The 56,037-nt window shown below is 72.3% G+C and carries 57 protein-coding genes (1 of these 57 running past the window's edge); 20 read left to right on the top strand and 37 right to left on the bottom strand.

Translation table 11 applies throughout. From position 1 onward, the window contains the following. Positions 1-50 precede the first annotated feature (50 nt). Positions 51-1,094, bottom strand: a complete 1,044-nt coding sequence (locus HD593_RS14835; RefSeq protein WP_185102727.1) for a hypothetical protein — start codon at positions 1,092-1,094, stop codon at positions 51-53. A 374-nt stretch (positions 1,095-1,468) separates the two neighbouring features. Here HD593_RS14835 and HD593_RS14830 point away from each other — a divergent pair, with 374 nt between their 5' ends. Further along, a complete protein-coding gene (locus tag HD593_RS14830; protein ID WP_185102726.1) occupies positions 1,469-3,463 on the top strand; it encodes an ATP-dependent DNA helicase in 1,995 nt (664 codons plus the stop codon). 427 nt (positions 3,464-3,890) lie between these two features. On the opposite strand, the gene HD593_RS14825 is transcribed toward HD593_RS14830, so the two are convergent. The 10 genes from HD593_RS14825 to bar form a co-directional block, all read right to left on the bottom strand. Then, positions 3,891-4,646 (bottom strand): SGNH/GDSL hydrolase family protein, encoded by a 756-nt coding sequence (locus tag HD593_RS14825; RefSeq protein ID WP_185102725.1) that lies wholly within the window; start codon positions 4,644-4,646, stop codon positions 3,891-3,893. After that, on the bottom strand, positions 4,643-5,077 hold the full coding sequence (gene aroQ / locus HD593_RS14820; RefSeq protein WP_185102724.1) for a type II 3-dehydroquinate dehydratase: 435 nt from the start codon (positions 5,075-5,077) through the stop codon (positions 4,643-4,645). Before aroQ ends, HD593_RS14825 begins: the two co-directional genes overlap by 4 nt. Further along, positions 5,074-6,147, bottom strand: coding sequence for a 3-dehydroquinate synthase (gene aroB, locus HD593_RS14815; RefSeq protein WP_185102723.1), 1,074 nt, complete (start codon positions 6,145-6,147; stop codon positions 5,074-5,076). Before aroB ends, aroQ begins: the two co-directional genes overlap by 4 nt. Continuing rightward, a complete protein-coding gene (locus HD593_RS14810) occupies positions 6,144-6,644 on the bottom strand; it encodes a shikimate kinase (RefSeq protein ID WP_185102722.1) in 501 nt (166 codons plus the stop codon). Before HD593_RS14810 ends, aroB begins: the two co-directional genes overlap by 4 nt. Next, positions 6,641-7,822 (bottom strand): chorismate synthase, encoded by a 1,182-nt coding sequence (gene aroC, locus HD593_RS14805; RefSeq protein WP_185102721.1) that lies wholly within the window; start codon positions 7,820-7,822, stop codon positions 6,641-6,643. The genes HD593_RS14810 and aroC overlap by 4 nt, the downstream gene beginning before the upstream one ends. Before the next feature lie 43 nt (positions 7,823-7,865). After that, entirely contained in the window at positions 7,866-8,453 is a 588-nt protein-coding gene (locus HD593_RS14800; protein ID WP_185102720.1) for a prepilin peptidase, read from the bottom strand. 144 nt (positions 8,454-8,597) lie between these two features. Further along, positions 8,598-9,134, bottom strand: coding sequence for an SseB family protein (locus HD593_RS14795; protein WP_185102719.1), 537 nt, complete (start codon positions 9,132-9,134; stop codon positions 8,598-8,600). A gap of 74 nt (positions 9,135-9,208) precedes the next feature. Further along, complete coding sequence (locus HD593_RS14790; protein ID WP_185102718.1) at positions 9,209-10,021, bottom strand: HD domain-containing protein; 813 nt, start codon at positions 10,019-10,021, stop codon at positions 9,209-9,211. Further along, positions 10,018-10,359, bottom strand: a complete 342-nt coding sequence (locus HD593_RS14785) for a PadR family transcriptional regulator (protein ID WP_246546518.1) — start codon at positions 10,357-10,359, stop codon at positions 10,018-10,020. Before HD593_RS14785 ends, HD593_RS14790 begins: the two co-directional genes overlap by 4 nt. Positions 10,360-10,436: 77 nt before the next feature. Beyond that, positions 10,437-11,528 carry a barbiturase gene (bar, locus tag HD593_RS14780; RefSeq protein WP_185102717.1) on the bottom strand — a complete coding sequence of 364 codons (1,092 nt, stop codon included), beginning with the start codon at positions 11,526-11,528 and terminating at the stop codon, positions 10,437-10,439. Positions 11,529-11,666: 138 nt separating this feature from the next. Between bar and HD593_RS14775 the strand changes: the two genes are divergently transcribed. The 3 genes from HD593_RS14775 (at position 11,667) to HD593_RS14765 (ending at position 14,659) form a co-directional block, all read left to right on the top strand. After that, on the top strand, positions 11,667-12,341 hold the full coding sequence (locus HD593_RS14775; protein WP_221524764.1) for an alpha/beta fold hydrolase: 675 nt from the start codon (positions 11,667-11,669) through the stop codon (positions 12,339-12,341). Positions 12,342-12,410: 69 nt separating this feature from the next. Further along, positions 12,411-13,532, top strand: coding sequence for an FUSC family protein (locus tag HD593_RS14770; RefSeq protein WP_185111851.1), 1,122 nt, complete (start codon positions 12,411-12,413; stop codon positions 13,530-13,532). Between the two features lie 20 nt (positions 13,533-13,552). Then, positions 13,553-14,659, top strand: a complete 1,107-nt coding sequence (locus HD593_RS14765) for an FUSC family protein (protein WP_185102716.1) — start codon at positions 13,553-13,555, stop codon at positions 14,657-14,659. Between the two features lie 9 nt (positions 14,660-14,668). Here HD593_RS14765 and HD593_RS14760 read toward each other — a convergent pair whose 3' ends face one another. Beyond that, a complete protein-coding gene (locus tag HD593_RS14760; protein ID WP_185102715.1) occupies positions 14,669-15,040 on the bottom strand; it encodes a type II toxin-antitoxin system death-on-curing family toxin in 372 nt (123 codons plus the stop codon). Next, positions 15,037-15,240 (bottom strand): FitA-like ribbon-helix-helix domain-containing protein, encoded by a 204-nt coding sequence (locus tag HD593_RS14755; protein ID WP_185102714.1) that lies wholly within the window; start codon positions 15,238-15,240, stop codon positions 15,037-15,039. Before HD593_RS14755 ends, HD593_RS14760 begins: the two co-directional genes overlap by 4 nt. A 195-nt stretch (positions 15,241-15,435) precedes the next feature. On the opposite strand from HD593_RS14755, the gene HD593_RS14750 reads away from it, so the two are divergent. Then, the gene (locus HD593_RS14750) at positions 15,436-15,774 is read left to right on the top strand and encodes an Atu4866 domain-containing protein (protein WP_221524763.1); all 339 of its coding nucleotides are present in this window, start codon (positions 15,436-15,438) and stop codon (positions 15,772-15,774) included. 74 nt (positions 15,775-15,848) lie between these two features. On the opposite strand, the gene HD593_RS14745 is transcribed toward HD593_RS14750, so the two are convergent. Continuing rightward, positions 15,849-17,015, bottom strand: coding sequence for a pyridoxal phosphate-dependent aminotransferase (locus tag HD593_RS14745; RefSeq protein WP_185102712.1), 1,167 nt, complete (start codon positions 17,013-17,015; stop codon positions 15,849-15,851). Positions 17,016-17,040: 25 nt separating this feature from the next. Between HD593_RS14745 and HD593_RS14740 the strand changes: the two genes are divergently transcribed. From HD593_RS14740 to HD593_RS14710, 7 genes are read left to right on the top strand one after another with little or no spacing between them, the layout of a single operon-like run. Further along, positions 17,041-18,801 (top strand): alpha/beta fold hydrolase, encoded by a 1,761-nt coding sequence (locus HD593_RS14740; RefSeq protein ID WP_185102711.1) that lies wholly within the window; start codon positions 17,041-17,043, stop codon positions 18,799-18,801. Beyond that, positions 18,798-19,733, top strand: a complete 936-nt coding sequence (locus HD593_RS64315) for a DUF418 domain-containing protein (protein WP_185102710.1) — start codon at positions 18,798-18,800, stop codon at positions 19,731-19,733. The genes HD593_RS14740 and HD593_RS64315 overlap by 4 nt, the downstream gene beginning before the upstream one ends. Then, positions 19,693-20,469, top strand: coding sequence for a carbon-nitrogen hydrolase family protein (locus tag HD593_RS14730; RefSeq protein WP_185102709.1), 777 nt, complete (start codon positions 19,693-19,695; stop codon positions 20,467-20,469). Before HD593_RS64315 ends, HD593_RS14730 begins: the two co-directional genes overlap by 41 nt. A gap of 46 nt (positions 20,470-20,515) precedes the next feature. After that, positions 20,516-20,962 carry a hypothetical protein gene (locus HD593_RS14725; RefSeq protein WP_312903474.1) on the top strand — a complete coding sequence of 149 codons (447 nt, stop codon included), beginning with the start codon at positions 20,516-20,518 and terminating at the stop codon, positions 20,960-20,962. Further along, positions 20,959-21,354, top strand: a complete 396-nt coding sequence (locus HD593_RS14720; RefSeq protein ID WP_185102708.1) for a hypothetical protein — start codon at positions 20,959-20,961, stop codon at positions 21,352-21,354. The genes HD593_RS14725 and HD593_RS14720 overlap by 4 nt, the downstream gene beginning before the upstream one ends. 34 nt (positions 21,355-21,388) lie before the next feature. Continuing rightward, positions 21,389-21,886 (top strand): sigma-70 family RNA polymerase sigma factor, encoded by a 498-nt coding sequence (locus HD593_RS14715; protein WP_312903473.1) that lies wholly within the window; start codon positions 21,389-21,391, stop codon positions 21,884-21,886. Then, positions 21,883-23,802, top strand: a complete 1,920-nt coding sequence (locus HD593_RS14710; protein ID WP_185102707.1) for a hypothetical protein — start codon at positions 21,883-21,885, stop codon at positions 23,800-23,802. Before HD593_RS14715 ends, HD593_RS14710 begins: the two co-directional genes overlap by 4 nt. Here HD593_RS14710 and HD593_RS14705 read toward each other — a convergent pair. Next, the gene (locus HD593_RS14705; protein ID WP_185102706.1) at positions 23,799-25,283 is read right to left on the bottom strand and encodes a carboxyl transferase domain-containing protein; all 1,485 of its coding nucleotides are present in this window, start codon (positions 25,281-25,283) and stop codon (positions 23,799-23,801) included. The genes HD593_RS14710 and HD593_RS14705 overlap by 4 nt on opposite strands. A gap of 74 nt (positions 25,284-25,357) precedes the next feature. After that, a complete protein-coding gene (locus HD593_RS14700; RefSeq protein ID WP_185102705.1) occupies positions 25,358-26,515 on the bottom strand; it encodes a CaiB/BaiF CoA transferase family protein in 1,158 nt (385 codons plus the stop codon). 78 nt (positions 26,516-26,593) lie between these two features. On the opposite strand from HD593_RS14700, the gene HD593_RS14695 reads away from it, so the two are divergent. Beyond that, positions 26,594-27,124: a uridine kinase family protein gene (locus HD593_RS14695; protein WP_185102704.1), complete on the top strand. Its 531-nt coding sequence runs from the start codon at positions 26,594-26,596 to the stop codon at positions 27,122-27,124. A 30-nt stretch (positions 27,125-27,154) separates the two neighbouring features. Here the strand turns inward: HD593_RS14695 and HD593_RS14690 are convergent, their stop codons facing one another. Further along, a complete protein-coding gene (locus HD593_RS14690; RefSeq protein ID WP_185102703.1) occupies positions 27,155-27,820 on the bottom strand; it encodes a histidine phosphatase family protein in 666 nt (221 codons plus the stop codon). Between the two features lie 39 nt (positions 27,821-27,859). On the opposite strand from HD593_RS14690, the gene HD593_RS14685 reads away from it, so the two are divergent. After that, complete coding sequence (locus HD593_RS14685) at positions 27,860-28,720, top strand: NAD(P)-dependent oxidoreductase (protein WP_185102702.1); 861 nt, start codon at positions 27,860-27,862, stop codon at positions 28,718-28,720. Positions 28,721-29,078: 358 nt separating this feature from the next. Here the strand turns inward: HD593_RS14685 and HD593_RS14680 are convergent, their stop codons facing one another. Genes HD593_RS14680 through HD593_RS14670 form a run of 3 tightly spaced genes read right to left on the bottom strand, consistent with a single transcriptional unit; the run spans position 29,079 to position 33,270 of the window. Further along, complete coding sequence (locus tag HD593_RS14680; protein WP_185102701.1) at positions 29,079-30,887, bottom strand: hydantoinase B/oxoprolinase family protein; 1,809 nt, start codon at positions 30,885-30,887, stop codon at positions 29,079-29,081. Further along, positions 30,880-32,880, bottom strand: coding sequence for a hydantoinase/oxoprolinase family protein (locus HD593_RS14675; protein WP_185102700.1), 2,001 nt, complete (start codon positions 32,878-32,880; stop codon positions 30,880-30,882). Before HD593_RS14675 ends, HD593_RS14680 begins: the two co-directional genes overlap by 8 nt. A gap of 6 nt (positions 32,881-32,886) precedes the next feature. After that, the gene (locus HD593_RS14670) at positions 32,887-33,270 is read right to left on the bottom strand and encodes a hypothetical protein (RefSeq protein WP_185102699.1); all 384 of its coding nucleotides are present in this window, start codon (positions 33,268-33,270) and stop codon (positions 32,887-32,889) included. Positions 33,271-33,348: 78 nt separating this feature from the next. On the opposite strand from HD593_RS14670, the gene HD593_RS14665 reads away from it, so the two are divergent. After that, complete coding sequence (locus tag HD593_RS14665) at positions 33,349-34,020, top strand: thymidine kinase (RefSeq protein ID WP_185102698.1); 672 nt, start codon at positions 33,349-33,351, stop codon at positions 34,018-34,020. Here HD593_RS14665 and HD593_RS14660 read toward each other — a convergent pair. The 4 genes from HD593_RS14660 to HD593_RS14645 are packed head-to-tail and all read right to left on the bottom strand — an operon-like array spanning position 34,009 to position 36,813. Beyond that, complete coding sequence (locus tag HD593_RS14660; protein WP_221524762.1) at positions 34,009-34,431, bottom strand: MarR family winged helix-turn-helix transcriptional regulator; 423 nt, start codon at positions 34,429-34,431, stop codon at positions 34,009-34,011. The two genes, HD593_RS14665 and HD593_RS14660, sit on opposite strands and share 12 nt — an antisense overlap. A 26-nt stretch (positions 34,432-34,457) precedes the next feature. Beyond that, a complete protein-coding gene (locus HD593_RS14655) occupies positions 34,458-35,126 on the bottom strand; it encodes a DsbA family oxidoreductase (RefSeq protein WP_185102697.1) in 669 nt (222 codons plus the stop codon). A 41-nt stretch (positions 35,127-35,167) separates the two neighbouring features. Continuing rightward, positions 35,168-36,064, bottom strand: coding sequence for a hypothetical protein (locus HD593_RS14650; protein ID WP_185102696.1), 897 nt, complete (start codon positions 36,062-36,064; stop codon positions 35,168-35,170). A 56-nt stretch (positions 36,065-36,120) separates the two neighbouring features. Then, a complete protein-coding gene (locus HD593_RS14645) occupies positions 36,121-36,813 on the bottom strand; it encodes an SRPBCC family protein (RefSeq protein WP_185102695.1) in 693 nt (230 codons plus the stop codon). Positions 36,814-36,885: 72 nt separating this feature from the next. Here HD593_RS14645 and HD593_RS14640 point away from each other — a divergent pair, with 72 nt between their 5' ends. The 3 genes from HD593_RS14640 (at position 36,886) to cydB (ending at position 40,190) form a co-directional block, all read left to right on the top strand. Continuing rightward, positions 36,886-37,746, top strand: coding sequence for a polysaccharide deacetylase family protein (locus HD593_RS14640; RefSeq protein WP_185102694.1), 861 nt, complete (start codon positions 36,886-36,888; stop codon positions 37,744-37,746). Between the two features lie 202 nt (positions 37,747-37,948). After that, positions 37,949-39,295, top strand: a complete 1,347-nt coding sequence (locus HD593_RS14635; protein WP_185102693.1) for a cytochrome ubiquinol oxidase subunit I — start codon at positions 37,949-37,951, stop codon at positions 39,293-39,295. Between the two features lie 13 nt (positions 39,296-39,308). Next, positions 39,309-40,190: a cytochrome d ubiquinol oxidase subunit II gene (gene cydB, locus HD593_RS14630; protein ID WP_185102692.1), complete on the top strand. Its 882-nt coding sequence runs from the start codon at positions 39,309-39,311 to the stop codon at positions 40,188-40,190. A gap of 153 nt (positions 40,191-40,343) precedes the next feature. Here cydB and HD593_RS14625 read toward each other — a convergent pair whose 3' ends face one another. From HD593_RS14625 to HD593_RS14605, 5 genes are read right to left on the bottom strand one after another with little or no spacing between them, the layout of a single operon-like run. Further along, entirely contained in the window at positions 40,344-41,075 is a 732-nt protein-coding gene (locus HD593_RS14625) for an ABC transporter ATP-binding protein (protein ID WP_221524761.1), read from the bottom strand. Next, the gene (locus tag HD593_RS14620) at positions 41,068-41,799 is read right to left on the bottom strand and encodes an ABC transporter ATP-binding protein (RefSeq protein ID WP_185102691.1); all 732 of its coding nucleotides are present in this window, start codon (positions 41,797-41,799) and stop codon (positions 41,068-41,070) included. Before HD593_RS14620 ends, HD593_RS14625 begins: the two co-directional genes overlap by 8 nt. Continuing rightward, positions 41,796-42,785 (bottom strand): branched-chain amino acid ABC transporter permease, encoded by a 990-nt coding sequence (locus HD593_RS14615; RefSeq protein ID WP_221524760.1) that lies wholly within the window; start codon positions 42,783-42,785, stop codon positions 41,796-41,798. The genes HD593_RS14620 and HD593_RS14615 overlap by 4 nt, the downstream gene beginning before the upstream one ends. After that, complete coding sequence (locus HD593_RS14610; protein ID WP_185102690.1) at positions 42,769-43,650, bottom strand: branched-chain amino acid ABC transporter permease; 882 nt, start codon at positions 43,648-43,650, stop codon at positions 42,769-42,771. The genes HD593_RS14615 and HD593_RS14610 overlap by 17 nt, the downstream gene beginning before the upstream one ends. Next, positions 43,644-44,873: an amino acid ABC transporter substrate-binding protein gene (locus tag HD593_RS14605; RefSeq protein ID WP_185102689.1), complete on the bottom strand. Its 1,230-nt coding sequence runs from the start codon at positions 44,871-44,873 to the stop codon at positions 43,644-43,646. The genes HD593_RS14610 and HD593_RS14605 overlap by 7 nt, the downstream gene beginning before the upstream one ends. A gap of 102 nt (positions 44,874-44,975) precedes the next feature. Here HD593_RS14605 and HD593_RS14600 point away from each other — a divergent pair, with 102 nt between their 5' ends. Next, entirely contained in the window at positions 44,976-46,022 is a 1,047-nt protein-coding gene (locus tag HD593_RS14600; protein WP_185102688.1) for a LacI family DNA-binding transcriptional regulator, read from the top strand. Between the two features lie 73 nt (positions 46,023-46,095). Next, positions 46,096-48,393, top strand: a complete 2,298-nt coding sequence (locus HD593_RS61315) for a PQQ-dependent sugar dehydrogenase (protein ID WP_185102687.1) — start codon at positions 46,096-46,098, stop codon at positions 48,391-48,393. On the opposite strand, the gene HD593_RS14590 is transcribed toward HD593_RS61315, so the two are convergent. From HD593_RS14590 to HD593_RS14555, 8 genes are all read right to left on the bottom strand, one after another. Next, positions 48,390-48,809: a hypothetical protein gene (locus tag HD593_RS14590; protein ID WP_185102686.1), complete on the bottom strand. Its 420-nt coding sequence runs from the start codon at positions 48,807-48,809 to the stop codon at positions 48,390-48,392. The two genes, HD593_RS61315 and HD593_RS14590, sit on opposite strands and share 4 nt — an antisense overlap. 40 nt (positions 48,810-48,849) lie before the next feature. Then, complete coding sequence (locus tag HD593_RS14585) at positions 48,850-49,278, bottom strand: hypothetical protein (protein ID WP_185102685.1); 429 nt, start codon at positions 49,276-49,278, stop codon at positions 48,850-48,852. 32 nt (positions 49,279-49,310) lie between these two features. Next, positions 49,311-50,312: a leucine-rich repeat domain-containing protein gene (locus tag HD593_RS14580; protein ID WP_185102684.1), complete on the bottom strand. Its 1,002-nt coding sequence runs from the start codon at positions 50,310-50,312 to the stop codon at positions 49,311-49,313. Positions 50,313-50,320: 8 nt separating this feature from the next. Continuing rightward, on the bottom strand, positions 50,321-52,672 hold the full coding sequence (cutA, locus tag HD593_RS14575; RefSeq protein ID WP_185102683.1) for an aerobic carbon-monoxide dehydrogenase large subunit: 2,352 nt from the start codon (positions 52,670-52,672) through the stop codon (positions 50,321-50,323). Next, a complete protein-coding gene (locus HD593_RS14570) occupies positions 52,669-53,148 on the bottom strand; it encodes a (2Fe-2S)-binding protein (protein WP_185102682.1) in 480 nt (159 codons plus the stop codon). The genes cutA and HD593_RS14570 overlap by 4 nt, the downstream gene beginning before the upstream one ends. After that, complete coding sequence (locus tag HD593_RS64310; protein ID WP_185102681.1) at positions 53,138-53,968, bottom strand: FAD binding domain-containing protein; 831 nt, start codon at positions 53,966-53,968, stop codon at positions 53,138-53,140. The genes HD593_RS14570 and HD593_RS64310 overlap by 11 nt, the downstream gene beginning before the upstream one ends. Continuing rightward, complete coding sequence (locus tag HD593_RS14560; RefSeq protein WP_185102680.1) at positions 53,965-55,377, bottom strand: uracil-xanthine permease family protein; 1,413 nt, start codon at positions 55,375-55,377, stop codon at positions 53,965-53,967. Before HD593_RS14560 ends, HD593_RS64310 begins: the two co-directional genes overlap by 4 nt. 149 nt (positions 55,378-55,526) lie before the next feature. Continuing rightward, positions 55,527-56,037 carry the end of a uracil-xanthine permease family protein gene (locus HD593_RS14555; protein ID WP_312903472.1) on the bottom strand. It continues 797 nt past the right edge of the window, so the window shows 511 of its 1,308 coding nt (coding positions 798-1,308); its start codon lies beyond the right edge, outside the window; it ends in the stop codon at positions 55,527-55,529.

Genomic DNA, 56,037 nt, shown 5'->3' with positions numbered 1-56,037 from the left:
CCAGGCCCATCATCCAGCCGAGAGCGTACCCGCCGCGCCGTGGCGGGGCGTCACCACTCCCTGCGGTCGCTTCTCTCGTGGTAGTCGGGCTGCTCGGGGCGCAGGCGCTCGCCCGTGGAGAACATGGGGTCCCCGACGTACGGGCGGGACATGCCGGCGTCGGGCTGCTGCGTGTACTGGTCCTGCCCGTACTGGTCCTGCCCGTACTGGTCCTGCGGCGGGTACTGCTCCTGGCGGCCGAGGGCCAGCAGCGGGTCCACCGGGTTGGGCTGCTGCGGGCTCTGCTGGTAGGAGCCGTAGTCCTGGGCGGGCTGCTGCGGCTGCTGGGGCGCGGCGCGGCGGCGGCCCGCCCCCGGGATGCCGTGCATGGGCGTGCCCAGCCCGGCCGCGCTCGGCTGGGGCTGGGGCGGGGCCTGCTGGTAGCCGTCGGAGCGCCGGTTCCCGTACGGGTCGGAGGAGTACGGGTCCTGCTGGTACGGCTGCTGCTGCTGGTACGGCTCGGCGGCCTGGGACGGGAAGCCGAGCGGGTCGGTGCTGAGCGGCGACTGCCTGCGCTGGTCGGCGCCGGGCAGCTGGTAGACGGGCTCGGAGCCGTCCACGTACTGGGGGCCGGTGAAGGGCTCGGCCTGCGGGGGCTGCTGCGTGTAGTGGGGACCGCTCAGCGGGTCCGCGGTGTACTGGGGGCCGCTCAGCGGGTCGGACGTGTACTGCGGGCCGCTGAACGGGTCGCCGGTGTACTTCGGCTGCGGACCCGTGGACTCCACGTACTGCGGGCCGGTGAAGGGCGTGCGGGGCTCCCCGTACGCCGGGGTGGTGTCCCTGGGGGCCGTGGTCTCGCCGTACGAGGCCACCAGCTTGTCCTGCGGCGCCGGGCCCCTGGCCACGAGGACGTCGTTGGGCGACAGGGCGGCGGTGGGCCGCTCGTCGAGCTGCGGCGGCTGCTGGCTGTGCTGCTGGGGCCGGTGGTAGGTGCCGGTGCCCGGCATGACCTCCGTGCCGGGGTCGTGCGCGGGCACCGCGGGCTGCTCGCCCGTGGCCTCCGCGAACCCCTCGTCAAGGGTGTCGAGCAGCCTGCCGACGTCCTCCATCGGCATGCGGAAGCTCGCTGTGCACATCTCGCCGCGCCACAGGCTGAGGACGAGAGTCCCCTCATGCCACGTGACGCGGAGGCACCGCTCCTGACCTCGTGCATCGAAGAAGACTTCGCCGAACGACGGCAACGGGACAACTTCCGACATGGCAGACATACTGCTTTAACCAGCCTTTATTCGTCCACTCAACCCCGGCAAACCCAAGGAAACCGGCCTTCTCATCTACACCCGGGCTCCCTCCGGTCACACGCTGTGAGGCTCTTCCGCGACCAGTTGGAGTCCCGATCGCCCAGTGTGCCACGCAACCCGCCGGGTGTATCCGGGAACGCCGGGATGCGTCTGGCCGATCACACCGCGTTCGGCGCGGCGACCCCGGAATGCAGGTAGCGTTTACTGCCGTGCCGGACTCCCATCTCCCACCAGTGGACGAACTGCTCAGCATCGCGGTCAGCGCTCTCGGCGGGAGCGAACGGCAGGGCCAGGTGACCATGGTCCGTGCCGTGCAGAAGGCCATCGACGACGAGGAGCACCTGGCCGTCCAGGCGGGCACGGGCACCGGCAAGTCCCTGGCCTACCTCGTGCCCTCGATCCGGCACGCCATGGGCAGCGACTCCCCCGTCGTCATCTCCACCGCCACCATCGCGCTGCAGCGCCAGCTCGTCGACCGCGACCTGCCCCGGCTGGCCGAGACGCTGGCCAAGGAGCTGCCGCACGAGCCCACGTTCGCCATACTCAAGGGCCGCCGCAACTACCTGTGCCGCTACAAGGCCACGGCGGGCTGGCCTGAGGAGGACGAGCAGGACCAGCTCTTCGACCCGCGCGAGGTGAGCGCGACCGGCCGCATGGTGCAGCGCATCCAGGAGTGGGCCGAGGAGACCGAGACCGGCGACCGCGACGAGCTGGTGCCGGGCGTCAGCGAGCAGGCGTGGCGGCAGTTCTCCGTGAGCGCACAGGAGTGCCTGGGCGCCAGCCGCTGCCCCAGCGGGGCCGAGTGCTTCGCCGAGCTGGCCAGGGCACGGGCCGGCGAGGTCGACGTCGTCGTCACCAACCACGCGCTGCTGGCCATCGACGCCATGGGCGACCTGCCGGTGCTGCCCGAGCACGAGGTCGTCGTGGTGGACGAGGCCCACGAGCTGGTCGACCGGGTCACCTCGGTGGTCACCGCCGAGCTGTCGGAGGCGTCGGTCATGCTGGCCGTACGCCGGGTCGGCCGCCTGATCGACCAGCCCGTCGCCGACCAGCTCATGGAGGCCGGCGAGGACCTCAAGGCGCTGCTGGCCGCCGCCCCGCCCGGCCGCATCGACGAGCTGCCGCAGGTGCTCGGGCTGACCCTGCAGCTCATCCGCGACACGGCCTGGCGCTGCATCACCGCCATGGGCCCGCGCAACGCCGACAAGGACGACCCCGACAAGGCGGGCCAGCGCAAGGCCGCGTTCACCGCGCTCGACGAGGTGCACGACACGGCGGTGCGCATGCTCGACGCGTACGGGCACGCCTCCGAGGCCGACCGGGCCGAGGTGGTCTGGCTCGACGGCGCCACCGACCGCCGCCCGCCCTCCCTGCGCGTGGCGCCGCTCACCGTCAGCGGCATGCTGCGCGACAAGCTGTTCGGCGAGCGCACGGTGGTGCTCACCTCGGCCACGCTGGCGCTCGGCGGCACGTTCGACGCGCTGGCCGCGCAGTGGGGGCTCGCCGACGGCAAGTGGCAGGGCATCGACGTCGGCTCCCCGTTCGACCACCCCCGCGCCGGCATCCTGTACGTCGCCAAGCACCTGCCCCAGCCCGGCCGCGACGGGCTCCCGCAGCAGTACCTCGACGAGATCACCGAGCTCATCGAGGCCGCAGGCGGCCGCACGCTCGGCCTGTTCTCCTCCATGCGCGCCGCCAAGGCCGCCACCGAGGCGCTGCGCGACCGCCTGGACGTGCCGCTGCTGTGCCAGGGCGACGACTCGACGATGCTGCTGGTCAAGCAGTTCGCCGAGGACGAGCCGACCTGCCTGTTCGGCACCCTGTCGCTCTGGCAGGGCGTCGACGTCCCCGGCCCGTCCCTCAGGCTCGTCATCATCGACCGCGTCCCCTTCCCCCGCCCCGACGACCCCCTCACCTCGGCCAGGCAGCGCCACGTGGCGGCCAGGGGCGGCAACGGCTTCATGGCGGTGGCGGCCAACCACGCCGCCCTCCTGCTCGCCCAGGGCGCCGGCCGCCTCCTGCGCGCCCAGGACGACAAGGGCGTCATCGCGGTCCTGGACCCCCGGCTCGCCACGGCCCGCTACAGCGGCTTCCTCCTGAACTCCCTCCCCCCGTTCTGGCGCACCACCGACCCCGCCGTCCCCCGCGCCGCCCTCAAACGCCTCACCTCCGACCCCTCCTGATCCCGGGGTTGTCGCTCACCACGCGTGACGCCGGCCCCCACCGCACCCGCCCTCCCCGCACCGGTACTGAGAAGCCCGGCGCAGCAAGAGCCCGCCTCACGGCAGGCCTCCCGTGCGCCGTGACCCGCCGGCGCGCCTGCCCGTCCTGACCCGCCACGCCGGCGCTCCCTGTGATCACGCTGGGTGCGACGCCGCCCGGCGCAAGCGACGCTCGGCGCACCCGCACGGCGCCGGTACGGCGAGCGGCCGTGCGGCGGGGCTCGGCGCAACGCGTACGGCGCGAAGGGGTTGACCACGGAACCCGGTCAAGGAGACGCCGTGACGGCGGCCGGCCACGGGCGGGTCCAGAAGCGTTCCCCTGGAGGCCCTCAGCCCCGTACGGCGGGTGGCGCCCAAGCAGGCCGGCCGTAAAACACAAAAAGAGAAATCAGAACCAGGGGGCAAGATCCGGACGCTTCGGGGACAGCCCATCACCCGAGGAAACCCCCCGGAGCCGCCGCGACACCCACGGAACCAGATGCTCGCGAAGCCACTGGGCATCCTCCCGCCGCCGCGCCCGCGGATCCACCCCCCGCTCCGGCCACTCCTTGCGCCAGTCCTCGAACGGCACCCCCAGCACGTCGAGCACCCGGGCGGCCACGAGCCGATGCCCGTCCTCGTTCATGTGCAGCCGGTCGGGGCTCCACGCCCGCCAGTCCCGCAGCCCCTGCATGGACCACTGGTCGACCAGCCGGCACCCGTACAGGTCGGCGATGGACCGCACATGCAGGTAGAAGACGGCGAACCGGCCGCGCAACCGCCGCATCAGCGGCGTGTCCCGGGGGTCCACCCCCGTGAACAGCACCACCTCCGCCCCGCAGCCACGCAGGTCCCGCACCGCTCTGGCGACCTTCTTGGCCATCACGTCGGGGTCGCTGCCGGGCCGCAGCAGGTCGTTCCCGCCGGCGCAGAAGCTGATCAGGTCGGGCGCCATGTCCACGGCGAGCGGCACCTGCTCGGCCACGATCTGGTCGAGCAGTTTGCCGCGCACGGCCAGGTTGGCGTAGCGGAAGGAGGGGTCGTCGGCGGCGAGCCGTTCGGCCACCCGGTCGGCCCAGCCACGGTAGTGCCCGTCCGGCCCGGGATCGTTCAGTCCTTCTGTGAAGCTGTCGCCGAGGGCGACGAAGGACTTGTAGTGCCTCATGAGGTGGTGTTCATCTCCGAGATAGCGTGCAGCGCAAGGACGTACGACTGTAGTCCGAACCCGGCGATGGTGCCCGACGCCACCCCGGCCACGACGGAGGTATGGCGAAACTCTTCCCTGGCCGCGGGATTGGAGATGTGCACCTCGATGAGCGGGGCGGTGCGCTGGGCGATGGCGTCGCGCAGGGCGTAGGAGTAATGCGTGAATGCGGCCGGATTGAGCACCACCGGGATCCGGCCGTCGCACGCCTCGTGGATCCAGCCGATCAGCTCGGCCTCGGAGTCGGTCTGGCGCACCTCGACGTCGTGGCCGAGCTTGCCGCCCGTCTCGTGGCAGAGCTGGACGAGATCCTCGTACGTGCCGGCCCCGTAGATGCCGGGCTCACGCTTGCCGAGCCGGCCCAGGTTGGGCCCGTTGAGCACGAGGATCATGCGGAGATCTCCTTGTAGGCGGCTTCGAGCAGCTCTTCTGCCGGGTCTTCGAGGCGGCCCGGCCTGGCCAGGTCGTCGAGCACCACGAACCGCTGCTTGGCGCCGCGGTTCTTCTTGTCCAGGCGCATGTGGTCGCGCAGCCGGGGCCAGGCGTCGGCGCGGTAGCTGGTGGGCAGGCCGACGGCGGTGAGGATGGCGCGGGTGCGGGCGACGACGTCGGCGCGGCCGGAGAGCCTGGACAGCTCGGCGGCGTAGACCATGCCGATGGCGACGGCCTCGCCGTGGCGGATGCCGTAGTGCCGGTCGCGTTCGATGGCGTGGGCGAGCGTGTGGCCGTAGTTGAGGATCTCGCGCAGCCCGGCCTCGCGCAGGTCGGCGCCGACGACGTCGGCCTTGACCTGGATCTTGCGTTCGATCAGCTCGCGGGTGTGAGGGCCGTCGGGGCGGGTGGCCGCCTCCGGGTCGGACTCGATGAGCCGCAGGATCTCCGGGTCGGCGATGAAGCCGCCCTTGATGATCTCGGCCAGGCCGGCGACGTAGTCGGCCTTCGGCATGCCGGCCAGCGTGGACAGCTCGCACAGCACGCCCGCGGGCGGCAGGAAGGTGCCGACGAGGTTCTTGCCCTCGGGCGTGTCGATGCCGTTCTTGCCGCCGACCGCCGCGTCGACCATGGCCAGCAGCGTCGTGGGCACGAGCACCACCTGCACGCCGCGCAGCCACGTGGCGGCCACGAACCCGGCCAGGTCCGTCGTCGCGCCGCCGCCCACGCCGACCACGGCGTCGGACCGGGTCACGCCGTGGCGGCCCAGCTCGGACCAGAGCCCCGCGGCCACCTCGACGCTCTTGGCCGCCTCGCCGTCGGGCACGGGCAGCTCGGCGACCTCGTAGCCGCCGGCGGACAGCGCCTCGCGCACCGGCCGGGTGATCCCGGGCAGGGTCTCGGGGCCGATCACCGCGACGGTGCGCACGCCGGGCTTGAGCAGCGTGGTCAGCTCGGCCAGCACGCCGGTGCCGACCACCACGTCGTACGCGCTGTCACCGCGTACGTGGATCCTCGTCGCGGCCGTCATGCGGGCAGCCCCTTCACGATCTCGTCGGCGAGCTCCTCCGGCTCCCGCTTGTCGGTCACCACGGTGACCGCGGCCAGCCGCTCGTAGACGGGCCTCCGCTCCTCCATGAGCTTCTTGAGCTGGCTGCGCGGGTTGAGCACCAGCAGCGGCCTGGCCGCGGCGAGCCCGACCCGCTGCACCGCGTCGGCCAGCCCGACCTGGAGGTAGACGACGTGGTGACCGGCGAGCAGGGCCTGGGTCTCCTCGTGCAGGACGGCGCCGCCGCCGAGGGACAGGATGCCGTCGTGCTCGGCCAGCGCGCGGCGTACGGCCTCGTGCTCCAGCTCGCGGAAGCGGGCCTCGCCGTCCTCGACGAAGATGTCGGAGACGGGCTTGCCCGCCACGGCCTCGACGTCGGCGTCGGTGTCGCGGAATGCGACGCCGAGCCGCTCGGCGAGCAGCCGCCCGAGCGTGCTCTTGCCGGACCCGGGCGGGCCGATCAGCACAGCGCGTGTCATTTGATCACCATGGATGAGAGGTAGCCGGACAGGTTGCGGGCGACTTCCTCGACGGAGTCGCCGCCGAACTTCTCGATCGCCGCGTCGGCCAGCACCAGCGCGACCATGGCCTCGGCCACGATGCCCGCCGCCGGGACGGCGCACACGTCGGAGCGCTCGTGGTGGGCCTTGGCGGCCTCGCCGGTCTTGACGTCGATCGTGGCCAGCGCCCTGGGGACGGTGGAGATCGGCTTCATCGCGGCGCTGACCCGCAGGATCTCGCCGTTGGTCATGCCGCCTTCGAGGCCGCCCGCGCGGTTGGTGATGCGGCGGACGCCGTCGTCGGTGGTGTACTCGATCTCGTCGTGGGCGCGGGAGCCGGGCCTGCGCGCGGTCTCGAAGCCGTCGCCGACCGCGACGCCCTTGATCGCCTGGATGCCCATGAGCGCGCCGGCCAGCCTGGAGTCGAGCCTGCGGTCCCAGTGCGTGTAGCTGCCCAGGCCGGGCGGCAGGCCGTAGGCGAGGACCTCGACGACGCCGCCGAGCGTGTCGCCGTCCTTGTGCGCCTTGTCGATCACGGCGACCATCGCGGCGCTGCCCTCGGGGTCGGAGCACCTGACCGGGTCGTCGTCGATCCTGGCCAGGTCGCCGGGGCCGGGCAGGGTCTCGGCCGGGGTGCGGGCGCCGCCGATCTCGGTCACGTGGCTGACGATGTCGACGCCGAGCGCCTGCTTGAGGAAGCGCCTGGCGACCTCGCCGAGCGCCACCCGGGCGGCGGTCTCGCGGGCGCTGGCCCGGTCGAGCACGTTGCGGGCGTCGTCGAAGCCGTACTTCTGCATGCCCGCCAGGTCGGCGTGGCCGGGGCGGGGGCGGGACCGCGGGGCGTTGCGGGCCAGGCCCTCCAGCTCCTCGGGGTCGACCGGGTCGGCCGCCATGACCTTCTCCCACTTGGGCCACTCGGTGTTGCCCACGCGGATCGCGACCGGGCTGCCCATCGTGCGCCCGTGGCGGACTCCGCCGGCGATCGTCACCTGGTCCTGCTCGAACTTCATCCGCGCGCCGCGCCCGTAACCGAGCCTGCGGCGGCGCAGGGCCTCGTCGATGGCGGCCGTGGTCACCTCTACCCCGGCCGGCAGGCCTTCGAGGATGGCGACGAGTTCGGGCCCGTGGGACTCTCCGGCGGTCAACCAGCGCAACATACGTACAAGTCTTCCATGTACGGCCTAGTGAGATGTCCCTCGGTCACGATGCGAGACAGAGTGTCGGCAGCGTGCCGAGCAGCATGAAGGTGCCGAAGGGGAACTGGGTGTCCCTGGTGCCGCGCCCCGTCACCAGCAGGGAGAGGGCGTAGAGCGCGCCGAGCAGCTGCCCGCAGACCGCCGCCGCCACCAGGGCCTGCCAGCTCAGCGCGGCGCCGGCCATGCCGATCAGCCCGGCGATCTTGACGTCGCCGAGGCCCATCGCCTCCGGCCTGACGAACCACAGCAGCCCGTACACCGCGGTCAGCGCCGCCCCGCCGGCCAGCGCCCTGGGCAGCTCCCCCGTCGGCAGCAGCGCCAGCGCCACGATCGGGTACGCCGGGAGCGTGATCGCGTCGGGCAGCGTGCTGGTACGCCAGTCGATGACGGCCAGCGCGACGGCGATCACGGCGAAGCACACGTACGGCGGCCCCGCCCGCCACGCGGCCAGCGCGGCCACGGCGGCGCAGACCAGCTCCAGCGCCGGCCACCGGCGCGCGGCGGCCAGGGCTTCGCCGGCGGAGTAGGAGGCGGCCAGCGCCCTGATGCGGTCTCCGCAGACGAGGCCGGCGAGCGCCATGAGTGCCACCATCCCGCCGACGCTAGCCGCGCCCGCCCGCGATCCTCGCGCCACCATACGCATCCGGCATGGAGATCCGGTGACGCGGCCGGGAAGAGCCCGCCGGGGCGGCGGGCGGCCTCTGTGCCAGCGGCCTCGCGGTCAGCGACCTCGCGGTCAGCGGCGTCGTGAGAACCAGCGGCGCCTGCGCGGCGGCGCGGCCTCCATCCTGGCCACCGTCACGCCCGACAGCTCGTTCACGGTGCCGGACTCGACCGCGGCGAGCGCCGCCAGCACCTCCCCCTCGATCACGAACTGGACCGGCCCCGCCACGTCCACCACGACCGCCGCCGCCCCTTCCTGCACGGCGGCCTGGCAGACCTGCAGCGTGGTGGCCTGGATCGGGCGCGCGTCGGGCCGCCACCGGGTGAGCGCCTGCGTGCCGGTGAACGCGAGCACCGCCTGCCTGCCGTCCTGCCCGACGAGCTTGGGCAGGGCCATCTCGCTCTCCTTCTCCTGCCGCAGCCCGTGCTCGCCCACCTCGGACTCGGTCAGCAGCGCGACGACGGGCACCAGCAGGCGGGCGCCGCCGAGCGCGTTCAGCACCTCGGCGGGGCCTGCGGTGCCGTCCTGGTAGGCGGCCAGCGCGGCGGCGACGGCGGGGGCGGCGCTGCCGTCGTCGTTCGGGTCAAGGGGTTGCGGGATGCTCGGCACAGCGTCCGAGACTACCCGCGCCCGCCACCGCCCCCGCGCCTGCTCCCCGGCTACTCGCGCCCGCTCTGGGCCACTCACGCCGGCCACCGCAGGCACCGGACCGCCGCACGGCCGGCCGCGGCCACCCGTCCCCCGCGGGCGGGGGCACCCTGCCCGCGCAGCGTCAGCGCCAGCCGCGGCATGCCTGCCAGCAGCCAGAACGTGAACCCCAGCCGGGCCCGCCCACCGGGCAGCGCGAGCAGCTCCCCCAGCCACTCCTCCAGCCACCTGCCCCGAACCGCCGCCGGAAGCATGATCGCCCCCGCCGTGATGGCCCCGAAGAAGGGCCGGGCGCCGCCGAGGCCTGACAGGTTCCCCAGGGCCAGCCGCCGCAGCTCCTCCTCGACGTCCGTCAGCCCCAGCCGCCTCGCGACGGGAGCGACGACGTCCAGGTTCTCCTGGGAGTTCACCCGCTGCCTGGCCTCGGGCAGGCCGCTGATCGTGCGCTGGTTGTGCAGCCGGTCCGCGAGCTTGAGCGTGAGCACGCGCTCGTCCGTCGAGACAGGCCATTCGGGCGGTCTGCGCTTGGTGGAGTCCAGCAGCCGAAGCCCGCGCAGCAGGTCCGTGATCGGCTCGCCGAACTCGCCCGCCAGCTCCTCCTCAGGGCAGGCGGTCTCCGCGAGCACCTCGTGGAGCAGCGCCGCGCAGAGCAGCTCGTGGTCCAGGTCCAGCTCGGCCACGATCACGGCGACGGCGACCGGATGGGTGATGTAGGGCCTCCCGTCCCGGCGGAACTGCCCGCTGTGCCAGCGGTCGGCGACCTCGTACGCACGCCGCACCACCCGCAACTGCTCCTCGGGCAGCGAGCCGCCGACGGCCGTCAGCAGCGGCTGCAGGTGCCCGCTCACGGCAGCCCTCCCGCCGGCCCCGCCACCCAGCCCGGCACCCGCTGCCTGCGCGCCCTGTACGCCCTGGCGATCGCCTCGCGCGCCTGCTGTGCCCCGTCCGTGGTGACCCGGTAGTAGCGGCGGCGCGGCCGCCCCCCGGCCACGTGCGCCTCGGGCTCCTCCCACCGGCTCTCCACCCAGCCCACCTGCTCCAGCCGCGCCAGGATCGGGTAGAGCGTCCCGCTGGGCAGATCCGCGAGCTCGCACAGCTCCAGCCCGTAACGCTCGCACAGGGGGTCTGACAGGAAGGCCCGCAGGACCGCCAGTGTCGGCATGGTCATCCGTAAACCGGCCTGCATGTCTCGTACTCTACATAGGTAGATGTACGCAGACCGTCACCAAAGGGTACGAGCCGCGTGACCCACGCCTCCGAGGGTCACCCCAGGTCGGCGATCGCCGCCACCGGCCCGCCCCCGGACGGCCCCTGGTGCACGGCAGCCACCGACACGAACACCGCGGGATCCCCGGTGACCGACGCGGCCACCCCGCCCACGGCCGCCTTGATCTGCCGATGCCAGTGCACGTCGGAGTCGTCCAGCATGATGTTGCGCCGCCCCCGCACCCGCCCCGACGGGTCGGCCTCGCACTTCATGAACACGTTCACCAGCCGCCCCCCGAGGTCCGACGGGTGCGGCCGCTCGGGCAGCGGGAGGCCGGCGTCGCGGATGGCCTCCCAGATCCCGTCGGCGTCCAGGGCGTCCTTCATCACGCTGTGCCCGATGCGATAGCGGCCGCCGATCCCGCGTACGTTCCCCACCAGCACGATCTGCGCCCGGTCCAGCTCGACCCCGGACGAGCACGAGGCGACGGAGGAGTACAGCGACAGGTCCTTGTGGATCTGGCCGGCGGTCGGCATCTCGATCTCGCCGAGCGCGACGGCGATGCCGAGGGCGGTGGTGGAGTTGGACAGGTCCATCGAGGGGCCGGTCTCCTCGATGGCGGTGTCCTGGCCGCGGCTCTTGGCGTCGGTGATGGTGGCCAGCGTGAGGAGCGGGGTCTTGGTCTGTACGTAGTGCACGTCGCGCGGGTCGTCGATGCCGGCGATCTTCATGGCCTCGCGGACCCCGGCGGCGACCTTCTCGACCATGGCCGGCCTGCCGATGTCCTCGGGGAGGATGACCTCGCTCATCGCGACGCCGACCGACAGCCGGGGCTCCTCGGAGGCGGGGGCGCCGGCCGTGGTGGCGAAGATGGTGGCGTGCGGGCTGAGGATGCCGTCGGTGCCGCCGGACCACACCAGCGGCACGCTCTCCGGCGCGGGGTGCCCGTGCTCGGCCAGGACCTCGCGGAAGGCGCGGTCGGCGAGGATGCGCGTGTAGTCGTTCACGCCCCCGTTGCCCTCGGTCTTGCCGATGACGGCCAGCACCCGGCCCGCCTCGATCACGCCGTCGGCGATCAGCCTGGACAGGCCGGAGGCGTCGGTGACGCTCTCGATCGGCACCTTGCGCACTTCGATCGGGTCCGGCATGCGTACGGCCTTTCTGCTGGCGGCGGGTCCCCACGCTACCGAGCCGGCCGGTGGGGTTCATGGTCAATGTGTGCCCATGAACCCCGGCGGTGATGTCAACGTGCGCTCACGCCCGGCCCGGGTCTTAGGGTCGGGCGTGTGATTCGTGAAGCGCACGTCAACGGGATCAAGCTCGTCTACCGGGAGGAAGGCGACCCCTCCTCTCCCCCGCTGATGCTCCTCCACGGCCGCACGGCCGACCACAACGACTGGAACGGCATCACCCAGCACTTCGCGGCCCGCCACCACGTGTTCGTGCCCGACCTGCGCGGTCACGGGGCCAGCGACCGTCCGGGCGAGTACCCGCTGCCCGCGATGGCCGCGGACGTCGTCGCGCTGCTCGACCACCTGGGTGTCGAACGGGTGAGGCTGGTCGGGCACTCGCTGGGCGGGATGGTCGCCTGGCTCGTGGCGTCCACTCATCCGCAACGGGTCGAGCGACTCGTCCTGGAGGACCCGCCGCCGTCGTACCCGCTGAAGGGACGCGAGCCGATCGTGGAGGACGGCTCGACCGGGTTCGACTGGCGGATGGTGCACCAGACCGAGCGGCAGTTCCTGGACCCCGACCCCGCGTGGGCCGAGGGGCTCGCCGGGATCACGGCGCCGACGCTGGTGTTGTCGGGGACGCTCAGCCCGTTCGAGCCGGAGGTGGCGGCGCGGATCCCGGGGGCCGAGCTGGTCAGGATCGAGGCCGGGCACCTGGTCCACATGGACGCCCGCAAGGAGTTCCTGCGCGTGGTGGACGCTTTCCTGGGGGCGGCCGGCTCGCCGTGAGGCGCGTGGTTCTCATCGCGCTGTAACCGGGGTGTCACGTTCCCAGGCCAGGGTAGGTGCGTGGGCGACATGCACGTGCACCAGCGCCTGACCAGGCTCCGGCTGATGGCGCCCTCGATCGGCCAGTGCGCGGCGGGAGCCGCGCTGGCCTGGCTGGTGGCCAAGGAGCTGCTCGGTCACGCCAGCCCGTTCTTCGCGCCGATCGCGGTGGTGGTGTGCATCGGCGTGGGGCTCGGGCAGCGGCTGCGGCGGGTGGTCGAGCTGGTCGCCGGGGTCAGCCTGGGGGTCGGCGTGGGCGACCTGCTGGTTTCGTGGATCGGCTCGGGCGCCTGGCAGATCGCGCTGGTGGTGGCGCTGGCCATGGCCGTGGCGGTGCTGCTCGACAGCGGCTCGCTGATCGTGCTCCAGGCGGGCTCGTCGGCCGTGCTGGTCGCCACCCTGCTGCCCCCGTCGGGCCTGGGCGGCCTGAACCGGATGCTCGACGCCCTGGTCGGCGGCCTCATGGGGCTGCTGGCCGTGGCGTTGCTGCCCGCGAGCCCGTCGGCGCTGGCCACGCGGCACGCGACCGGGATGTTCGGCGCGCTGGCCGACGCGCTGCGGCAGATCGCCGAGGCCATCGAACGCTCCGACTCGGCGCTGGCCGCCCGGGCGCTGGAGGCGGCGCGGGGCACGCAGACGAGCGTGGAGGAGTTCAAGCAGGCGCTGGAGACCAGCCGCGAGATCGCCACCATCTCGCCGCTGCACCGCCACCGCCGTCCCAGGCTGGAGGGGTACGAGAAGGCGGCGGTGCCGCTCGACCACGCGCTGCGCAACGCCAGGGTGCTGGCCAGGCGGGCGATCGTGGCGCTCGACGGCTCCAGCGCGCTGCCGCCCTGGCTTCCGGTGGCGCTGCGCGAGCTGGCCGACGCGACCCTGCTGCTGAAGGAAGAGCTGGCCACGGGCAGGCGTCCCGAGCGGGCGGGCCTGGCGATCCTGTCCGTGGCGTCGCGGCAGGGGGCGCAGCGGTGGGGGTTCTCGGCGGACGTGATGATCGCCCAGCTCCGGTCGATCATCGTGGACCTGCTCCAGGCGACGGGTACCGAACGCGAGGAGGCCGTCGCCGCCCTGCCACCCCTGGACGTCCCTCCGGAGGCCGCCCCCACACCTGACGAAAAGGACTTAGCCGGGGCAAACGTGACCTTACCGTCATAAAGATCCGCCATGGTGGAGGGGTGCTAACCAGGCTCAGCGATCTTGTGAAGGAACGGCTGGGCACGTTCGGCCTGACGGCGCCGTCGATCGCGCAGTGCGCGGTGGGAGCCGCCCTCGCCTGGACCGCCGCCATCGAGCTGCTCGGACACCCCCGCCCGTTCTTCGCCCCCATCTCCGTGCTGATCTGCGTGGGCGTCGGCCTCGGGCAGCGGCTGCGGCGGGTCGTCGAGCTGGTCGTCGGGGTCAGCCTGGGGGTCGGGGTCGGCGACCTGCTGGTGGCGTGGATCGGCTCGGGCGCCTGGCAGCTCGCGCTGGTGGTGGGGCTGGCCATGACGGTGGCCGTGCTGCTCAACAGCGGAGCCCTGTTCGTCGCGCAGGCGGGCTCGTCGGCCGTACTGGTGGCCACCCTGGTGCCGGGCGACGGGGCCGGCGGGCTCGACCGCATGGCCGATGCGCTCACCGGCGGCGTCATCGGGATCGCGGCGGTGGCGTTGCTGCCCGCCAGCCCGTTCACGCTCGCGGCCAAGCACCTGTCGGGGGTGCTGGACGCGCTGTCCACGGTGATGGAGCGGGCGGCGGAGGCCATCGAGAAGCGCGACGCGGACCTGGCGGCCGAGGCCCTGGAGGAGGCGCGCACGACGCAGGCGGCGGTGGAGGAGTTCGAGGCGGCGCTGGAGACCAGCAAGGAGATCACGATGATCTCGCCGCTGCACTGGCACCGGCGGGCCCGCCTGGCCCGCTACGAGACCGCGGCCGTGCCGGTGGACCTGGCGCTGCGTAACGCCAGGGTGCTGAGCAGGCGCACCCTGGCCTCGCTAGGTGAGGCCAGCCCGCCCCCGGCCGCGCTGGCCGAGGCGATGCGCGAGGTGTCGGAGGCGGCGCTGCTGCTGCAACTGGAGCTGGGCGCCGGCCGGGAGCCGACCCTGGCCCGGCAGGCACTGCTGGCGGTGGCGGCCCGGGAGCGGCCCGAGGGGCTGGGGTTCTCGGCGCACGTGATCATCGCGCAGTTGCGGTCCGTGGTGGTGGATCTGCTGCAGGCGACGGGGATGGAGCACGAGGAGGCCACGGCGGCGCTGACGCCGCTGGACGAGGCGAGCGTGGGCGACGAGGCGACGCGGCGGGGCTGACCGGCCTGCTCAGGTGAAGGTCCGCAGGACGTCGGCGATCTCGTCCACCTCGGCGAGCTTGCCCGAGGCGACCGCGATGACGAGGTTGTAAGCGGAGTCGTCGTCGGTGTCGAGTTCGACGCCGTTGTACCGGAGGAAGACGTCCGTCACGAGCCACGACAGGCGTTTGTTGCCGTCGATGAGCGGGTGGTTGACCGCCACCGACTGCAGCAAGGCGGCGGCTTTGGTGATCAGATCAGGGTAGGCCTCCTGCCCGAACATGGACGAACCAGGCCGGTGCAGCGCCGAGTCCAGAAGGCCGAGGTCCTTGACGACACGGACGTCGCCGAGCTCCGCCTCCACCAGCTCGAGAACCTGCTCGAGCGTGAGGTAGCGGGTCATTCGCCGAGCCGATCGAGGACCGTGCGCCAGCGCTCCCTGGACTTGGCCCCGAGGCGGCGGATCTCCTCGTCGGCGCTGTGCCGCGCGAGATACTCGTCAACGGCTGCCAGCACGATCTGCTGCATGCTCCGCCCTTCGGCCTCCGCGCGCTTGCGGAGGGCTTCGGTCTGCTCGTCACTCAAACGAAGGGTCATCGCCATGCCCCCATGGTAGGTGCGAGGCGGTATCACCGCGATACCACAACGGAGAGTTTACCATCGGCTACTCTCGGTTGAACCTGAGCGTGGGTGCGTTCCTCCTAGGAACTTCTCACCTCTCCCTCAGCCTCTCCGGCCTCGGCAGACTCGTCATCGCCGCCACCCATGGACGGCATGACCACGGAGGTTGAAGCGAACATGATCGGCAAAGTGCTGCTCGCCCTCGGCCTGCTCACCGCGACGACCGCCTGCGCCGACGGTGGCCGCGGCTCCCGGCAGGCGCCGGAGCGTGCGAGCGCCGCCCCGCACCCGTACGTCGGCATGTGGGTCACCGCCGACGGGCGCATCAGGCAGGAACTGCTGCCCAACGGCCGTTACGAGGAGGCGCGCGACGGCCGCGAGCGCGCCTACACCGGCCGGTACACCGTCACCGGCAGCCACCTCGACTACTTCGACGACGCCGGGTTCACCGCCACCGGGGACGTCCGCGACGGCGTCCTCTACCACGAGCACCTGGTGCTCTACAGGGAGCGATGACAGGCAGCGGTGACAGGGAGCGGTGACAGGGAGCGGTGACAGGGAGCGGTGACGCGGGCCGGCTGCGGGGTCGGTCAGGAGGACAGGCGCTTGAGCCGGGTGACCGCCTCGTCGATGACCTCGTCCTTCTTGCAGAAGGCGAACCGGACGAAGTGCCGCCCCCGCTCCGCGTGGTCGTAGAACACCTGCGTGGGAATGGCCACCACCCCGGCCAGCTCGGGCAGCCGCCGCGTCAGCTCCAGCCCGTCGGAGAAGCCCAGCGGGCGGATGTCGGTCTGCACGAAGTACGTCCCCGCGGGCCGCAGCACCGAGAAGCCCGCCGCCGACAGCCCCTCCATGAGCCGGTCGCGCTTGTCCTGGAGCCCGGCCCCGAGCGCGGCCACCCACTCCATCTCGTGCCGCAGCCCGTACGCGACGGCGAGCTGCCACGGCGCGCTCGCCGTGAACGTGAGGAACTGCTTGACCGTCTGCACCGCCGTGACCAGCCCGGCGGGCGCGCACACCCAGCCGGTCTTCCATCCGGTGACCGAGAACGTCTTCCCCGCCGAGGAGATCATGACCGTGCGCTCCCGCATCCCGGGCAGCGTGGCCATCGGCACGTGCTCGACCCCGTCGAAGGTGAGGTGCTCGTACACCTCGTCCGTGATCGCGATCAGCCCGCGCTCCTGGCAGAGCTCGGCGATGGCGGTCAGCTCGGTGCGGGTGAAGACCGTGCCCGTGGGGTTGTGCGGGGAGTTGACCAGGATGGCGCGGGTGCGCGGGGTGACGGCGGCGCGCAGCTCCTCGGGGTCGAAGGTGAAGCGGCCGTCGACCGGCCTGAGCGTGACGGCCACCAGCCTGGCCTGGGCCAGGGCGATCGAGGCGGCGTAGGAGTCGTAGTACGGCTCGAAGGCGATCACCTCGTCGCCCGGCTCGCACAGGGCGAGCACGCTCGCCGCCACCGCCTCGGTGGCGCCCACCGTGACCATGATCTCGTCCACCGGGTCGTAGGCGAGCCCGTAGTGCGCCGCCCGGTGCTCCGAGACCGCCTGCCGCAGCTCCAGCACGCCCGGGCCCGGCGGGTACTGGTTGGCGCCCGCGCCGATGGCCTGGACGGCGCGGTCGAGCATCGCGGCCGGCCCGTCGGTGTCGGGGAAACCCTGGCCGAGGTTGATCGACCCGGTCTGGACGGCGAGCGCGCTCATCTCCGCGAAAATCGTCGTACCGAAGGTGCGCATCCTGCTGACAAGTGGTTCGGTCACGGCTCCACACTATTAGTCTCGTCCCGTGATCATTCGGGTCGTGCTCGCCCTCGCCCTGTCCGCGCCTCCCGTCATGACCCCGGCCGGGGCACCGCAGAGCCCCTGCCCCGTCCCCGTGCCCGCCCGTACGAGCTGCGGTTTCCTGGAGGTTCCCGAGCGCAGGGACGCCCCCGAGCGGAAGATCAAGGTGGGGTACGCCGTGCACCTCTCGACCGCCGCCGACCGCGAACCGGACCCCGTGGTGTACATGAGCGGCGGTCCCGGGTCGGCGTCCATGCAGCTCATGGGGTTCCTGAGCCAGATGTTCCCCGACCGGGACGTGGTGACCGTCGAGCAGCGCGGCAGCAGGTACTCCCAGCCGTCGCTGGCCTGCCCCGAGACCGCGCAGGCGCTGCTCGGGCGGCTGCGGCAGCCGCCCGCCGACGTCGGCGCCGCCGCGAACCGGTGCCGCGAACGGCTCGCCGAGCAGGGCGTCGACCTGCGCGGTTACAACACGAAGGAGATCGCGGCCGACGTGGTCGCCTTACGGCAGAAGCTCGGGTACGCCTCCTGGAACCTGTTCGGCGTCAGCTACTCGACCAGGGTCATGACGGAGGTGGCCGCGGCCGACCCCGAGGGGGTGCGGTCGGTGGTGCTCGACTCGTACCTGCCGGCGGGCGTCGCCTGGTACGACGACGCCGGCCGGAACCTGGGCGACACGATGGCGCTGCTGGGGGTGCGGGAGCGGTACGAGGCCATGCTGGCGCGGCTCAACCGGACGCCGGCCCTGGTGCCGGTGCTGGATCCGCTGGCGGGCCGGGAGTTCACGGCGCGGATGACCGGTGACGACGTGGCCACGATCCTGGCGGAGACACTGCACGAGGCCGAGGTTGCGGCGGTGATGCCGGCGATGGTGGGCGCGCTGGCCGAGGGGCGTGACGAGGTGCTGCGGCCGCTGGCGGACGCGGTGGGCGAGGGGCTGACGTCGCACGAGTTCGGGCTGTATCACGCGGTGCAGTGCCAGGACGAGGTCCCGTTCAACACCTTCAGCCAAGCGTCGCGGCTTTTCACGGTAAATGCGGATAAGGCGGTGTGTGATGCTTGGCGGCTGCCCAAGACCGGCGCCGCCGCGACCGACAGCGGCGCCGCCGACAGCAGCACCGCCGACGGCGGCGCGGCCGACGGCGGCGTGAGCGCCGTGAAGGCTCCCGCCTACGTGCTCGCCGGCCAGTACGACCCGACCACGCCCCCGAGGACCGCGGGGCCCGCCGCGGAGGCGCTGCCCGCCGCGCGGTTCCAGCAGTTCCCCGGCCTCTCCCACGCCGTCTTCCTGGCCAGCGCCTGCGCCCGCAGGGAGATCGCCGGGTTCGTCGGCGACCCCGCCCGCCACGCGCCGGCCCCGTGCCCCGCCCCGGAGCTCCGGCCGGGCGGCCTGCACGTGACTGGGGCGCCGTACCGGATCTCCCAGTCGCCCTGGCTGGCCGCACCCCTGGCCCTGTACGCGCTGGCCGCCCTGATCCAGCTCGTCACGGCCGCGCTGAGGGGCAGGGCGCCGGCCGCCTTCGGCGGGCTGGCGGGAGTGGCGTTCACGGGCGTGGTGGCCCAGGCCGTCCTCGGCCTGGCGAGCAGGAACGAGACGGCCCTGGCCGTGGGCCTCCCCGACCTGGTGGTCCCGTACAGCTCGATCGCGGTGGTCTCCGCCATACTGTCTGCGGCTGCGCTCTACCACGACCGCAGATGGCCGCAAATCGCGGCAACCGTCATCAGTGGCGGATTCCTCGTATGGTGGTTCACCTGGGTCCTGTGAAGACGCGCATCCATGAGCTCGACGCCCTACGCGGGTTCGCGGTGGGCGGCATCATGCTGGTCAACACGTGGCAGCACGTCGAGCTCAAGAAGGCGCATCCGGTCGGGCTCGACTGGTTCGTCGAGGCTCTGTTCCAGAGCCGGTTCTACCCGATCTTCTCGTTGCTGTTCGGCATCAGCTTCCTGCTGTTCCTGCAGGGCAACAGCCGCTTGGCGCTGCTGAGCAGGTTGTTCTGGCTGTTCTGCTTCGGGGTGATCCAGCACCAGTTCTACGAGGGCGAGGTGCTGACCGACTACGCCTTCTACGGGGCGCTGGTGCTGCTGCCGGCCTCGTTCCTGCCCCCGGGCCTGCCCGTGCTGCTGCTGGGCCTGGTGGGGGTCGGGTGGGCGGCGCATCCCGCGGTGGGCGGCGGGGTGCTGCTGATCCCGGGGCTGTTCCTGGCCGGCATGGGGATCTGGCAGCTCCGGCCGCCGAGGTCGCTGCTGCTGCCCGGGTTCGCGGTCTCCGCGCTGGCCTCGGTGCTGCTCACCCTGGCGTGGACCAGTACGAACGACTGGACCGTCTACAGCGCGGCGGCCCTGGCGGGCGCGGCGGCGTACGTGCTGGGCCTGCTGCTGATCCTGCGGCCGTGGTTGTCGGCGCTGCTGGAGCCGCTGGGCAGGATGGCGCTGACGAACTACGTCTCCGGCACCGCCGTGATCATCCTGGCCCTGCCGCTGCTGGAGTCCGACCGGAGCCGGTGGTCGGTCGTGGGGCTGGCGGCGGTCACGCTGCTCGTGCAGGGCCTGTTCAGCCGGTGGTGGCTGGACCGGTTCAGGTACGGCCCGCTTGAATGGATATGGCGGTGCCTGACCTGGTTTCGGATGGTGCCCAACCGGCTACAGTCGAGCCGTGACCAGAATCGCCCTCTGCCAGATCCCGGTGTCCCCTGATCCCTCCACCAACCTCAAGAGGGCCAGAGAGGCGCTCGCGTCCGCCGAAGGCGCCGACCTGGCGATCTTCCCCGAGGCCACGCTGACCCGGTACGGCCGGCGGATCACCACGCTGGCCGAGCCGCTGGACGGGCCGTTCGTGTCGGGGCTGGCCGACTCGGCCCGCGAGCACGGGCTGGCGGTGATCGCGGGCGTGTTCGAGCCCGGCGCGGATCGGGTGCACAACACGGCGGTGGCGATCGACGCGCGGGGCGAGCTGAAGGCGGCCTACCGGAAGATCCACCTGTTCGACTCGTTCGGCGCGAAGGAGTCCGACCTGGTCGCGCCGGGCGCGGAGCCGGCCGTGGTGGAGCTGGCGGGCGTCAGGGTGGGCCTGATCACCTGCTACGACGTGCGTTTCCCCGAGCTGGCCAGGGCGCTGGTCGACCGGGGCGCCGAGCTGTTCGCGGTGATCGCCGCCTGGGGCTCGGGGCCGCTCAAGGAGGACCACTGGGTGACGCTGGTCAGGGCGCGGGCGCTGGAGAACACGATGTGGACGGCCGCCGTCGGCCAGGCGCCCAACCCGGCGGAGTCGTCCGACGGGTACGGCGTGGGCCGCAGCATGCTGGTCGACCCGCTCGGCGTGGTCCGCTCCGACCTGGGCACCGGCCCCGGCGTACGGGTCGTCGAGGTGGACCGCGAGTGGACGGGCACCGCCCGGGCGATGCTGCCGTGCCTCGAACACCGGGTGCTGTGACCCTGACGCGGTCCACCCCGGGGTCAAGCGATCGTAAAGTAGGACTGTGAGCGGAACGCAGATGCAGAAGGTGGTCCCGCCGCGTCTGCTCGTGCCATACCTGTCGGGCAAGCGCACGGTCATCTCGGGTTACGTCTACCGGGTGCAGGATTGTGTCAGGCTGACCACCCCCGAAGCCCTCTACTACGGGCTCGACCTGTCCTTCGACGGCTCCGAGCTGTTCGCCGAGGCGCCCGAGCTGTACCTGATGCGGTGGTTCGCCCGCGACGTCGACACCTACGCGGTGCCGTACGGGCCGCACATGGGCGGCGACTGGAGTGACGCGCCGCCGTTCGCCGGCAACGGGTTCACCACGTCGTCGGAGCACGTGGTGCCGCAGTTCCACACCGTTCCGATGCCGATCCCGGCCGGGGCGGAGATCGTGCACGTCACCGGCGAGGGCGAGCGGCCCTTCGCCGAGTACGACGGGCTGACCTGGCGGCCCGCCGCATGAGCGACGAGATCACGCCGGTCGCCTCCGGCTTCGTGGCCCGCTTCGGCGAGCGCACGCTGCCCGCCGCCCTCGGCCCCGACAACGACCAGGTGGTGCTGTTCAGCGAGACGGAGCTGGAGGGGTTCGAGGCCGCCTCCGGCTACTGGCGGCGGGTGGTGCCCAGGTCGCAGGTCGAGTGGCTGGTGCTCATCCGCACGGTGGGCGCGTTCGGGGGCGAGCCGTGCATCGTGCTCGACGAGGACGACGACGGGCTGCACATCGCCTACACCGGGCACAGCGGGATGAAGGCCGAGGCGCTGGGCTACTGGATGGTCGACCACGGGGCGTACGAGGTCGTGGTGCCCCGCGAGGAGGTCTTCTCGATCCGGGTCGAGAGGATTCCGGTCCCGTAGTCAACCTCCGGCACGTCCAGGTGTCTCTAGGGATGTGACCGAAACAGCGACCATGGCGCAGCCGTCGTTCGCCGAGCTGTTCGCGGCCCAGTACCAGTCCCTGGTACGCCTGGCCGGGCTGCTCGGCGCGGACGACCCCGAGGACATCGTCCAGGAGGCGTTCGCCCGGCTGCACTCACGGCGGCTGCGTGACGACGGGGCCGCGATGGCCTACCTCCGCGCGACCGTCTGCAACCTGACCCGCAACCGCCTGCGGCACCTCCGCCTCGTCCGGCTGCGCCGCCCCGACCCTCCCGAGCCGATCCGCAGCAGCGAGCACGCCGTGCTCGTCTCCGAGGAGCACCGTGAGCTGCTGGCGGCCGTGGACCGCCTGCCGCGCCGCCAGCGCGAGGCCCTCGTCCTGCGGTACTGGCTGGACCTGTCGGAGCGCGAGATCGCCGACGCCATGGGCGTCTCGCCGGGATCGGTGAAGACCCACGCCAGCAGGGGCCTGGCGGCCCTGGGCAGGGCGCTGAAGGAGGAGGACCGGTGAACGACCTGGAAGAGCGCCTGCGGGCGGCACTCGACGCCCGCGCCCAGACGTTCGAGACCAGCCCTGACGCCTGGCTGCGGGTGCGCGAGCGCCGGCCGCGCCGGTACCGGGCGCTGCGCCTGGCGGCGGCCGCACTGCCGGTGGCCCTGCTGGCGGTGTTCGTGCCCGCCCTGCTCAACGGGGACCTGGGCAGGAACACCGCGGCCGACGCCGACGCGGTCTACCAGGGGCTCATGCGTGGCAGGACCGCCACCGGCGAGCAGGTCACCGTGGACAACCCGGCCGAGGGCAGGCCGCTGCGGCTCTGGTTCGCCAAGGGCAGGCTGGGCAATCCCGAGTTCTGCTACGTCGTGGAACGGGCGGACGCCGAGGCGTACGGGGGCTGCACGCCCGTCCCCACGATCGGCTCCGACGCCTGGTTCGCGGGCAGCACCGCCCGTGACGGGGCGGGCACCGCGCTGGACTGGGGGATGGCGCTCGACGACATCGGGACGGTCACCGGGGTCGCGGGCGACGGGCAGAGGTTCCCCGCCCGGATGTGGCGGCCCGCCGGAGCGCCGTACCGGATCTGGACCGTGACCTACCCCGCCTCGCAGCCGCTGGCGAAGATAGAGATCGCCGACGACCGGGGCAGGAGCCTCGGCTGGAGCTCGCGCGACCTGTTCTCCGCTCCGCAACCAGGGCAGGCCCTCGGGGCGGCACTCGACCTGCCCGCCGGGGTGACCGCGCGGCCGTTCCGGACGAAGGAGGGCACGGAGCTGCGCCTCACCCGCGGCGGCGCGGAGGTCGGCACGGTCCTGCTCGGCCAGGCCATGCAACCGGTCGACGCGCGCATGCGGGAGAACATGATCACTGGGGTGGCGGCAGGGAACGTCTCCAGGATCGCGTTCTCCTTCGAGGACGGAACCACCGCCCAGGTCGGGACGCGGCCCGATCCATGGGGCCTGGGCATCACGCTGTTCGCCGCCGAGGGCGCCCCGGACGACGGCCGGGAGCGCCACCGCCTGGTGGCCTACGACGCGTCGGGCGCGGAGGTCTGGCGCGACGAGGCCAAGGACCCGCAGGAGGGGATGCCACCCGTCGGCGAGGTGATGAGCCTGCCCGGCACCGGAGCGGTCGGTGAGCCGGTGCGCGTCTGGTTCACCGACGCCGGCCCCGACACGGGCCGCCCCAGGGTCACGCTCTGCTACTCCGGCGGCGTGGACCCCGACCTGTCTTGCATCGGCGGTGGCCGGCACCCGGACCACCTCGGCAGCCCGCTGCGGGCCGTCCAGTACCTGCCGGAGCCCGGCACCGTCAGCTACTTCGGCCCGGCGGGCGACGACTGGGAGTCGGTCGAGGCCGTGCTCTCCGACGGGCGGCGCCTGCCCGCCACGTTCCAGCGCGGTACCGGCACCCCGGCCCCGATCTGGTACGTCACGATCCCGTCCAGCGAAGCGGAGGTCGCGGGCTTCACCATGAAGCGCAAGGACCGGCCGCTCGGGCTGTTCCCGGAGACGCGCAAGGACTGCGGGCGGCAGGCCATGCGCTCCGACACTCCCCGCCACCCGCTGCCCGCGGGCGTCACCGCGCTCGTGAGCGAGCCGAACTGCCTGGCCTTCTGGGAGAACGACGAGCTGGTCATGGGGCTCGCCGGGCCGCTGCCCGGGACCAGGCTGAGCGACCTGCTCACCGCCGAGCAGCCGGTGAGGTGGGGCCGCGGCGCCCACGCCTGGTACGGCTACGCGCTCGCCGGCACCGCCAGGATCGAGGTCACCTCCTCGAACGGCGTCACCGGCACCGCGCAGGCCACCCCCGACCCGTGGGGACAGGGGGTGGTGTTGTTCGCGGCGCCGCTCCCCGAGGGCGGCGACCTGTCCGCCGGCATGGTCATCAAGGGGTTCGACGCCGCCGGCAAGCAGCTCTGGCGGCGTTAACCCAGGTTGCGGTACCGGGCCTGGCGGGCCGCGAAGCGGTCGGCCGGGCCCACCCGCAGCAGGCCCGCGATCTCGTACTCCAGCGCCCGCCCCACCCGCTCGCAGAACTGCCTCGGCTCGTAGGCGGCGTCGGGCAGCTCGGGGATCACCCGGTCCACGATGCCGTCGCGGCGCAGGTCGGTGGCGCGGATGTGCTGCGCCTGGGCGATCTCGGGGGCGAAGTCGACCGAGCGGTAGAGGATGGCGGAGGCGCCCTCGGGCGGCAGCGGCGCCAGCCAGGCGTGTTGCGCGCAGAGCACCCGGTCGGCGGGCAGCAGCGCCAGCGCCGCGCCGCCCGCGCCCTCGCCGAGCAGCAGGCAGACGGTGGGCGCGTCGAGCGTGAGCAGCTCGGCCAGGCAGCGGGCGATCTCGGCGGCCAGCCCGCCCTCCTCGGCCGCCTTGGACAGGTCGGCGCCGGGCGTGTCGATCACGGTGACCAGGGGCAGGCCGAGCTCGGCGGCCAGCCGCATGCCGCGCCTGGCCACCCGCAGGCCGGCGGGGCCGAGCGGCGAGTTGGCCCGCTGGAGCCGCCGGTCCTGGCCGAGCACCACCGCCGGCGCGGTGCCGAACCTGGCCAGCGCGAGCAGCAGCCCCGGCTCGTTCTTGCCCGCCCCGGTGCCGCTGAGCGGCGTCACGTCGGTGGCGGCGAGCTTGAGCAGGGTGCGCACGCCCGGCCGGTCGTCGCGCCGGGACCGGGTGATCGCCTCCCATGCCTCCACCGGCCGCAGGTCCTCCTCGGGCGGCTCGCCCGCCTCGATGGCCGAACGGTCTGCGGCGAGCACGGCCAGCGCCCTGATCGCCACCTCCCGCGCGTCCTCGGCGGACACCACCGCGTCGAGCAGGCCCTTGCCGTGCAGGTTCTCCGACACCTGCACCCCCTCGGGGAACGGGTAGCCGTGCAGCGACTCGAACACCCGCGGCCCCAGGAACCCGATCAGCGCCCCCGGCTCGGCCACCGTGACGTGCCCGAGCGACCCCCAGGACGCGAACACCCCGCCGGTCGTCGGATGCCGCAGGTACACCAGGTACGGCAGGCCGACCGCCCGGTGCGCCTGGATCGCCGCGGTGATCTTCACCATCTGGACGAACGCGAGCGCGCCCTCCTGCATGCGCGTGCCGCCCGAGGCCGGCAGGGCCAGCAGCGGCAGCCGCTCCCGGGTGGCCCGCTCCGCCGCGGTCACGAACCGTTCGGCCGCCACCACCCCGATCGAGCCCGCCATGAACGAGAACTCGCACGCCACGACGGCCACCCTGCGCCCGTCGAGCAGCCCCTCACCGGTGATCACGGCCTCGTCGTAGCCGGACTTGACGCGGGCCGCGGCCAGCTCGTCGGCGTAGGAGGAGCCGGGCTCGGCCGGATCGGCGGGCGGCGCGTCCCACGACTTCCACGACCCCCGGTCGAGGATCGTTTCGATCAGTGTGCGCGCGTCCGGACGGCTCACTATCGCTCCCTAGATGTCAGCCAACGATGCAATGTTGACGCATGAGCGCCCCGGCCGGTGCCATCCTTTCGCGATCATCGTTCGCGCTCTTCCAGCCAGGCGAGCACGGCGTCGCCGTCCTGGCCGAGCATGGGCGGCGCGCTGTGCTCGACCCCGGTCAGCCCGTCGAAGCGCAGCGGCGGCCCCGGCAGCTCGATCGGGCCGAGCACGGGGTGCCGCACCTCGACGACCAGGCCCTGCGAGCGGGTCTGCTCCCACGCGTAGACCTCGTCGAGCGTCCTGATCGCGCCGGCGGGCACGCCCTCCTCGGCCAGCCTCGCCAGCCAGTGGGCGCGGTCGTGGGCGGACAGGGCCTTCTCCATGTCGGCGATCAGCTCGTCGCGGTGGGCGAACCTGTCGCGGTTGGTGGCGTAGCGCGGCTGGCCGGCGTCGATGCCGAGGAGCGCGGCCACCTTGCGCCACTGGCCGTCGTTGGCGGCGGCGATCTGCAGCATGCCGTCGGAGCAGCGGAAGGCGCCGTAGGGGGCGATGGAGGCGTGGTGGTTGCCGCCCGCCGCGGGCACCTGGCCGCCGACCGTCCAGGCGGTGCCGTGGTAGGCGTGCACGCCGGTGATCGCGGCGAGCAGCGAGGTGCGCACGACCCGGCCCTTGCCGGTCCGCTCGCGCTCGTAGAGGGCGCTCACGACCCCGTACGCGCCGTACATGCCGGCCAGCAGGTCGCCGATGGAGGCGCCGACGCGGTACGGCTCGTCGGGCGAGGGGCCGGTCAGCGACATGAGCCCGGCCTCGCCCTGGGCGATCTGGTCGTAACCCGGGCGGCCGCCCTCGGGGCCGTCGTGGCCGAAGCCGGTGATCGACAGGACGACCAGGCGCGGGTTGAGCTCGTGCAGGCGTTCGACCGGGAAGCCGAGTCGGTCGAGCACGCCGGTGCGGAAGTTCTCGACCAGGACGTCGCTGTGGCGGACGAGGCGCTCGATGAGCTGCTTGCCCTCGGCGGACTTCAGGTCGACGGCGATGGACTGCTTGTTGCGGTTGGCTGCCAGGAAGTAGGTCGAGATGTCATGATCCGGCCCGACGAACGGCGGGCCCCAGCCGCGCGACTCGTCACCCCCGTCCGGATGCTCGACTTTGATCACCCGGGCGCCCAGGTCACCCAGCATCTGCGCGGCGTGCGGCCCCGCCAGGGCCCTGGACAGATCGAGCACGACGATGTCACCGAGGGGTCCGAGCAAGATCCAACCTCCTACTTGCGTTCGGGGTGAAAGAACATTCTCTCAGGCGTCCGCCCCTCGTCACCTACCCTGGGTCCGGTGAACGACCTGGCCTCTCGCATTTCCCGCCTGCGCCCTTCGTGCGGCCCGGTACGGCTGGTGGCCGTGGACGGTCCCGCCGGGTCGGGCAAGACGACGTTCGCGGGGCGGCTGGGGGCGGAGCTGGGGTGCCAGGTGATCCACAGCGACGACTTCCCCGTGCCGTGGGAGGAGGGGCCCGGCGGCTGGTTCCACGCGCTGGAGTCCCAGGTGCTGGCGCCGCTCCAGCGCGGGCTCCCCGGCGGGTTCCGCAGGTACGACTGGGTGCGTGGCCGCTACGCCGGGCGGGTGGCGGTGCCTGTCGCGCCCGTCCTGGTCGTCGAGGGCGTCGGGACGGCCCGGGCCTCGGTGGCGCACCTGCTGGCGTACAGCGTGTGGGTGGAGGCGGCGGAGCCGGTGCGCCTGCGGCGGGTGCTGGAGCGGGACGGCGCCGCGCTGGAGCCGCGGTGGCGGGAGTGGTTCGAGGCGGAGCGGAAGTGGTTCGCCGAGGACCGCACCCGGGAGCGGGCCGACGTCGTGGTCACGACGTGAGGTGCGTGAAGCCGGTGAAGCTGACGAGCTTCACGACGTGAGGTGCGTGACGTCGTTGAAACTGACGAGCTCGCCGGTGCGCCAGAGCGACACCGAGGCGTTCAGCACCGGCGCGAACTCCAGCACGGCCGCCAGCTCCGCGTCCGGCCGCCGGTCGAGCACGTGGCGCAGCGCCAGCACCACCGAGTCGTGCGCGACGATCAGCACCCGCCGCCCGGCGGCCCGGCCGTCCAGGTCCCGCAGGAAGCCGCGCAGCCGCACCACGACGTCGGCCAGCGACTCGCCGCCCGGCGGGCGGAAGGCGTAGGCGCCCTCGGCCTCGCGCCGGGCCAGCTCCCCGGGGTGCCGCTCCCGGATCGCGGCCAGGTTGAGGTGCGCGAACGCGCCCGACTCCTGGTCCCTGAGCCGATCGTCGACGGTGACGGGCAGCGGCTCGACGCCCCACGCCTCCTGGGCGATCTTCCAGGTGTCGAGCGCGCGCAGGTACGGCGAGCACCACACCAGCTCCGGCGCCTCGCGGGCGGGCAGCGCCGCCAGCAGCCGGCCCAGCGCCGCCGCCTGCGCCCTGCCCAGCTCCGTGACCGTCACCTCGTCGTCGCCGCGCTCGTAGACCAGCGGCGTCTCGCCGGCCTGCCGGTGGGCGAGGTTGGCCTCGCTCTCGCCGTGCCGCACCGCCATGATGCGTTCGGGACCCATGTCCCCATCCTCACACGGCGGTGATCGTACGGTGGAGGCATGACTTCTGTCGCAGTACTCGGAACGGGGCTCATGGGGCTGCCCATGGGCCGGAACCTGGCCAGGGCCGGCATGCGGGTGACGGCGTGGAACCGTACCAGGGACAAGGCCCTCCCGCTGCAGGAGGACGGCGCGGTGGTCGCGCACTCCCCCGCCGAGGCGGTCGCGGGCGCGGACGTGATCGTCACGATGCTGAGCGACGGCGACGCCGTGCACGAGGCCGTCGCCGCCGCCGCTCCCGGGCTGCGGGCCGGGCAGGTGTGGGCGCAGATGAGCACGGCCGGCCTCGCCGCGGTGGAACGGCTCTCGGCGCTGGCGGCCGAGCACGGGCTGACGTTCGTGGACGCGCCCGTCCAGGGCACCCGGCAGCCCGCCGAGCAGGGCAAGCTGGTCATCCTCGCCTCGGGCCCCGACTCGGCCAGGGCCGCGCTGGAGCCGGTCTTCGACGCGCTCGGCCAGCGCACCCTCTGGCTGGGAGACGCCGGCGCCGGCACGAGGCTCAAGATGGCCACGGTCAGTTTCGGCATCTCCCTGACGGCCGTGGTGGCCGAGGCGCTCTCGCTGGCCCAGGGGCTCGGGCTCGACCCCGACCTGGTCCGCCAGGTGATCAGCGGCGGGCCGATGGACAGCACGTACTTCCAGGCCAAGTCCGCGGCCATCCTGTCGGGCAACTTCACGCCCAGCTTCACCGTGCGCAACGCCGAGAAGGACACGCGGCTGATCACGGAGGCGGGCGAGGCCGCCGGGGTTCGGCTGGACCTGGTGGCCGCGGCCGGGGAGCGGTTCCGGCGGGCGGAGGCGCAGGGGCATGGGGACGAGGACATGGCGGCTACGTATTTCGCCGGCTTCGACAAGAGGTAGGCGGTAGGGTTCCGGCAGGCCGCCTTCCTGCGGGGAGGATGGAAGTGGGCCCGGGTGGACCGCCGGACGACGGGAGCCCGGGCTTCGCGCTTCAGCGGGTGTCGATGCGCCGCACGACAAGGCCCGCCTCCACGTGGCTCCAGAACGTGTGATCGCCGCGCTCAGCAAGGCACCTCGCGCCCACGACCACGTTCCCGTTCGGCCGCCACTCCGCAACCGCCTCGATGAGCTGCGTTCGGCGCTTGTCGTTCTCATCGTGCCAGTGCAACCCGCAACTGCCGATGCAGCAGCAGCGCTTGCAAATCGGCAAGGTGGCGATCAGCCTGATGCGGCGCCACCAGCCCCGCCGATCAACTCCTCACAATTCGTCCACCTCCGCATGAGCCCTCCCACCCGAGAGCTTCGCGTACCCGGGCCCCCGGTCGAAGAACCGATCCCCCGGAGGCCGCAACCGGGCCCGGAGCTCGGCCGTGCCCTGCTCGTCGATGCGGTCCCCGTCCAGCACCACGCCGTAGTCCCCCAGCGCCCCGGCGATCGACACCTTCCCGTCGCGCACGTCGGCCGCCACCGCCCGGGGGTCCCGGTCGTACGGGGAGCCCCAGCCGCCCCCGCCGGTGGTGCGGATCCTGATCAGGTCGCCCGCCTGCACCGGGTGGTCGTCCACCAGCCCTTCCATCTCCTTGCCCGCGATCTCCACCCGGAACGGCCGCCCCGCCAGGCCCCCGTTGACGCCCCAGCAGGACAGGATGGACCGGTCGGCGATCGACATGTACGAGGCGTCGCGCAGCATGCGGATGTGCTTGTCGTAGCCGAGCCCGCCCCTGAACATGCCGGGCCCGCCAGAGTCGCAGGCCAGCGCCAGCCGCTCCACCCGGAACGGCCAGCGGGCCTCGGCGAACTCCACCGGGATGTTGCGCGAGTCGGGCACCACGTGGATGGTGTCCTCGCCGTCGGCGTACCAGCGCCCGCCCGAGCCGCCGCCCAGCACCTCGCGCATGAGGTACGGCTGCCCTTCCGCGTCCGTGCCGTACACGCCCGTGTAGCGGATGGTCTCCTGGTCGGCGGGCATGCGGCCGCCGGTGGCCTTGGCCAGGACACCGGCCAGGACGCCGAGAAGGCGGAGGATGACGAACGTTCGGGCATTGGTCGGGGCGGGGAAGACGGGGGTGAGGAGGGTGCCCTTCTCGGGGAAGATCATTTTGATGAGGGGCACCACTCCCTCATTGACGTCCAGCTCGGCCATGCGCTCCGGCGTGTCGGCCAGGTTACGCAGCACCGGGGCCAGCCACTTCTTCAGGAACACGCCGTCGGCGTAGTCGCCGGCGTGGTTGATGGGGCCCTTGGCCTGGGGTGAGGTGCCGGTGAAGTCGATGGTGAGCGGCGCGTCCTCGGCGTGGTCCACAGTGAGGGTGATGCGCTGGGCGTGCAGGCGGGGCTCGTCCACGCCGTCGTGCTCGGCGTAGTCCTCCCACACGTACGTCCCCTCGGGGATCTTCGCCAGCAGTTCCCTGCGGAACGTCTCGGTCGTCTTGCCGATGATGGCGTCGAAGCACTCCTGGACGGCCTGCTTGCCGTACCGCTCGAACAGCTCGCCGAGCCGTCGGGCGCCCATCAGGCAGGCCGAGCACTCGGCGTCGAGGTCGCCGGCGAGGGAGTCGGGCATGCGGGAGTTGCGGGTCATGATGCGCAGCGCGGCCTCGTTGGGCACGCCCTCGTCCCACAGCTTGATCGGCGGGACCATCAGGCCCTCCTCGTAGACCGAGCGGGCGTGGGAGGGCATGGAGCCGGGTACCGAGCCGCCGATGTCGTCGTGGTGGCCGAACGCCTGGACGAAGGCGACCACCTCGCCGTCGTGGAAGACCGGGACGGTGACGCACAGGTCCGGCAGGTGGCCGATGCCGCCTTCCGACAGGTAGACGTCGTTGTGGAAGTAGACGTCGCCGGGCTTCATGGTCTCGACCGGGAAGTCGCGCACGACGGGCTGGACGAGCGCGCTGTAGGAGCGGCCGGTGAGCTTGCGCAGCCGTACGTCGTGGATGCCCGCGCGGAAGTCGTGCGCGTCGCGGATCATCGGCGAGCGGGCCGTGCGCGCGATGGCGGTCTCGACCTCCTTCTCGACGGAGGCGAGCGTGCCCTCGACGATCTCCACCAGAATGGGATCAGTCACGACTTATCTCCACATTTCCGTATTCGTCGATCTTCGCGGTGAAGCCAGGGTGGATGGGGATCGTGGAGCCGTACTCCTCGATCACCGCCGGCCCCCGCACGGTGGCGCCGGGGCCGAGGGCGGCGCGCTGGTGGATCGGGGTGTCGCGGGTCTCGTCGAAGTGCACGGGCCGGACCGACGTGGCGCCCTCGCCGGCCTTCTCCAGGCGGCGGACGACCGGCCGGGTGATGGGGCCGATGCCGGAGACGCGCAGGTTCACCCACTCCACGCCGTGGCGCGGGTCGTCGCGGTAGGCGTAGCCGTACAGCTTCTCGTGGGCGTCGTGGAAGCGGGAGAGCACCTCGGCGTGCCAGTCCTCGTCGATCTCGCCGGCGGGCGCGGGCACGCGCACCTCGTAGGCCTGGCCGTAGTACCGCAGGTCGGCGCTGCGCTGGTAGACCGGGTCGTCGAAGCCCTCGCGGTCGAGCGCCTCGCCCGCCTGATGCTCCAGGTCGTGGAAGATCTCGACGGCCTTGCCGAGCGAGAGGTCGCGGGTGACGTACGTACGCACGTAGTCGTTCTTGACGTCCACCGTGAGCAGCCCGAACGCCGAGACGTTGCCCGGGTCGCGCGGGACGATCACGGACGGCAGGCCGAGGATGTCGATCAGCCGGCACGCCAGCAGCGGCCCCGACCCACCGAACGTCACCAGCGGGAAGTCCCGCACGTCCAGGCCGCGCTTGACGGTGAGCTGCCTGATCGCGTTGCTCTGGTTGAACGCGCTGATCTCCAGGATGCCGGTCGCCGTGCGCTCGGCGGTGAGGCCGAGCTTGTCGGCCAGGGCCTGGATGCCGGTGCGGGCGGCGTCCACGTCGAGGGGGATCTCCCCGCCGAGCAGGTGCGGCGGGATCCGGCCGAGGAACACGTGCGCGTCCGTCACCGTCACCTCGGTCCCCCCCTTGCCGTAGCAGAGGGGGCCCGGGTCGGCGCCGGCGGAGCGGGGACCGACCTTGAGCGTGCCCTCGGGCGAGATCCACGCGACCGAGCCGCCGCCCGCGCCGACCGTGATGATGTCGATCATCGGGATCTTGCACGGGTAGCGGCCGACGGAGCCCTCGGTGGTGATGGAGGGCTCGCCGTCGATCACCACGGCCACGTCGGTCGAGGTGCCGCCGCCGTCCAGGGTGATCACCGACTCGTGGCCGGCGGTGGAGGCGATCAGCGCCGCGCCCAGCGCGCCCGCCGCCGGGCCCGACAGGACGGTGGTGATGGGCTGGTTGACGACCTCGCGCGCGGACAGCACCCCGCCGTTGGACTTCATGACGGAGAACGGCATGCCCAGCCGGGTCGACAGGGTGGCGATGTAGCTGCGCATGGCCGGTTTGACGGCGGCGTCGACGAGGGTGGTGACCGAGCGCTCGTACTCGCGGTACTCGCGCAGCACGTCGCTGGACAGCGAGATCACCGCCTCCGGGTGCTCGCGCCACAGCACCTCGCGCATGCGGCGCTCGTGCTCGGGGTTGGCGTAGGAGTGCAGGAAGCAGACCCCGATCGCGGTGACACCCTTGGCGCGGAACCAGCGGGCCACCTCGACGGCCTGCTCGTCGGAGAACGGCCGTACCTCGTTGCCCAGGTGGTCGAGCCGCCCGCCGACGGTCTTGACGAGGTGAACGGGCACGATCCTGGGCGGTTTGACCCAGAAGTAGGAGTTGCCGTAGCCGTCGGGCACGCTCTGCCTGGCGATCTCCAGGATGAACTCGAACCCCTCGGTCGTGATGAACCCGAGGTTGCCGATGCGGTCCTCCAGGAGCCGGTTCGTGGCCACCGTGGTGCCGTGCACGATCGAGCCGACGTCGTGCCGGCCCAGCTTCTCGATGCCCGCGAGGAACCCGTCGGCCGGGTTCGCGGGGGTCGAGGGGGTCTTGGTGGTGAGGATCTCACCGGTCTGCTCGTCCACCGCCACCACGTCGGTGAACGTTCCTCCGGTGTCAACTCCGATACGCACGCTACGCATGGCTCCTCAGCTCCGGCGACGGCCGAGCACTTCGTCGATGACTCGGGGCGCGTTCGTGGGGCCCACGTACGCCGCCAGGCGCACCACCATCTCCTGCGTCCTGGCGAGCTCCGCCTCGACCCTGGCCTTGCCCGACTGGCCGGCCTGGACTCCGAAGTAAGCCCCGATAATGGTACCGATCACCCCCGCCACCCCGGCGAACAGCGCGGCGAACTCCGCCGAGGCGAAGACGGCGGCGCCGAACGCGATGAGCAGCGCGACGATGCCGGCCACCACGACGAGGAAGCCGTAACGCCAGCGGGTGGCGTCCGCCTGGGCCGCCGTGAGCTCGTCCTGCCTCATCAGCGCGTCCAGCGGCGACGACTCGGACGATGGTTTGTCGGTGACCACAGATTCCTCCTGAACAACTACAGGGGAGAAATGTCCCACGAGGTCATGGAACAAGCCAAGCCACTAAGCTGGCGGCCCGTGACCGAACTGTCTGCCTTGTCTGCCGTGCCATCCGGCGCCCGAGATGCCGTACTGAAGTTCTACTTCGGCCCCATGGACTGCGGGAAGTCCACCCTGGCGCTGCAGATGAACTACAACCACGGACGGCAGGGCAGACGCGGCCTGGTGCTGACGAAGCACGACCGCTCGGGAGGGCCGAAGGTCACCAGCCGGATCGGGCTCGGCCTGGAGGCGATCGAGGTGGAGGACTCCCTCGACCTCGTACGGCTGGTGACCGCGCACGACCGCATCGACTACCTGATCTGCGACGAGGCCTGCTTCTACACCGTCGAGCAGATCGAGCAGCTCGCCGACCTGGTGGACTCCCACGGCGTGGACGTCTACGCGTTCGGGCTGGCCTCCGACTTCAGGTCGGTGATGTTCCCGGCGGCGCAGCGGCTGTTCGAGCTGGCCGACGAGGTGTGCCGGCTGCAGGTCGAGGTGCTGTGCTGGTGCGGGCGGCCCGGCCAGCTCAACGCCCGGATCGTGGGCGGGGCGATGGCGCGTACGGGCGAGCAGGTCGTGATCGGCGACACCGACGACGCGCCCGTGCGCTACCAGGTGCTCTGCCGCCGCCATCACCGCGCCGGCCAGCTGGGCGAGGGCACGGGCATGGGCGCGGGAACCCCGGAGGGCGGCTCAGCCGCCTGAGTGCGGGGGGATCAGGCGCTCCAGGGCGTCCCTGAGCAGCCTGGCGTCGCCGTCGGGCAGCGGCGCCAGGAACTCCGCCTCGGCCGCCGCCACCACCCGCAGGGCCTCGGCCAGCACCTCGCGGCCGCGCTCCGTCGGCTCCACGATGTTCTTGCGCCGGTCGGCCGGGTGCGGCCGGCGCCCGACGAGGCCCTTGCGCTCCAGCCCGTCGACCATGGCGACCATGGTCGTCCGGTCGATCCCCATCCGCTGGGCGGCCTCCAGCTGCGACAACGGCTCGGAGCCGCCCAGCACCGACAGCACGCCGAACTCGCGCCCGTCGATGCCGCACGGCTCCAGCGCCGGCCCCATCAGCTCCGACAGGCGCAGGTTGGCATGCTTGAGCAGGTAGGCAAGGCTGCGACTCGACACCCTGTGATTCTCCCACCACGCCCGGCTCAGACGGCGCAGTACCCGTCGTCGCACCCGTCGCCCGGCGTCCCGAGCGGGGTGATCGGCGTCTGCCCGGTCCGCTCGGCCACCTCGTCGATGGCGGAGACGAAGGCTTCCTCCGGCTGCGCGCCCGACACGGCGAACTTGCCCTCGAACAGGAACAGCGGCACGCCGGAGATGCCCAGCGAGCGCGCCCTGGCGAGCTGCTCGCGCACCTCCTGCGCGCCCTCGCCGGAGTCGGCCACGCCCACCTCGGCCGCCAGCTCGCCCAGCACGCCGGGGTCGGCCACGTTCAGCCCTTCGCTGAAGTACGCCCTGAAGAGCCGCTCGGTCATCTCCTTGCCGAGCCCCTGCCGGGTGGCGACCTCGATCAGGCGGTGCGCCTCGAACGTGGCGGCGTTGACGGCCTTGTCGTAGTGCAGCTCCAGCCCCTCGGCGGCGGCGGCGCCGACCACCCGCTCGACCATCTGGCCGGCGTTCGGGCCGAACTTGCGCTCCAGCGCCGGGATCAGCGGCTCGCCGTCGGACGGGGCGTCCGGGTTGAGCTGGAACGGCCGCATCGTCACCTCGATGGAGCCACCCTTGGCCCGGAACCGCTCGGCGGCCCTGGCGAACCGGACATGCCCGATGTAACACCAGGGGCACACGACATCCGAAAAAATCTCGACCTTCATACCCGGGGACAACCCGATCGCGCCCGCCGGGATTCCGGCCCCTAGCCCGCCGCCAGCTCCTCCAGCCGGTACGGCAGGTACGCCGAGTCGTCCACCAGCGCGGAGGCGCCCCGCCACCAGCCGAACCACTCGCCGCTGCGCCACATCCAGTCGACCCGCTCGATGGCCGCCACCACGTCGCCCACCGTCCTCCACCGCTCGCCCAGCTGCTCGGCGGAGGCGCCGTGACGCGTCGCCCACGTCATCAGGATGCCGACGGCCTCGGCGGGCACCTCGCGCGCGTACGGGTCGGGGCTCTCCCCCGGCAGCCGGTGCGGCCCGAGCCCCGCCGCGACGCCCCAGCTCCACTGCGCCTCGGCGGGCCGCGAGTAGCGCAGCGACTGGAAGTCGAGGTTGGAGCCCAGCTCCTCGTCGGGCCGCCGGGCGACGACCGCGTCGAGCCGCCCGCCGGCGTCGAAGTGCACAACGAGCCGCTGCCCGGGCTTGACGCCAGGCGGCAGGCCGAAGCGGTCCTCCGCCTGCCAGGAGTTGAGGTCCACCTGCGCGACGGGTGCGCCCCACATCTGGTCGGCGGCGTCGTCGGAGATCCAGGCCGCCAGCATCTCCAGCGCGGTCAGGTCGGTCCACGGCTCGATGGCGACCGCCGTGCGCACCACCTCGTCGGGCGCGGGCAGCTTGCCGCCCCTGGGCTTGGCCCACCAGCCCTCGCCCAGCTCGCGGGTGCCGACCAGCAGCGCGGCGATGGCGGCCAGCTCGGCCGAGCGCCTGGTGAGCTGGGCGCCGAGGGCCAGCTCCAGCGTGCGGTCCGTACGCTCGTCACCGAGCACGGGACGCACGTCGCCGATCAGCGTCCCGGCCGTCGGACGCTCCTCGCCCAGGAGGTTGCGTACGACTCGCCTGGCCTCTGTCCGTGCGTCTTCAGCATGTGCCTGCCGCATACCGCCACGCTACGCCGGGAGATCCTTTTCCGCGAGAGCCCCCGAGGCCATCAACCTCATGCGCCGCGGTGGCGTGACCCGCGGCCCAGCAGCCAGCCCAGGGTGACCCCGCCGAGCGCGACCCCGGCCCCCATGCCGAACGCCGCCAGCATCACCCACGGCCGCGTCTCGGTGCGCGCCTTCGCGGGCCGCTCGAAGACGGCACCGGGCGCCGGGCGGCCCTCGGGGACGAGGTGCGTCTCCACCGAGGCGGGCACGGGCTCGGCGGGCAGTCCGAGCCCCGCGGGCAGGTCAGGCTCGGCGGTCCGGACCGACGTCCTCAGGTGCTGCTCCACGGCCGCGAAGAAGTCACCGGCCGTCCGCTTGGCGACGGAGCCGAGCATGCGCTGCCCCACCCCGCCGATCATCCCGCCGACCACCGCCTCGGCGTCGTAGTCCACCCGGGTGCCGCCGTCGAGGTCGCTCAGCCGTACGAGGACGGTGGCGTCCACGGTGCCCGGCGCGCCCTGCCCGCGGGCCTTGAGCGTGAAGCTCTCGGGCTCCAGCGGGTCGGACAGCGCCACCTCGCCCTGGTAGACGCCCTTGATCGAGCCCACGCCCGCGTTGATCGTCATCCGGTACGTGTCGGGCCCCGTCTCCTCCAGCCGCTCGCACCCGGGAAGGGTGCGCACCAGCACCGCCGGGTCCCTGAGCGCCGCCCACACCCGCTGCCTGTCCACGCCGATCTCGGCACTGCCCGCCAGTTTCATGCGGCCACTCTAGGCAGCGCGAGGCGCGTGGATAAGGGCAACACCTCACAGAGGCTGGCAAGATGGTGCCCCATGTTCTGGGGACACCGGGTGATCGGCGTGGCGTGCGTGCTGGCACTGGCGGCCTGTGCCCCGGCCGGAACCGCCTCGACCACCTCGCCTTCGCCATCGCCTTCGCCATCGCCTTCGTCTTCTTCCGCGGACCCCGGGAGGAAGACCCCCGAGGCGGCGGGGCCGCCCGGGGTCAAGCCCCGCAAGGGCGAGGTGCGCCCGATCCCCCGCGCCGGCGGCCTCCCGCCGGTGATCAGCTCGATCCCCACCGAGCGCAAGGTCGTCTTCCTGACCATCGACGACGGCTGGGAGCAGGACCCCGGCTTCGTCAGGCAGGTACGCGACCAGCGCATCCCCATCACCGCCTTCGCCATGCGCGACGCCGTCGAGGCCAGGGGCACGCCGGACGAGTCGGGCGGCCCGGCCCGGTACGTGGGCGCCGGTAAATGGGGATATTTCCGGCAGCTTCGCGACGCCGGCGTACCCGTCGAGAACCACACCCTCACCCACCCGAACCTCCGCCTGCTCGCCTACCCCGCCCAGCGCCGCGAGCTCTGCGGCGCCTCGAAGCTGATCGAGCGGGAGACAGGGACGCGGCCCACCCTGTTCAGGCCCCCGTTCGGCAACTACAACACCGACACGCTCAGGGCGGCCAGGAGCTGCGGCCTGTCGGCCGTGCTGCTCTGGACCGCCACCGTCCAGCCGGGCGGCAAGATCGCCTACCAGGTGCCCGACAAGAAGCTGCGCCCGGGCGACATCCTGCTCCTGCACTTCCGCCCGAACCTGGCCAGGGACTTCCGCATCCTGGTGAACAAGATCAAGCGCCGGGGTTTCGAGCTGGGCGACCTCCAGGCGTACCTGGCGGCAGCCCAAGCGCACTGAGACCCGTACAGGGGTCCGTCCCGCGGCGTACGCGGCGATCAGCCGGGCGGGTGACGCGCCCGGGCACCCCCGCACGCGATCCTCGGTAGAGCAACCAGCACAGGCGATGTGACCAAGCTCGCATCGCATTGCTCTACAGCTTGTAGTACTACTACGAGTAGATGTACTACAGCGTGTAGAGCTCAGGGAGACGACGGGGAAGATGGACGCACTTGACCTGGCACGGTGGCAGTTCGGGGTGACCACCGTGTACCACTTTCTGTTCGTGCCCTTGACCATCGGTCTCGGGATCTTCGTGGCCGGCCTGCAGACGGCCTGGCACCGCACCGGCAACGAGCAGTACCTGAAGCTCACGAAGTTCTTCGGCAAGCTGTTTCTGATCAATTTCGCCATGGGCGTGGTCACCGGCATCGTGCAGGAGTTCCAGTTCGGGATGAACTGGAGCGAGTACTCCACGTTCGTCGGCGACGTCTTCGGGGCGCCGCTGGCCATGGAGGCGCTGCTGGCCTTCTTCATGGAGTCCACGTTCCTGGGATTGTGGATCTTCGGCTGGGACCGGCTGCCGAAGAGAGTGCACCTGGCGACCATCTGGGCGGCGGCCATCGGGTCCAACCTGTCGGCCTACTTCATCCTCGCGGCGAACGCCTGGATGAAGCACCCCGTCGGCTACGAGGTCGTGGACGGCAAGGCCAGGATGACCGACCTGTGGGCGGTGCTGACCAACTCCACCGCGCTGGCCCAGGTCCCGCACGTGATCGCGGGCTCGTTCGTGGTGGCGGGCGGCTTCGTGCTGGCGGTGTGCGGCTACTGGCTGCTGCGCACCCGCGCGGAGATGTGGCGCCGCGCGGCGCGCGCCGCGCTGGTCATGACGGCCATCGCGGGGGCGGTCGTCGCGGGCACCGGCGACCACTCGGCCAAGCTCATGTACGAGCAGCAGCCCATGAAGCTGGCCGCCGCCGAGGGCCTGGAGCGCGACACCGAGGGCGCCGCGTTCAGCGTCGTCCCCGGCCTCGAGATCCCGAAGCTGCTGAGCTTCCTGTCCACCAACGACCTCGAGGCGCCCGTCCAGGGCACCGAGGACCTGCAGCGGCGCTTCGAGCAGCAGTTCGGCCCCGGCGACTACCGCCCGGACGGCACCGTCGTCTTCTGGTCGTTCCGCGTGATGATCGTGTTCGGCCTGGCCACGGTGGGCCTGTCGGTGCTCGGCCTCTGGCTGACCCGCCGCAGGCGGGAGTTCCCCGCGTGGCTCTCGCGGGCGATGCTGCTCGCGCTGCCGCTCCCGCTGATCGCCGTGATCGCCGGCTGGCTGCTCAGCGAGATCGGCCGCCAGCCGTGGACGGTCGCGGGCGAGCTCCTCACCGCCTCCAGCGTGTCCCCGGGCGTCTCGCTCGCCGAGGTGGCCACGTCCCTGACGATCTTCACGCTGCTGTACGGCGCCCTCGCGGTGGCCGAGACCGTGCTGCTGGCCAGGCACGTCCGCAAGGGCGCCGAGGAGCAGGCGCCGGTCCAGGCGGCCGAGGCGCCGCGCGAGCCGTCCCTGATGTACTGAGGAGCTTTCCCCCATGATCGAGTTGTGGTTCGCCATCATCGCCTTCCTCTGGACCGGCTACTTCGTCCTGGAGGGCTTCGACTTCGGCGTCGGCATGCTGGCGCCCCTGGTGAGCAGGAACGCCACCGAGCAGCGCGCCAGCCTGCAGACCATCGGCCCGGTGTGGGACGGCAACGAGGTGTGGCTGATCACCGCGGTCGGCGCCATGTTCGCCGCCTTCCCCGCCTGGTACGCGGGCGTGTTCAGCACCTTCTACCTGCCGGTGACGCTGATCCTGGTCGGGCTCATCGTGCGCGGCGTGGGCCTGGAGTGGCGCGGCAAGGTGGACAACCCGCTCTGGTGCGACCTGGGCATCGTGGTGGGCAGCGCGCTGCCGGCGTTCCTGTGGGGCTCCGTCTTCGCCGACCTGCTGTTCAACAACGCGCTCGCGGCCGTCGTGGGCGGCGTGTTCACGCTGGCGGTGTGCGCCCTGCACGGCGCGGTGTTCCTCGCGCTGAAGACCACCGGCCCGGTACGCCGCCGCGCCCGCGTCGCCGCCCTGATCGCCGGTGGCGTGACGATCCCGGTGGCCGTGGCCGCCCTGTCGAGCCTCGGCACCATCCCGGCCCTCGTCTCCATGGCGGCCCTGGCGGCGGCCACGGCCCTGATCTGGCGCCGCCGGGAGGGCTGGGCTTTCGCGGCCACGGCGGCCTCGATCGTGCTGGCCACGCTGGCGGTCTTCATGGAGCTGCGGGTCCGGCCGCTGCCGGGGCTGACGCTGGTGGAGGCGGCGTCGGCGTCGTACACGCTGGGGATGCTGACCTGGATCGGGCTGATCGCGCTGCCGTTCGTGCTGGTGTACCAGGGGTGGACGTACTGGGTGTTCAGGAAGCGCGTGCTGGTGGCCGGCTCCTGAGTGAACGTCAGGGCAGCGGACCGACGGTCGCCCCCACGTGGGGCCGCTCCCGCCACGCCAGGTCCAGGCGCACGGAGGTGATCTGCTCGGCCAGCGGTGCCGTCGCGTCGATGATCTCACCGTACAGCCGTCCGGGGCGTGGGGGAACGCCGGTCAGGTGGACGGGGCGCCTCCCAGGTAGAGGCGTCCCAGCCGGGGGTCGGCGGCCAGGTCGCGGGCGGGACCCGAGATGTGCACCCGGCCGAGGTCGAGCACGCACCCCAGGTCGGCCATCTCCAGCGCCCTGCGCGCGTTCTGCTCCACCAGCAGCACCGCCACCCCGGTCCTGCGCATGAGGTCGATCTGGTCGAAGACGACCGAGGTGTTGCGCGGGTCGAGCCCCATGGACGGCTCGTCCAGCAGCACCACCGTCGGCTCCAGCATCAGCGCCCGCGCGAACTCCACCTGCTTCTGCTGCCCGCCCGACAGCAGCCCCGCCAGGCTCCCCCACCGCTCCCCCACGACGGGGAACAACTCCTTGACCGCCGCGATGCGCGCGTTCAGCCGGGCCTGGTCGCGTACGGTGAAGCCGCCGAGCCGGACGTTCTCGGCCACCGTCATCTCGCGGAAGACGCTGTGCCCCTGCAGGACGTGGGCCAGGCCGAGGCCGAGCAGGCGCTGCGGCGGCAGGCCCGTCACGTCCCGGCCGGCCAGGAGGACGCGGCCCGAGCGGGGGGCGAGCAGGCCGCTGGCGACCTTGAGCGCGGTGGACTTGCCGGCGCCGTTGGGGCCGACGAGGCAGACGACCTCGCCGGCGCGGACGGTGACGGTCAGGCCGCGCAGCACGGGGGCCGCCCTGCCGTAGCCGGCCACGACGTCCTCCAGGGAAAGCACCACCTCAGACACCGAGATACGCCTCCAGCACGCGCGGATCCTCCCTGATCACGGCCGGCGGGCCGGCGGCGATGGGCGCGCCACGGTCGAAGACGATCACGTGGTCGCACATGCCCATCACCATGTCCATGTTGTGCTCGACGACGAGGAACGTGCGGCCCTCCGCGTTGAGGTCGCGGACGAGGGCCACGATGCGGTCGATCAGCGCCGGGTTGACCCCGCCGGCCGGCTCGTCGAGCAGCACCAGGTCCGGCTCGGCCATGAGCACGGCGGCCAGTTCGAGCAGCTTCTGCTGCCCGTACGACAGGTCGCGCGCCTCGGCCTCCTCCAGGTGCTCGATGCCCATGCGGCGCAGCCAGTGGCGGGCCCGCTCGACCTCGCCCGTGTCGCGCAGCCCGGCCAGCAGCTCGCGCAGCCGCGTACGGCGGACCGCGACCAGCATGTTCTCCAGCACGGTCAGGCGCGGGAAGATCCGGCAGAGCTGGAAGGTGCGGCCGATGCCGGCGTGCGCGATACGGTGCGGCGAGTGCCGGGTGATGTCGCGGCCGCGGTAGAGGACCCGGCCCGAGTCCGGCCTGATCATGCCGGTGACGATGTTGAAGAACGTGGTCTTGCCTGAGCCGTTCGGCCCGATCAGGCCGTTGATCTTCCCGTCGAGCAGCTCGACGGAGGCGTCGCTGACGGCCTGCACGCCGCCGAACGCCTTCGTCAGCCCCTCCGTCCGCAGGGAGCTCATGGCGCCACCCCCTGGAGTCTCTGGTCGGCGCTCTCGTCGGGGATCGAAGGCCCGGCCCGCCGGCGGGTGAAGCGGGCCAGGATGCCGTCCGGCATGAACAGCACGACCAGCACCAGCACCAGCCCCGTCGCGGTCAGGTGGATCTGCGTCTCGCCGAGCGCGATCAGGAAGTACTCGCCGGCCGGGGCCACGATGAGCGCGCCGAGCAGCGGCCCGTACAGGTGCCTGACGCCGCCGAGCAGGCTCATCAGCACCATGTACGAGGCGATCAGGATCGAGAAGACGAAGATCGGGTCGAGGCTGCCGAACCAGAGCGCGTAGAGCCCGCCGGCCAGGGCCACGAACAGGGCGGACAGGGCGAAGGCCGCCACCTTGTACGCCCCCGTGGGCACGCCCAGCGACTCGGCCTTGTCCTCGTCCTCCCTGATGGCGCGCAGGCCCGCGCCGAAGCGGGAGCGGGAGACGTACCACCAGGACAGCAGCGCGAGGGCGAGCAGCACCAGGAACAGGTAGAAGAAGACGATGTGCGTCTGGCCGCGGTGCAGGCCGGGGAAGGGCGAGGGGACCTGGAGGCCCGTGGAGCCGCCGGTGAGGGAGCGCCAGCCCTGCACGATGAGGTTCATCATGGACACCAGCGCGAGGGACACGATCACGAACGAGGCGCCGCGCACGCGTACCGCCGCGATGCCGACGCCGACGGCGAACGCCGTGACGAGCAGCGCCGACACGAGCAGGGCCACGGCCCACGGCACGTCCAGGCGGACGACGAGCAGCCCGGTGCCGTACGCGCCGAGGCCGAAGAACGCCGAGTGGCCGAGCGAGACGTAGCCGGTGAAGCCGCCCAGGAGGTTCCAGGAGGTGGACATGGCGGCGTACATGACGGTCAGCGCGCCCGCGTACACCAGGTAGTAGTTGGGCGCCAGCCACGGGTAGGCGACCGCCAGCGCGGCCAGCAGCAGCGGCAGCCCCCTAGAAACGGTGCGCAAGCCGGCCTCCGAAGAACCCCTGGGGGCGCGCGAGCAGGGTCAGGAAGAGGAAGACGTAGAACATCATCGTGGCCCAGGTGGCGTCCACGGTGACCAGCACGACGCCCTCGACCACGCCGAGCAGGACGGCGGCCAGCGCCGCGCCCACCACGCTGCCCAGCCCGCCGACGACGATGATGGCCATGAGCTTGCCGATCCACACCCAGTGCGAGGCGGGGAAGAACGGCGTGATCAGCGCCAGCACGGTGCCGCCCACGGCGGCGGTGGCCAGGCCGACGCCGAAGCCGTAGCCGGCCACGCGCTCGGTCCGGATGCCGACCAGCCTGGCCGCCTCGCGGTGCTGGATCGTGGCCCGCAGCGCCTGCCCGAAGCGGCTCTTGACCAGCACCGCGAACAGCACGGCCAGGGTGAGCCCGGCGACCGCGAAGGCGATGATCTTGTCGTACGGCAGGTGCACGCCGCCGAGGCTCAGCGACCGGGTGGCGTACTCCATGCTGACCGACTTGTAGGAGCCCGTGTAGAACGTGCCGAGCAGCCCCTCGATGGTGAGCGCGATCCCGAACGTCAGCAGCACCGACATCATCGCCAGGTTGTCCGGCGCGAGCCGGGCGATGAGCAGCCGCTGCACCGCCACGCCCAGCGCGAAGAAGAGCGGCACGGTCAGCGGCAGCGCCAGGAACGGGTCCACGCCGAGCGTGGTGTGCACGGTGTAGGTGAGGTAGGCGGCCAGGAACAGGAACGCCGGGTGCGCCACCATGACCACCCGCATCACGCCGAAGTACAGCGACAGGCCCGAGGCGAGCAGGGCGTAGAGCCCGCCCGTCAGCACGCCCAGGGCCAGCCCCTGCAGGAGCAGGCTCACCATTCCTGCTTCGGGTACACGATGGAGGCGGTCTTGGCCTGCTCGGGGAGGACGATCTCGACCTTGCCGTTGACGTACTGCTGGATCATGTGCGCCTGCTCCGGCCTGCCCTTGTCGTCGAAGGACAGCGGCCCGACGACGGTGTCGAACGTGCCCTGCCTGATGTGCTGGGTCAGCTTGTCCTGGCACTCCTTGGTGGGATCGACGCATTTGACGGCGTTCACGGCGGCCTCGACGATCTGGCCGACGGTGTAGCCGTTGGCCGCGTCCTCGTTGGCCTCGCCGCCGAACAGCTCCTTGTAGCGCTTGACCATCTCCTGGTTGCCGGTGAACGTCGCGGTGGAGGACCAGCCGACCGGCGACAGGATGTGCTCGGCCGCCCCCTTCACCGCGGCGGGGAACTCCGCCAGCGTCGGCCCCGTCGAGAACGCCGCCAGCTTGGGCTGCACCTTCAGCTCCTGCAGCGCGCGCACCAGGCCGACCGAGTCCTCGAACTGCGTGCCGCCCACCACCAGGTCCGGCTTGGCGGCGGCGATCTTGGCGGCGATGGGGGCGAAGTCGGTGGTCTCCGGCGGGTACACCTCGTCCACCACGGTCTTGACGCCGGCCGCGGCCAGCTTGTCGCGCAGGCCGTACGCGGTGCCCTGGGCGAACGGGTCGTCCAGGCTGGCGTACGCCGCCGTCTTCGGCCTCTGGTCCGCCGGCAGCTTCAGGATGTAGTCGGCCAGGTAGTTGTAGTGGTCGCTCGCGATCGCGGGCGCCGCGTAGAACAGCCGGGTGAAGCCCTGCTCGAACACCTCGGCCGCGGCTCCGGCCGGCTCGACGAAGAGCATGCCGTACGACTCGGCGACCTTGGCCGCGGGGATCACCAGGCGCGAGGAGAACGGCCCGAAGACCAGGTTGACCTTGTCCTGCGTGATGAGGGACTCGTAGTCGGAGCTGACCCGGTTGGGATCGGAGGCGTCGTCGCGGAAGATCAGCTCGACCTTCCTGCCGAGCAGGCCGCCCCTGGCGTTCACCTGGTCCGCCCAGACCTGGTACCCCTCCTGGATGCCCTTGCCCGGCTCGGAGAAGTCGCCGGTGAGCGGGAGCGAGATGCCGATCTTGACCGGCCCCTGCTGCTGTCCCGGCGACTGTGCCGCGCCGGGTTCGTCGGTCTTCGCGCACGCGGTGAGGGCCAATGCGCAGATGGAGATGATCGTCAGGGTCGTGCGGACTCTTGCCATCGAGGAGACCCCCGTCAGAAGAGGCGGAGCGAAAGCGCTTTCGGAAGCGCTTTCGGTTACGATTACACGGGATTCCGCCCCGGACAAGGGGGTCCGCACCACATGGCGAAGCGACCTTCCCCGACCTCCCCGCCCCGGTTGATCGACGTCGCCCAGGCCGCCGGGGTCTCGCTGGCGACGGCCTCGCGGGCGATGAACGGCGGCGCGGGGGTGAGCGCCGAGGTCGCGGCGCACGTCCAGGCGATCGCCACCCAGGTCGGGTACGTGCCCAACAGCCACGCGCGGGCGCTGGCCGGCGGGCAGGCCTCCATGGTGGGGCTGATCGTGCACGACGTGGGCGACCCGTACTTCGGCGAGATCGCCAGGGGCGTGCTGCGCGAGACCGACAGCCGCGGCTACCTGGCGCTGATCAGCCAGACCGAGCGTGACCCGCGGGCGGAGCTGGCCCGCATCCGCGCCCTGCGCGCGCACCGGGTGACCTCGATCGTGCTGGCCGGGTCCGGCTACGTCGAGGCCGGCACGGAGACCGACATCGCGGCCGAGCTGCGCTCGTTCACCGCGGCGGGCGGCCGGGTCGCGGTGATCGGCCGCCACCACCTGCCGGTGGACGCGGTGCTGCCCGACAACGCCGCCGGCGGCGCCACGCTCATGCGGCACCTGCTCGACCTGGGCCACCGCCGCCTGGGGGTGCTCGGCGGGCCCGCCAACCTGACCACGGTGGAGGACCGGCTGGCGGGGCTGCGGGCGGCGTTCGGCGCGGCCGGGCTCGACTGGGGCGCGGTGCCGGTCGTGCACGGCGACTTCACCCGGGAGGGCGGCGCGGCCGCCACCGCGCGGCTGGTGCGGGCGCATCCCGGCCTGACGGCGGTGGTCGCGCTGAACGACCCGATGGCGGTGGGGGCGCTGTCGTGGCTGCTCAACCACGGACGGCGGGTGCCGGACGAGATCTCGGTGGCCGGGTTCGACGACGTGCCGGTGGCGCGGGACGTGTACCCGGCGCTGACCACGGTGCGGCTGCCGATGGTGGGGATGGGCAAGCAGGCGCTGGAGCTGGTGCTCAGGCCGCCGGCGTCCCGGCCGCGCCGGCGCCGCACCCGGCACGAGCTGGTGGTCCGCGCCTCCACCGCCCCGCCGCCCCCCTTGACATGACCTTGTGCCGGGTTACGATCCGAAAGTCCCGAAAGCGCTTTCCGCCCTCCGGGGCGCCGCGGGAGGACCCCCCATGTCAGCCTTTCGCACCCTCGCCACCGCCCTCCTCCTGATCGCCGCGCTCTGCACGCCCCCGTCACCCGCGCTGGCCCAGCCGGTGCCCGTCGACGACCCGATCCCCGAGAAGCCGATCGCCTCGCCGCTCACCCTCACCCTGGAGGAGTTCGCCTCCGTCCCGAAGAGCGAGCCGATCCCGCCCCCGAGCAACGACCCGCGGCTGATCCGCCACGCCAGGATCAACTACCTGGGCGAGCTGCCCGACGGCTCCCGCCGCCTGTACGTCAACGACCTCAACGGCAAGCTGTACCTGCTCGGCAGGGACCGGCAGCCGAGGGAGTACCTGGACGTGGCCGCCGCGTTCGCCCCCGACTTCGTCTCCGGGCGCGGCCTGGGCAGCGGCTTCGGCTTCGCCGCCTTCCACCCGGAGTTCGGTGAGAACGGCAGGTTCTACACGGTCCACACCGAGTGGGGCGCCGCGCTCACCACGAAGACCCCCGACCTGCCGCCCCAGCCCGGCACCAGGTTCCACGGCGTGATCACCGAGTGGACGGCCGCCGACCCGCGCGCCGCCGTGTTCTCCGGCACGCGCAGGGAGGTGCTCAGGCTCGGCTTCTCCGGCCAGATCCACGGCATCCAGCAGATCGACTTCAACCCCGGCGCCCGCCCGGGCGACGCCGACTACGGCCTGCTCTACATCGCGGCGGGCGACGGCGGCAGGGGCGCCTCCAGCGACGACCCGCAGAACCTGGCCATCCCCCAGGGCAAGATCCTCAGAATCGACCCGACCGGCACGGACGGCCGCAAGTACGACATCCCGCCCGCGAACCCCTTCTTCGGCCAGGAGGGCAAGCTCGGCGAGATCTACGCGTACGGCATGCGCGACCCCCACCGCTTCAGCTGGGACGGCGACCGCATCCTGCTCGGCCACATCGGCGAGCACGCCATCGAGGCCGTCTACGACGTCGGCCCCGGCGACAACCTGGGCTGGAGCGAGCGCGAAGGCTCCTTCGTGTTCGACAAGGCCGACCGCTGCCACCTCTACACGCTGCCGGACGACGACGCCCGGTTTGGCTACACCTACCCGGTGGCCGCCTACGACCACGACCCGCCGCCCGGCCACCCCTGCACCGCCGACAGCGGCCACGCGATCGCGGGCGGCTTCGTCTACCGCGGCGACCGGCTGCCGCTGCTGTCCGGGACGTACCTGTTCGGCGACATCGTGGACGGCCAGGTCTTCTACTCCGTCGCCGCCCACCTGCGCGAGGGGCTGGGCCGGGCCACGATCTACCAGCCGCGCCTGGCGGACGCCGCCGGGAACGTGGTGACGATGCGGGACCTGGCCGGCGACACCCGCGTGGACCTGCGCTTCGGCCAGGACGGCAGGGGCGAGCTGTACGTGCTGTCCAAGGCCGCGGGCAAGATCTGGAAGGTCACGCGGGCCGCCTACGCCCCGGCGGGCGTGCTGCCGTCGCTGCGGCGCGACCTGGTGGCCGCGTACGACTTCGAGCACCCGCTGCCCGGCGACCCGGCCCGCGAGCAGGACCAGGGCCTGTCCGGCACAGCCCTCGCGCTGGTCAACGGCGGCGCCGCGATGCGCGTCGAGGACAGCGCGTACCGGGGCAGCGCGCACGCGCTCCAGACCCGCCAGGTGGAGCCCGCCGCGGCGGGCAACGACGACTGGAAGGCCGGCGTGTACGCCGAGTCCGGCGTGCCCACCCTGCGCTCCCTCAACGCGGTCGCGGGCACCACCGTCATGGGCTGGTTCAAGCTCCGGTCCGACGGCCCGGCACTCAACTCGAACACCCCGGACCCCGCCGACCGTTTCAACGCGATCGGCCTGGCGGGCGTGCTCAGCGGCAACTCCCAGGGGCACGACGTGCGGGCCCTGCTGGAGCTGATCACGGTGAACGGCGAGCTGAAGGTGGTGGCGCTGGCCAGGAGGGTGGACGGGTCCGCCTCCCAGACCTTCGCCGCGGACCTCTCCTGGCAGCGCGTCCTGCCCCGGGACCAGTGGGTCTTCCTCGCCGCCACGTTCGACTTCGACACCGGCGCGATGCGCCTCTACCGCAACGGCCGCCCGCTGGACGGCTCCTACACGGTCACCGGCGACCCCTGGGGCGTGGCGGGCGCCCCCGAGCCCGACCTCACCTCACCGACCGACCCCCGCGGCATCAAGATCGGCGGCAGCTACCCGCAGAACACCAGGGAGCAGAACCCCTGCGACTGCCGCATGGACGGCCTGCTGTTCCTGGACCGGGTGGCCACCTCCGGCGAGATCAGAGCCCAGTACGAGCTGCTGCGCCACCGCTAGCCGACGACCTGCATCCGCTTCGTCCGATGGTCGGTGAGATGCAGGTCGCCGCCGAGCCGCTCCCTGAGCAGGTCGAGCACCTTCCGGCTGGACAGCACGGTCCAGAGCGGTCCCACCAGGTGCGGGTTGTACTCGGGTGCGGCGTCCATCCAGGCGTCCTTGCCCGCCTGGCTCCTGAACGTCGTGACGAAGAACTCGCCGTCCGGGGTCTTGCAGTACCCCGTACGGAGCTCGGCGGCGTTCACCTGCATGCGCGGGGAGCAGCCCACCTTGGCGGAGAGCTGCTCGACCGTGAGGGGGGCGGCGCCGGCCTGCTGTCCGGCTGCCGCGACCTGGCCGCCGCCGCTCCCGGAGGAGCACCCGGCGACCAGCCCGGCCAGCAGCGCGAAGGCGGCCAGACGTGGAATGGTCGTCATGTGCGGAGGTACGCAGGCTCCGCTCCGGGAGTTCAGACACCTACGAGTTCGGTTGGGGCGTCATCGAGACCCGGTGGTCGGTCAGGTGCAGGTCGCCGTTGAGCGGTCCCCGCAGCGCCTCCAGCACCTTCAGCGGCCCCAGCACGGTCCACTTGGGCCCCACGAGGTGCGGGTTGTACTCGGGTGCCCGGTCCATCCACTCGTTCTTGAGCTCCTCCGTCTTGAAGGTGTTGACGAAGAACTCGCCGTCCTGCGTCTTGCAGTACGCCGTCCGCACCTCGTCGGCGTCGACCTGCATCTTCGGCTTGCAGCCGACCTTCTTGGAGATCTGCTCGACCGTCATGGGGGAGGCGGTGGCGGGCTGGGACTTGCCTGCTGCGACGTAGTCGCTCCAGCCGCCTCCTGAGGAGCAGCCGGCGACCAGTCCGGCCAGCAGCGCAAGAGTGGCCAGACGTGGAAATGTCGTCATGTGCGAGGGTACGCAGGGCCGCGCGCCCCGGTTCACCGCAGGATGACGCAGCCTCGCTCCTCCAGGCGGCGCAGCACCTCGGGCTCGCCGTCGAGCTTGTTCCACCTCAGGTCGAGCTTGTCCAGGTCGGGCAGGCGGGCGGGCAGCTCCCGCAGCCGGTTGTTGCGCAGGTCGAGCTGCCTGAGCCCGGCCGGCAGGGTCGCGGGCAGCTCGCGGAGCAGGTTGTCGCGCAGGTCGAGCTGCCTCAGGCCGGCGGGCAGCGTCGCCGGTAGCTCGCGCAGCCGGTTGCCCTGCAGGTGCAGCTCGCGCAGCCGCGGCAGGCGGCCGATCGTCGCGGGCAGCCGCTCCAGGCGGTTGTTGTACAGCCGCAGCTCGACCAGCGAGGCCATGGAGCCGATCGAGTCGGGCAGGGTCTCCAGCCGGTTGTCGGTCAGGTTGAGGTAGGCCAGCCGGTCCAGCCGCCCGATCGAGGCGGGCACCTCGGTGAAGTCGTTGTCGCTGAGGTAGAGGTAGTCGGTGAGCGGCAGGTCGCCGAGCTCGGGCGGGATCTCGGTGAGCCGGTTGTGCCCGAGGTCCAGCATGCGCAGCCGGGTCAGGCCGCCGATGGCGGCGGGGATCGCGGTGAGGGCGTTCTCTGCCAGGTTGAGCGATTCCAGGCCGGTCAGCTTCCACAGCGCGTCCGGTACGGCGCTCAGGCCGTTGCCACCGGCCGCCAGGTGGCGCAGGGCAGGGGGCAACCGGTCGGGCAGGGCGGCGACGCGGTTGCCGTACAGGAAGAGGGTCTCCAGGCCCGGCGGGAGGCCGGGCAGGGCGCTCAGCTCGTTGCCGTCGAGGTGCAGCGCGCGCAGCGCGGCGAGCCCGGACAGGGCGGGCAGCTCGCGCAGGCGGTTGCCGTCGAGCCGCAGCTCCTCCAGCGCCGCGAGCCCGGCCACCCGCTCCGGCACCTCCGTGATCGAGTTCCACGCCAGGTCGATGACCCGGACGTCGCCGGGCACTGCGGGAAAGGCGGTCAGGCCGGAGTCGGGGGCACGCATGCCGCAGATCATCCCATACGCAGCTCGAACAGCTCGGACGGCGAGATCGGCATGCGGTTGATCTCGATGCCCTCGGCGTCCTCGACGGCCGAAGCGATGACGGCGGAGACGGGGATCACGCCGGCCTCGCCCGCGCCCTTGATGCCCAGGGGGTTGAGCGGCGACGGCGTCTCCAGGTGAGCGGTCTCGACGTGGGGGATCTCGGTGGCGTACGGCATGAGGAAGTCCATGAAGGAGGCGTTCACGAGCTGCCCGTGCTGGTCGTAGACCATGCGCTCGTACAGCGCGCCGCCGATGCCCTGGGCCACCCCGCCGTGGATCTGGCCCTCCACGATCATGGGGTTGATCAGCCGCCCGCAGTCGTGCACGACGGCGTAGCGCAGGACCCTGATCTCGGCGGTGTCGGGGTCGGTCTCGACGACGGCGGCGTGCATGCCGGCCGCGAACGTGGACCTGATCGGCGAGTAGTAGCCGCGCCCCTCCAGCCCCGGCTCCTCCCCCTCGGCGACGGGCGGCCGGTCGGGGGCGGCGGCGCCCGCGAACTGGGTGGCCTTCGCGGTCTCCTCGTCGAAGGCGTACCGCAGCGGGTTGGCCAGCACCGCCACCGTGGACAGCGGGATGGCGGCGGACGGCGCCCCGGCCACGTGCACGATGCCCTCGGCGATGTCCAGGTCGTCCGGGTTGGCCTCCAGCGCGTCGGCGGCGATCCGCAGCGCCTTCTCGCGCACCTTCCTGCACGCCAGCGCGATGGCGTTGCCGCTGACGACGGCCGCCCTGGAGGCGAAGGTGCCGACCGCGTAGCCGAACCTGCGGGTGTCGCCGGTCACCACGCTGACCCGCTCGATGGGCACGCCCAGCTCGGTCGCCGCGATCTGGGCGAACGCCGTCTCGTGCCCCTGCCCCTGCGAGGTGAGGCCGGTGGAGACGTGGACGCGGCCGTCGGAGGTGATCTGCACGTGCCCGCCCTCGTACGGCCCCACGCCGGTGCCCTCGACGTAGCACCCGATCCCGATCCCGAGGCCCGGCCGGCGTTCGAAGTCGTCCCAGCCGATCAGCTCCTTGATCATCCGCAGCATCTCGGGGTAGTCGCCGCTGTCGTAGATCAGCGGCCGCCCGTCCTGGAAGGTCATCCCCTGGTCGTACGGGAACTCCCCGGGCCCGATGAAGTTGGCCGCCCGCACCTCGGTGCGGTCCTTGCCCAGGTACCGGGCGATCTTGTCCATCGTGCGTTCCATGCAGAACACGCCCTGGGGCCGCCCCGCCCCCCGGTAGGGCGTCACCTGCACGGTGTTGGTGTAGACGGCGGTGAACTCCACCCGGTACGAGCCCGGCTTGTACGGCCCCAGCAACTGCGTCGAGGTGACGATCGGGATGATGATCCCGTACGGGGTGTAGGCGCCGTGGTCGTGCAGGATCGTCACGTCCAGCCCCAGCACGCGCCCGTCGTCGTCGAACCCGACCCGCACGTACTGCACCTGCCCCCGTTCGTGCGCCGAGGAGATGAAGTGCTCCCTGCGGTCCTCGGTCCACTTGATCTCCCGCCCGAGCGTCATGGCGGCCCACGGGACCAGCACCTCCTCCGGCCACGGGTGCACGATCTTCACCCCGAAGCCGCCGCCCACGTCGGGCGCGATCACCTCGACCTGCGGCAGCGGCAGGCCGAGCGCGGCGGCCACGGCCATGCGCACGCTGGTGGAGGTCTGGGTGCTGGAGTAGACGCGCAGGTCGCGGCCGTCCCAGCGGGCGTACACGCCGCGGCCCTCCAGCGGCATGCTCGCGCTGCGCTCGATGTCGAGCCTGAAGGCGAGCGTGTGCGGCGCGGTCTCGATGGCCTCCCTGGCGCCGCGCCCGCCGGCGTCCGCGACCTCCTGGACGAGGTGCGCGCCGACGTTCCCCGGCACGTCCTCGTGCACGAGCTGCGCCCCCTGGACGGCCTCCTCGATGCCGACGACGGGCTTGAGCGGCTCGTAGTCGACCTCGATGAGCGCGCAGGCGTCCTCGGCGGCGTACCGGTCGGTGGCCACCACCATGACCACCGGCTCGCCGACGTGCCTGACGACGTCCCTGGCCAGCGGGTAGGCGGTGCGCCCGTGCGTGAGCGCGGGGTGCGGGATGAGCAGCGGCAGCGCCCGGCCGACCCGCTCGGGCAGGTCCTCCCAGGTGTAGACGGCGACGAGCCCCTCCACGTCGAGCGCGCCCGCCACGTCGATGTCGCGGACGCGGGCGTGGGCGTGCGGCGAGCGCACGAACGCCGCGGCCAGCGCCTCGCGGCCCAGGTCGTCGAGGTAGCGGCCCTGCCCGGTGAGCAGCCTGGGGTCCTCGCGCCGCTGTACGGCCTCCCCGAACAGCCTGGTCGTCATGCTTCCTCCGCCAGCAGCTCGGCGGCCCGGTGGACGGCCTTGACGATGTTCTGGTAGCCGGTGCAGCGGCACAGGTTGCCCGAGATGCCGTCGATCACCTCGTCGTCCGTGGGGGCCGGGTTCTCCTCCAGCAGGGCCGTCACCGTGCACAGGAAGCCGGGCGTGCAGAAGCCGCACTGCAGCCCGTGGCACTCGGCGAACGCCCGCTGCACGGCCGACATCCCGCCGTCCCGCCCGGCCAGCCCCTCCACGGTGGTGATCTCGGCGCCGTCCACGGTCACGGCGAACGTCAGGCACGACCGTACGGGCCGCCCGTCGAGCAGCACCGTGCAGCAGCCGCAGACGCCGTGCTCGCAGCCCACGTGCGTGCCGGTCAGGCCGAGGTCGTGGCGCAGGCAGTCGGACAGCAGCCGCCGCGCGGGGACGCGGCACCGCCTGGCCGTGCCGTTCACGACGAGGGTGATCTCATGATCCACGGGCCGCCGCCCCTTCCCGCGCCGCGTCGCGCAGCGCCCGCTCGGCCAGCACGCCCACCAGGTGCCTGCGGTAGGCGGCGGAGGCGTGGATGTCGCCTTCCGGCTCGGTCGCGTCCCGCACGAGGGCCGCCGCCTCCCGCCAGTCAGCCTGATGCCCGTTCAGCTCGACCACGACGGGCCGCGTGCCGACCCCGATGCGAGCGACCCTGGCGGCGTCCGGGGCGACCACGGCGCACACGCCCGCCAGCGCGTAGTCGCCGTGCCGCCGCGCCACCTCCTCGAACGCGGCCCCGGCCCCTTCTCCCAATGCCGGGAAAAACGCTGACACGGCCAGCTCGCCCGGCTCGACCGCCGACTCCATGGGCCCGACGAAGAACTCCCCGGCCGGGACGTCCCGCATGGTGATGCCTCCGTCCCAGCGGGCCACCCGTACGTGCCCGCCCAGCACCGCCAGCACGGCGGGCAGCTCGGCGGCGGGGTCGGCGTGCACGAGGCTGCCCACCACGGTCCCCCGGTTGCGGATCACCGGGTGGGCCACCAGCTTGAGCGCCCGGGTGAGCAGCGGGTGCACCCCGGCCCGCTCGACGTCCGCGTGCCGGGCCAGCGCCCCCACCGTCACCCCGGCGGGGGTCACCTCGATGCCGTCGAGCCCGGCCACCCGGTTGATGTCCACGAGATGCCCGGGCGCGGCCAGCCGCATGTTGAGCATCGGGATGAGGCTCTGCCCACCTGCCAGCACCTTCCCGCCGACCCCCGCGAGCGTGCGCAGCGCCGCGGGGAGGTCGCGGGGCGCGTGGTAGGTGAACGGCGGCGGCTTCACCCTGCCTCGCTCCTGACGGGCTCGGAGCTGCGGCCCGCGATGGCCCGCAGCAGGTGGTAGCCGCCCAGCACCACGAGCGTGCCGAGCGCGATGCCCTCGAGCGTGAAATCGCCGCCGATGAAGTGCTTCACAGGTCCGATGGCCAGGATGATTCCCGCCCCGATCGGAACCATGTTCACGGGATCGGCGAAGTTCACCCGGTTCTCGATCCAGATCTTCGCGCCGAGCAGCCCGATCATCCCGTAGAGGATCACGGTCACGCCGCCGAGCACGCCGCCGGGCGTGGCCGCGACGAGCGCGCCGAACTTGGGGCAGAGCCCGAACAGGATCGCGATGACGCCGGCGATGTAGTAGGCGGCGGTCGAGTACACCTTGGTGGCCGCCATGACGCCGATGTTCTCGGCATAGGTGGTGGTGGGCGAGCCGCCGACGGCGCTGGTGACCACGGTGCCGACGCCGTCGGCCATGACGGCGCGGCCCACGTACGGGTCCACGTCCGTCCCGGTCATCTCCCCGACGGCCTTGACGTGCCCGATGTTCTCCGCGATCAGCGCGATCACGGCGGGCAGCACCAGCAGCACGGCCGAGGTCCTGAAGTCGGGCGCGTGGAAGCTCGGCAGCCCGAACCACGGCGCGTCGGCCACCGACTGGAAGCTCACCCGGTCGTGCGGGAAGGCCGTCGCCACGCAGTACATGCCCTCGGCCGGGCAGGCGTTCCCCGCGGCGTCCCGCAGGTTGGCGCCGGGCAGCACGGACGTGACCGGCCCCGCCACCCTGTCCAGCACCCACGACAGCACGAACCCGGCCACCAGCCCGACCAGCACCCCGATCCGCCCGATGAACCCCTTGAACGCCACGATCACCACGAACGTGATCAGCATCGTGACGAGCGCCACCCAGTGGTCCTGCGGCCAGTACACGTCCGCCACCACGAACGCCAGCCCGAACCCGATCAGCATCACGACCGCGCCGGTGACCACGGGCGGGAAGACCCGGTGGATGATCTGCACGCCGAGGAAGTGGATGGCCAGCCCGGCCAGCGCCAGGACGAGCCCGGCGACCAGGATGGCGCCGGTCACGATCGCGTCCGCGCCGCCGGTGTCGCCGCCGGCCGCCGCCCTGATCGCGAACACGCCGCCGACGAAGGACGCGCTGGTGCCCAGGTAGCTGGGCACCTTCCCCTTCACGATGAGCAGGAACAGGATCGTCGCGACGCCGGACATCATCACGGCCACGTTCGGGTCCAGCCCCATGACCAGCGGGAAGACGAACGTCGCGCCGAACATCGCGATCACGTGCTGCGCCCCGAACCCCACCATCCGGGGCCAGGTCAGTCTCTCGTCGGGCCTGACCACCTCGCCGGGGGCCAGTCGCTTGCCATCACCGTGCTTGGTCCATCCCACAACCATGCGAGCCCCTCTTGTGCCGGGCGCCTGGGCGTACCGTTTGCGGGCACATTAGGCCCGGTGGCACGCTCCTACACGGGCATGATCTGCCAAATCTGACCCGCCGACCAGAGAGAACCTCGCGCACACGGGCGCGGGCGCCGTGTGAGGGGCTACCGCCGTACGGCGCGGAGCAGGTGGTAGCCGACGAGCAGCACGATCGTGCCGAGCGCGATGCCGCTGAGCGCGAAGGTGTCGGTGATCGGGAAGGCGACGGGGCCGATGGCGCAGATGATGCCGGCGCCGGTCGGCACGAGGTTGCCCGGCTCGGACAGGTTGACCTTGTTCTCGATCCAGATCTTGGCGCCGAGCAGGCCGATCATGCCGTACAGGATGGTCGTCACGCCGCCCAGCACCCCGCCGGGCGTGGCCGCGATGAGCGCGCCGAACTTGGGGCAGAGCCCGAACAGGATCGCGATGACGGCCGCGATGTAGTAGGCGGCGGTCGAGTACACCTTGGTGGCCGCCATGACGCCGATGTTCTCGGCGTACGTGGTCGTCGCGGAGCCGCCCACGGAGGTGGCCACGACGGTGCCGACGCCGTCGGCCATGACAGCCCGTCCCATGTAGGCGTCGACGTCGGCGCCGGTCATCTCGCCGACGGCCTTGACGTGCCCGACGTTC

The sequence above is a fragment of the Nonomuraea rubra genome, from assembly GCF_014207985.1.
GTDB lineage: Bacteria > Actinomycetota > Actinomycetes > Streptosporangiales > Streptosporangiaceae > Nonomuraea > Nonomuraea rubra.
The sequence above is the reverse complement of the archived record's forward strand: the minus strand, read 5'-3'. Positions and strand labels throughout refer to the sequence as shown.

What these genes read in the sequence shown, in the direction of transcription:
- HD593_RS14835 (WP_185102727.1), bottom strand. Translation starts at nt 1,094, where the DNA reads ATGCCGATGGAGGACGTCGGCAGGCTGCTCGACACCCTTGACGAGGGG.
- HD593_RS14830 (WP_185102726.1), top strand. Translation starts at nt 1,469, where the DNA reads ATGCAGGTAGCGTTTACTGCCGTGCCGGACTCCCATCTCCCACCAGTG.
- HD593_RS14825 (WP_185102725.1), bottom strand. Translation starts at nt 4,646, where the DNA reads ATGAGGCACTACAAGTCCTTCGTCGCCCTCGGCGACAGCTTCACAGAA.
- aroQ (WP_185102724.1), bottom strand. Translation starts at nt 5,077, where the DNA reads ATGATCCTCGTGCTCAACGGGCCCAACCTGGGCCGGCTCGGCAAGCGT.
- aroB (WP_185102723.1), bottom strand. Translation starts at nt 6,147, where the DNA reads ATGACGGCCGCGACGAGGATCCACGTACGCGGTGACAGCGCGTACGAC.
- HD593_RS14810 (WP_185102722.1), bottom strand. Translation starts at nt 6,644, where the DNA reads ATGACACGCGCTGTGCTGATCGGCCCGCCCGGGTCCGGCAAGAGCACG.
- aroC (WP_185102721.1), bottom strand. Translation starts at nt 7,822, where the DNA reads ATGTTGCGCTGGTTGACCGCCGGAGAGTCCCACGGGCCCGAACTCGTC.
- HD593_RS14800 (WP_185102720.1), bottom strand. Translation starts at nt 8,453, where the DNA reads ATGGTGGCACTCATGGCGCTCGCCGGCCTCGTCTGCGGAGACCGCATC.
- HD593_RS14785 (WP_246546518.1), bottom strand. Translation starts at nt 10,359, where the DNA reads ATGCAGGCCGGTTTACGGATGACCATGCCGACACTGGCGGTCCTGCGG.
- bar (WP_185102717.1), bottom strand. Translation starts at nt 11,528, where the DNA reads ATGCCGGACCCGATCGAAGTGCGCAAGGTGCCGATCGAGAGCGTCACC.
- HD593_RS14770 (WP_185111851.1), top strand. Translation starts at nt 12,411, where the DNA reads ATGCACGTGCACCAGCGCCTGACCAGGCTCCGGCTGATGGCGCCCTCG.
- HD593_RS14760 (WP_185102715.1), bottom strand. Translation starts at nt 15,040, where the DNA reads ATGACCCGCTACCTCACGCTCGAGCAGGTTCTCGAGCTGGTGGAGGCG.
- HD593_RS14755 (WP_185102714.1), bottom strand. Translation starts at nt 15,240, where the DNA reads ATGGCGATGACCCTTCGTTTGAGTGACGAGCAGACCGAAGCCCTCCGC.
- HD593_RS14750 (WP_221524763.1), top strand. Translation starts at nt 15,436, where the DNA reads ATGATCGGCAAAGTGCTGCTCGCCCTCGGCCTGCTCACCGCGACGACC.
- HD593_RS14720 (WP_185102708.1), top strand. Translation starts at nt 20,959, where the DNA reads ATGAGCGACGAGATCACGCCGGTCGCCTCCGGCTTCGTGGCCCGCTTC.
- HD593_RS14690 (WP_185102703.1), bottom strand. Translation starts at nt 27,820, where the DNA reads ATGGGTCCCGAACGCATCATGGCGGTGCGGCACGGCGAGAGCGAGGCC.
- HD593_RS14685 (WP_185102702.1), top strand. Translation starts at nt 27,860, where the DNA reads ATGACTTCTGTCGCAGTACTCGGAACGGGGCTCATGGGGCTGCCCATG.
- HD593_RS14675 (WP_185102700.1), bottom strand. Translation starts at nt 32,880, where the DNA reads ATGCGTAGCGTGCGTATCGGAGTTGACACCGGAGGAACGTTCACCGAC.
- HD593_RS14655 (WP_185102697.1), bottom strand. Translation starts at nt 35,126, where the DNA reads ATGAAGGTCGAGATTTTTTCGGATGTCGTGTGCCCCTGGTGTTACATC.
- HD593_RS14650 (WP_185102696.1), bottom strand. Translation starts at nt 36,064, where the DNA reads ATGCGGCAGGCACATGCTGAAGACGCACGGACAGAGGCCAGGCGAGTC.
- HD593_RS14645 (WP_185102695.1), bottom strand. Translation starts at nt 36,813, where the DNA reads ATGAAACTGGCGGGCAGTGCCGAGATCGGCGTGGACAGGCAGCGGGTG.
- HD593_RS14640 (WP_185102694.1), top strand. Translation starts at nt 36,886, where the DNA reads ATGTTCTGGGGACACCGGGTGATCGGCGTGGCGTGCGTGCTGGCACTG.
- HD593_RS14635 (WP_185102693.1), top strand. Translation starts at nt 37,949, where the DNA reads ATGGACGCACTTGACCTGGCACGGTGGCAGTTCGGGGTGACCACCGTG.
- cydB (WP_185102692.1), top strand. Translation starts at nt 39,309, where the DNA reads ATGATCGAGTTGTGGTTCGCCATCATCGCCTTCCTCTGGACCGGCTAC.
- HD593_RS14620 (WP_185102691.1), bottom strand. Translation starts at nt 41,799, where the DNA reads ATGAGCTCCCTGCGGACGGAGGGGCTGACGAAGGCGTTCGGCGGCGTG.
- HD593_RS14610 (WP_185102690.1), bottom strand. Translation starts at nt 43,650, where the DNA reads ATGGTGAGCCTGCTCCTGCAGGGGCTGGCCCTGGGCGTGCTGACGGGC.
- HD593_RS14605 (WP_185102689.1), bottom strand. Translation starts at nt 44,873, where the DNA reads ATGGCAAGAGTCCGCACGACCCTGACGATCATCTCCATCTGCGCATTG.
- HD593_RS14600 (WP_185102688.1), top strand. Translation starts at nt 44,976, where the DNA reads ATGGCGAAGCGACCTTCCCCGACCTCCCCGCCCCGGTTGATCGACGTC.
- HD593_RS61315 (WP_185102687.1), top strand. Translation starts at nt 46,096, where the DNA reads ATGTCAGCCTTTCGCACCCTCGCCACCGCCCTCCTCCTGATCGCCGCG.
- HD593_RS14590 (WP_185102686.1), bottom strand. Translation starts at nt 48,809, where the DNA reads ATGACGACCATTCCACGTCTGGCCGCCTTCGCGCTGCTGGCCGGGCTG.
- HD593_RS14585 (WP_185102685.1), bottom strand. Translation starts at nt 49,278, where the DNA reads ATGACGACATTTCCACGTCTGGCCACTCTTGCGCTGCTGGCCGGACTG.
- HD593_RS14580 (WP_185102684.1), bottom strand. Translation starts at nt 50,312, where the DNA reads ATGCGTGCCCCCGACTCCGGCCTGACCGCCTTTCCCGCAGTGCCCGGC.
- cutA (WP_185102683.1), bottom strand. Translation starts at nt 52,672, where the DNA reads ATGACGACCAGGCTGTTCGGGGAGGCCGTACAGCGGCGCGAGGACCCC.
- HD593_RS14560 (WP_185102680.1), bottom strand. Translation starts at nt 55,377, where the DNA reads ATGGTTGTGGGATGGACCAAGCACGGTGATGGCAAGCGACTGGCCCCC.